The sequence below is a fragment of the Hymenobacter sp. GOD-10R genome, from assembly GCF_035609205.1.
GTDB lineage: Bacteria > Bacteroidota > Bacteroidia > Cytophagales > Hymenobacteraceae > Hymenobacter.
On sequence record NZ_CP141188.1, the window covers coordinates 57,672 to 115,342 of the forward strand.

Genomic DNA, 57,671 nt, shown 5'->3' on the forward strand with positions numbered 1-57,671 from the left:
TATGGGCGGCATTGTGCTGGCGGATGTTGTCCAGACGCGTGTAGCGGCGGATCATAGCCGTGGTCTTGTGCTTGGTCTGGTTCATGACCTCCGCGTCATCGGCCCCGTTGAGCTTAGCAATGGTCACAAAAGAAGCCCGCAACGAGTGCGCAGTGTACTGCTTCCCCAGGCGCAGCTGTACCAGTTCGTTCAGGCTGAAGGTGCTCAGCCGGCGCCGGCTCAGGCGCTGGCCCTTGTGAAAGGAGACAAACAGCGGCCCCTGGGTGCGGCCCTGCTGCTGCAGGTAGTCCAGCCAGTCCTTGACCGCGCGCACCGGGCAGCTGCGCCGATCAGGGGCGAAGAAGATGGCTTTCTCTTCGGCTTCGCCCTTCTGGTTAGTTTTGCTGTGCGGCAACTCCACCACCAAGCCATCTTCGTCAAAGCGTAGGTGCTCGATATCAATACTGGCCAGCTCATCCCGGCGAAAAGCCCCGGCTAAACCCAGCAGCAGTAGCGCCCGATCGCGCACCCCGTCGGGTCGTGCGGTGTCAATACTGAGCAGCATGCGTTTGAAGTAGGCCAGCGTGAAGGCGGGAGCTTGCTTCTGCCGTACGCCCTTTTCGCGACTAATACCTTCCAGCAGTTCTTTGAACTGCCGGTCGTCGGTGGGAGTGGGCATGCGAGCGAGTTGATGGGCTTTGCTGATGGCCGCGCAGTGGCGCTGGATGGTGGCCACCTTCTTGCCTGCGTCGGCTAACGAGGTGACGAAGGCGGCCAGCGTGGCCACGTCGGCCGGCAGCGATGGACGGCCGTGGTGCTGACACCAGGTGGTGAAACGCAGCCAGTCGCCGGCGTAAGCGCGCTGGGTGTTGGCCGCCCCGCGCTGGCCGGTCGTAACGTAACGCGCAGCGGACTCGGCGTAGTCGTCGATACTGCGCACGGCACCCAGCTCGTGAGCGGGCAGAACCGAAAGGGAAGTAGGATCGGGCGACATGAATAGCGAACGAAAAGAATGTACTCCTATATAATAAGGAGTACGAAGGGAGCATACGCGTCACCCAACATACCCGGCGACAACCCAAAGACCTTTTAAAGATAGTTGAATTACCCTCGATAAGTAAACCTTATCGAGGGTAATCATAGATTGATTATGTAAAAATTTCTTTAATACAAATAAATTAGTTAAATCATATGGTTGCGTTATAAAGTACTATTATAGGTTGCAGGCTGAAAGTCGAACTAGCCTTTCCTTTTTCAGGCACAAAACTTCTACCCAGTGAACAAAGCAGCACTGTTGTTCTACTCCAGTATCAACTTGCTCATCTGAATAATCTATTCAGTGTGATCGATGTTCTATAAACTAGAACAGGTGCGTTGCTAAGAACGAACGTTCTTACCATGTAACTTTTGGGTTGACAGGCTACGCAGTGAACAGAAGGTGGGGCGCCTAGAAGATGGTTCGCTTCTCGGCAAATCAATTTGCAAGCTAGAGTCCCTCGTTTACGCCATGTAAAATAGAGCCAAAACGTTCGCTTTGCCGCTATCCTGTACCATCTACGACACGCTGTGGGAAATTGTCTCCTACCAGGTAGATTGACTTGAATTCAGAAATTAGTACACGAAGTAACCGGTTTGCTTCTCTTTCTAGTGTTCCGCTTCTCCTATCTGCCAGTGGTTGCCACCATCTCTGTCGTGTGATCGCACCTACGCGTGAGAGGTGCCTACACCTCCTTTTCGTGGGGTAGGCACCTCTCCATGGAATGTAGAAGGTTGCGTCTGTGAGTTCCGCCCGTCCTCTGGCCGTATTTCGTTGCGCCAGCTAAAGGCAGGCTCGTAGCCCAGTACGCGGCGCGCTTTCTCAATCGAGAGCAGGGTCTCGTGCTCGGCCAGTGCTTTCTTTACGGGCACCGTGGGGAAGATCGTGGTCATCAACTCGGCGGACGGTGTGGTCATGACCGTATCGGCGTTAGCGATGATGAAGGCGTGCATGCCCGTGGCATCCCACTCCAGGGCTTTGCGAATTGCCTGCGCCCCGTCGCGGGCGTCGATATAGGACCACATGTTCCACTTGCGCTCCTGCGGGTCAGCGTTATACGCCGGAAACTTCACGTAGTCGGCCGGCTCCATCACGTTGGAGAAGCGTAGGCCCACGAGCTTGAGGGCGGGCGTCTGGTAGCAGAACTGGCGCGCCATGTCTTCCATGAGCACTTTGGCGAGGGCATACGCGCTCTTCGCCCGCAAGGGGTAGTCTTCGTCGACGGGGACGTACGGCGCTGCCTCATCGAAGGGCTCGCCCAGAGTCGTTTCGCTGGAGGCCCAGATCACCTGCTGGATGCCGAGGCGCCGCGCCGCCTCGAAGATGTTGTAGGTGCCCATCAGGTTGTTCTGGAACAAATGCGCGTCGGGATATTGCCGCGGGGTGGGGAAGGCCGCCAGGTGCACAATAGCGTTGAAGGCCTGTGGGGCCACACCCGCATGGATTTCCTGGCCCACGGAAGAGAGAGCATCCAGCGTTTGGCCAAAGTCGGCTAGATCGGCGATGATGCCGGGCACGCCTTTGACAGGCACAGTGTCGACCACAAATACGTCGTAGTCATGGGCTACCAGGTCGGCCACGCAGACCTTGCCTAGTTTGCCGGCTCCGCCCGTGACGAGGATGCGCGGGCGCGCAGAAGATGGGGGGTTGCTCATAGCGGAAGGGGGCCCTCGGGTTGGGTAGGGATCGGCACGTGCCGACCGAGTGGCCATAGCCTATACGGGGAAGGGCCGGCCGCGGTCAGCACAGACCCGGCCGGTAGCCAGGGCAGCGCCTTGCTACTGCTCCTAACCACTCCAATGACGTAGACAGGCTTAGGTGCAAGCTAAAGGCGCTGGGCCACCCCATCGTAACGTTGATCGACTACTATGGCCTGATCAATAGAGGGGATCATACCCTGGGTGTCGAATCAGTACCTTAGCGTAACTATAATCATCTAAAGCACTCTTGTTCTGTCAGTTCCTCGTGTGTGGCTGCGGTAGTAGGGCCACGGAAGAATAGCGCCGCCTATCGCCGTTTTGACAAATCCTGGAGCTCGATATTGCGAAAGTCCACCGGCTGCCCTTCACTTTGCAGGGCAATAAACCCGCTCGTTAGTAATTTGCCATCCTGCTTCAGGGCCGGATCGTACCGGTTTACAACCCCACCCCCAATCTGTGGCTTTGCGTAGCGCATGACCGTATCGTCGTTGATAATGTGGGTAATGCTCGAATCGCCCAGCACAATGAGCTCCGCTTTCACCCACTGGTCCCCGTCATAGGTCTTCGAGGTTGACTCGATGCAGTGGCGCTCATCCAGCTGCCCCTTGTACACGATCTGTGTGCCCGGCGAACACATGTTGCCCGTGGGCCGCGGCTGGCCATCGCCCAGCCCCCCTAAGAACTGGAACTCAATGGAAATGGGCCAATCCTGTTCCTTGGGCATGGTGTGTGGGTCTTGCGCATGGAACATGACACCGCTATTGCGTAAGGTATAGCTGGGGGCTCCTCGCTGCAGCGCGCCGACAAAGCGGTACTCGAGTTTGAGGTGGTAATAGGAGAAGGGTACCTGATAGTATAAGTGGCCAAATTGATCATTGAAGTCCCCGTACTGATCATAGCGCACCTGAATAGCCCCGTCGGCGACGCGAAACGTGTTCCCGAAATTCTCGCCTACCTCATGGTGCTGGATTTTCACCGTCCACTCCCGCAGATCCTGGCCATTGAAGAGCGTGAGCCATTCCGCTGCTTGGCGCGAACGCTTACTTGTGGTACAACGAGTTAGTGCCAGCAGCATGATCGCAAGAACAAGGAGGCGCATTCGCAGGAGGAAAAGGAGAAGAAGTGCTGTAAAGTAAGAATTTAGCCAAGAAGATCAGCGAGCGGGTGCCGCATTGATCAAGCACTGGTTCGCATTCAGGCGTGGGAAGTAGGCGGTGCTACTCGGCTAAGAATAGCAGGCAATTAAACGCCTCCAAAACCCGTGGAATGCACACAAGGCATCCATCGATTCGATGCACGCGTCAGAGCACTTGTAGCAAGTAGTCTTCGTGCTGAAGAGCAGGCGTACCGCACGCCTAGCTGAAAGTCCAGCAGGAACGTCGTAACAATCTGCAGACGACCGTGGCTGTTGCAGAACTCACCGCCCGTTCGAGCCAGCCAGGTTTCGCAGCGCTTTCGTGCGGTTACGCCGGTGGCGTTGCCTGCAGCGGAGCATGAACGGTGGTGCAGGTGGTAGCAGGGGTAGTACCCGGGCCATTCCCAACTGCAGCTTAGGTTGATGACGCAGGAGCTTTTTCAGATTATAGGCCACTGCCGCCAGCAGCATACACTTGTGCGCGCCGGCTTGCCCGCGTACGTTGATGCGGCGCAAGCCATAGTGGTGCAGCAAGTTGCCGAATACGGGTTCGATGGTGCGTTGTCGCACACGGCGCATGTGCTGCCCTTGGCGGCTGCGCTGCCGATGCCAGGCCCGATGATAGGCCGCGTCAAAAGCGGAGCGATTCAGTTGCTTATGGTCCGCGTAGGGGACGCAACTCGCCTTGAAGGGACAGTGCTGGCAATCCTGATAGAAGGCTCGATAATGTTTCATCCAGTTGCCATCAGCGGTAGAGCGGTACTTGCGAAAGGGCAGCGGCTTATCTGCTCGGCACCGATATTCATCGACGCGGGCGTGGTAAGTAAAGCCCTCCACGATCGGTTTGTAGGCGCCAAACACGGGTATCCACGGGGTAACACCACTATTTTCGAGCAGGGCATAGTTAAAGCCATTGGAGTAGCCCGTATCGGCAACCAAGTCCCGCAACTGCAAGTCATTGGCCGTTAGACGTTGCTGCAGGTGCTGCACAATCCGAGGTAAGTGCAGGCTGTCGCGACTGTCCGCTAAGTTCGCTTGCACATGGCTGATGACCCCCTGGGCGGTATCCACGACTAGGCTGCACAGGTAGTTCAAAGCGCGCGCTTTGCCGGGCTTGATGGAGATGCGGGCTTCCGGATCGGTAGGGCTATAGTGCGTTTTGTTGCTCAGCAAGCGCGCTTGGGGACGGGTAGCGCCCAAGGAACCGGGCTCCTGTTGTCGCTTGGCTTGGCGCGCCGCCTCATAGCGGAGTTGATGGGCTGGCGCGGAACGAATCGAGGCCGGGTGTGGCGTGGCCGGTGTTTTCGGGGTGCTCCCCACGATGGTTAAGGTCGGCCACACTGCTTGTACTGGCTGCTTTTCGCACAGGCTGTCGAGGGAGGCATTGGCTTTCACCAGGGCGGAGTCCACGGTCTGCGTGTCGCCGGCCACCAAGCCGTGTTGCACGCAGAGGCTAAAGACGCGGTCGAAGAGTTGCTCAAAAAGTGCCGCCGGGTAGAGTTGGCGGGTGCGGCTCACAGTGGAGTGCCAGGGCAGGGCTTCGTCGAGCTCGTAGCCCAGAAAGTAGAGCAGGTCCAGCCGCATCGCACAGTGCTCGAGCAGGCGGCGGTCGCTGGTGATGTTTTCCAAGTAGCCAATGAGCACTAGCTTGAAGAACACGACCGGGTCGAGCGAGGGCTGCCCGGTGTGGCTATACAGGCCTTGGGTGGCTTCATAGAGGAAGCCCAGGTCCAAGAGCGCGTCGAGTCGCCGGTAGAAGTTATGCGTGGGCACCCGCTCGGAGAGGCGGAAGTGCGTGACGAGCTGATCGGTGAACTGCTTCTTGCCTTGCATCTTCCCTCTACGCGAATGGCTTCCCGCTGACTAGCACTTCTGCAACAGCCACGGGCGTTTGTGAAACGATACAAACTCGACATTTGTGCAGATAAGTCGACTATGTGACTTTTACAAGGTTTACTGAGCAGCTGGGCTAATCCACAACTAATTATAGATCAGTCTAGTCCATGTAGCTGCAAAGAATATTGTGCTCAGCTTCTATTTATACCTCACAAGCATTGTATAGCTAAATGCATGATAGCCTTTAGGTAGTTGCTTGTTCAAACTCATAGCGGCAATCCCATAACTTGAAAAGCAGCCCAAAAGAAAGGATTGCTTCTATATTTCTCTTTCTGGCGTACGTGCTGAATAGCCTGTTGTAGCGCTTCAGCATTACTGATTCGGCTTTCTTGCCGTGTTGCGTAAAAGGCTTCAAATAGTACACGTGTGGCTCGATCCGGGACTGACCATTGACTAGAAACAACAGCAGAGGCTCCTGCAGCTAAAAACGCCCATGACAAGCCGTTGGTTTCGTCTCCCTGTTCTGGGCGAGTTTGCCCTGTCTGGCAAGCACTGAGTGCCACTAGCGGATTTCCTTTAAGACGCAAGCGTAATCTTATATCGTTAACCGTAAGTCTGAGCCCTTGAGCTAGCTCTAGTCCTGAATGCAACGGATTTCGCATATCGAAACCTCCGTGGCAATTGATATGCACTACCTCAAATGATTGACTAGCAGCAGCCTCGAGTACACTTGCTGGTAACGCCTCTTCTTCTAGTAACTGTACAGCCTGCGCGAAGTGCTTACACACGGCCATTGCTTCAGGTACCACATTAGATAGATGTGCGCCACCCTCACCAGAATAGCCAACGCTAAGTAGACGTTGTTCTCCTGATTCTATTTTCTCCCTCGCATTTCGTTGCTGCTGCTCATACAGTACCTTCAGTGTAGCTAAACTAGGAACGAAGCTAATCGCATAATCTTCACTCAGATACCTACCTCGAGTACTTAAAAGTGCTTGAAAAGGTACCAGATGTAACGCATAAGTAGGAGCTACTACTAAAGATCCATTAGGAGGCAGATAAGGAAGCAGAGGAGTTATAAGTAGCTCGTGCATCTGTTCTAGAACAGCAGAGCAATCGATTGGCTCTCTATTTATAACCCAAAAGTTATCGTGCAGAATAGCATTCAGGGGATTCGCAATTCGTTCTAATAAATTATTGGCTAACGCAACATAGCTGACAGTAGTAGGAGTAAAGATGAAAGCTCCCCAACCACCACCATGCCTGATGTATTCGACTAGTGGCACACCGTCTAGTCGTTCAGACAATACTTGAGCCTGTGTCACCGATAAAGGTGGTAACGGCTGCACAGCGATTAGTGATGGATAATTAAATAATAAGGTGTCCGTACGGCGATTAATTTCCTGCTGCAAGTAGGTTATACGACTTAGTATTTCCACAGGAGTTCGGCCTTGCCTAGAAAACGCTAACAATCCATCCAACTCTGCTCGGAATTCTTGAATAGGTTCCCAGTCCTTTGCTAAGATCGGATCGTTCTGTAGTAGTGTATCTAACGACTCTGAGTCACCAGCTAATGTCTCTGTTAGTGAACGACCTTTTCCAATCAAGGCATACGAAGCAGCTGCTTCATAATCGTTTAACAATAAGCAGCAGTGAATAAGGTCGGCATATATCTGTGCATTGTCGTAGACTAGGTAACTTCGACTTTCTTGCCGGTAGGTTTCTGCTTGTATTAGGGTTATAGCCCTGTGAACTTCCTCAAAAGCAGCACGAGCTTCGCCCCAGCGCTTCGCTTCATAGAGTAGATTTCCTAAGCTGTAGAAAGTGTCCCGGTAAGCTTGAGGTAATTGGTCAAGCGTTCGGACTTGCAATGAGTTTCGGTAAGCTTCTATCGCCTTCTCTACGTTATGAACTCGTTCGCCATACTGACGCATTCGGTAACCATTCCCTAAGTTCGTCTGCGTACCCGCCCACTGCTCCGGGTACGCGTCCTGGGTTAGTATCAGTAAAGATTGCTCGCACAGATCAATAGCATACTCTATGTTTTCTGCTCGAACTCCACCAGAATGTCGCAGATAAGCGTTACTCAAGTCGCTTTGCGTAAATGCTCGCTCTATTGGATACTCCTCTGGCGTAAAAACAGACAATGCTTGCTCGAAGGCTTGAATGGCATCTACTGAGTCACCCATCAGTGCTCCATAAGAGCGTTGCACATAAGCGATTCCGAGATTCTTCTGTGCAGTTCCCCATTCAGATGGGTACTGTTCTTTGGAACACAATTCCAGTATAAGCTCACAGATTTTGATTGCTTCTTTTACGTTCTGAGCCTTGTCTTCTCTCGTACGTTCTAAATAAATATGCCCTAAATTATTCTGTGTCCCAGCCCACTTCTCCGGATAGTGTTCATAAGTGTAAACTTGCAAGGCTAATTCTGAAGTGGATATTGCTTTCTCTAAATTCTCTGCTCTTTCCCCACGCAAGCGGTTTCCATAACAAGAAGCTAGATTACTCTGCGCCATGGCCCAATGCTCCGGATGACGTTCACGAGTGTACACTTGTAGTGCTCTCTCACAGAGCTGAATAGCGTGTTCTATGTTTTCTGCTGGTTCGCCAAGTAGACGTTCTAGATAGGTGGCACCTAAGTTATTCTGTAGGCTAGCCCACTCTTCCGGATACTTGTCACGGGTATGCACTTGTAATGCGAGCTCGTAAGCACGAATTGCCTCTTCTATATTTCGAGCTCGTTCGCCCATTAAACGTGTACGGTAGGTGTTTCCGAGGTTGTATTGCGCACCAGCCCATCCTTCAGAAAAATGCTCTTGCGTATACACTTTTAGAGCTTGCTTGACCTGCCAGATCGCCGTTTCTTGGTTCACTGATCTACTTCCATCTACACGTTCTTGGTAAGCTGCACCTAAGTTACTTCGTGTTCTAGCCCACTGTTCAGGATGGTGTTCACGCGTAAATTCTTCTAGCGCTGATTGAAACGCTTGTATGGCGATTTCGAGGTTGTCGACTTTCTTTCCATGCAAGCGGTTGCGATACGCGTTGCCTAGATTATTTTGAACGTCAGCCCAATACGCAGGAAATTGAGTTCGATTTAACGCTGTTATAGCTTGTTGATAGGCATGAATAGCATCCTCGATATTTTGCGCACGCTCACCATCTAGGCGCTCATGGTAAGTAAGTCCTAAATTATACTGCGTCTTTCCCCACAGTTCTGGTAATTTTTGCGCCGGGAGTACTTGTAGTACCTGTTCGTAAATTTGAAGAGCCTTCTCTAAGTTCTCTGCTTTATCCCCATGCACTCGTACTCTGTAAGCATTGGCCAGATTGTTAAGTGTTGCAGCCCAATCCTCGAGATATTGTTCGGGTGTATATACTTGTAGTGCTTGCCTAAACGCGTAAATAGCTTCTTCTATATTCTGAGCCCGCTCTCCAGTAGTAGAATTTTTGAGGTCTGTTCCCAGCGTCATCTGCAAGAGTGCCCGTTTCTCAAGGCGATACTCTGGAGTGGATGGAAGTTGTGAGTCTTCGAGTAGCACTAGCGCTCGACGCACTAAGGGTATACGAGTATCATCTGTCGTTTCATCGATCTTGTACAATAGCAAGCTTAATTCCATCTCCTTAAGCACTGGTTCAACTCCCTCTTCTACACAACGTCGGATTGCCTCTTGCAAGCTGGCTACATGTTCAGTAAGCTGTGGCTGCTGCTGCACTATTTCTGTAAAGCTAGTTGCTGCTCCTGGGTGCACTAGCCATGATATACTATTTCGAAAGAAGGAGCAGGTCTGCTTCCAGTCGCCACTATTAGTCAATAGGATCGCCGCGGCTCGCGCTAGTTCGGTTTGACATTCTAGTAGAAAATTACACATATCAGAGTCACCTGCATGCTGCACTAATAAGCGTTCAAGTCCGACGTATGTATCTTGTGTTAGTAATTCAATATGGTTTAGAATATAAGCATCAACCTCCTCGGCCGGTAGATTCAAATATTCATTCAAAGCCTTATAGCTAAGCAACGTTGTGAGCACTTGGTTCAGCCACTGCTTCGCCTTTAACGACTCCGTATCAGTGGTAGAGCGAGCTGTCAATGTTTTCAACAGCGTATAATCCAATAGCGTTGGATGAGCTGCAAAGTGATCCGCTACTTCTTGCGCCATGGTGCAGGTGAGCAACTTGTCTAGTAGCTTTTGATAAGGATTTAAGTCAAGAGAATTCACAGAGATAGAATTAATTTGTGTGTAGCTAAACTTTTATAAGCTCTGTTAAAACCTATGCTTGCTATCAATCAAGATCGTGGATTTCAACTGCGTATCAAATATCAATCTGTTGAGCGGTTTAGTATAGCAGCAGCTCATAGAGTACATGAGTCTACAGCGACGCGCTTAAAACTCATAGGAAGACCAGTCAATGAATTGATTGCAAGTATCCCTTCTGCTGTGATTGGCGATTCAATTAGAATTCTATTGGTACCTACGGTTGAATCAGCAGAGATCCAGTACTCAATCCCGCTTGAAGGTTGGTGGTCTAATCCGCGTGTCATCACCGATACGGTTATAGAAGGAACAGCATCAGGGGCAATTGAGTTAGTGATTACACTGCTACCAGAATCTTCAATCCATACCTCTGTCGAGCCAGTTCCTGATAGCTATGAACTTCCCTACGACTTATTTGACCTAGGTAACGCCGAGTATATCAGCGATTGGGTGGAAAGCGTTTCAGTTTCTGAATTGATCATGACTGAACTAGAGAGAGATGAAGTAGAATATGAAGACGAATACTTTACACGTGGTAACTTATATACTCCTATCAAAGAAGAATACGTTTCTCCAGCAACCGATTACACACTTTGGTATGCTACCAATCGAGAAGCTATAGTAAACGAAGGGCAAGTAAAGTTTTCTGCTAAGCGAACTAGCACGACTTTATATGGTACTTGCGTCGTGCATATTCCAGAAGGGCATATAACTGGTAAAGTCGAATCAGGCTTGATCAGAAGACAATGGAGAAAGCTAACTAACAGACCCGATGATCAAGCGCTTCAATTAGTAAAGACTGAAGCGCTACAGGCCGATGTGTATTGGGCCAGCATTAAAGCTGAAGTAAAACGCTGGCAAGAAGATGAACGTTGTGGGGTTGTCTTTCTGCATGGCTACAACGTCTCATTCGAGGAAGCAGCCATTCGAGCTGCGCAGATCGGCTACGATTTAGACATACAGGGTCCAGTTGGTTTCTTTAGTTGGCCTTCTAGCGGAGCTCTCCTCGGGTATCTATATGATGATGCCGCAATTAGTGGTAGCGAAGTAGCAATTAGTGAATACTTGCAAGAGTTTGCTCGTAACTGCGGTGCCGAGCGCGTGCATGTTATTGCGCACAGTATGGGAAATTTACTTTTGTTACGTGCTCTTCAACGTATCGCAGAAAGTACTAAGGATAATACTAAAATGTTCCACCATTTTATCCTGGCGGCTCCGGACGTTGACAAAGGGTTATTCGAAAGCTTAGCGCAGAACTATGATCGCGTTGCACATCACACAACGTTGTACATTTCTCATAAAGATAGAGCCTTACGTCTTGCCAGTATATTGCGGGGAGGGACCCCACGTGTTGGGTTAGCACCTCCATATACTGTTGTATCAAACGTCGACACTATACATGTGGGCAATGTAGACATGAGCCAATTAGGCCATGGTTATTTGGCAGAAGCACGATTAGTTATTAACGACATTCATCAAGTACTATTTCAAGATGTCTTACCTAGTAAACGTGCAGGTTTGAGCCCCAAGTTATCTGCCGAAGGATTACAATACTGGTTTATAAAAGCGTGACTAATTAATAGAAAGCTATTTGATTTAAGGGCTTGATCCAATCAAAGAGTACTCTACTAGCCAGAATGAATTAATATTTACTATTTTATATAATTATATTCACTACAGTGAGCAAAATCAACTTTAAATATTTTGCTTTAAACTTCTACAACTCACCTGCAGCCCATTTTTCCATAAATTCGAGCGACTCATACATTTCTTGGTCCCATCCTGCCAATCGACACTTCTGAATAAATTCAAAGTTTCTCCATGCTTTTGCTATTTCGAATTTATCTTTGAGTTGTTGTAATCTCAATAGTGGAAGTATGTGTCTGATATGTGTGACTCTTCCCACGGTATCGCTTTCATTGAAATTAGAATTGCTAGCAAGTATTTCTGGTGTTAAGCTACGCCGTCTGCTTACTATTCCGACTAATTTATCTCTGGCAATCACTGGACCCCCACTATTTCCATAATTAATTGGCATAACAGCCCAGAAATAGGTCAGTTCTTGCTTGCTCATCACAACTTTACCAGTAACTGAATTAGGCAGAGCAAACGTTGAGGCTACCAAATTCTGAAACGATGGTTCTACTGGTATAGGGCTTTGATGCGAGTTAATGGGAAAACCTATTGCGTATACATCTTCTCCTTCCGATACAGGTTCAGATGCCAGATCAGCAACAGTTATAGGAGTGTAGCCGCTTTTGAGTAGATCTTCCGCAAACCCGGTGTTAATACGATCTAACGATATCACAGCAAGATCTAGATGGGAAGCAGGGGTAGACCAAGCAAAAGAATCGGTAGGCCCAATTTGCAGGTGCGACAAGTAGGGCATTAAAGGAAACGCTAGTTTACTTTCACCTTTGATTTCGTCAATAGACAACCCACGATAGATCTTCTGAAAAATGGTGTCTTGGGCTCGTTTCTTAGCATAAGCTGCTGCATCTTCTTGCATATCGGGGGGATGCGATTTATGCCACTCTGCATCCCTTTCCATTACTCGCGTAGCAGATAGCTCATCCCACACGACGTGTTTAGCAGTAAGTAAGTATCTTCTATTCTCGTGTAAAAGAAATATGGCTGTACCAAAATCACGTATAGGAGTCCTGCGATCTTCTATAGCTGCTAATGCAGAGTGAAACTCAGATTCGGTGATTCTTTCCTGATTTAAGTTCAGTTGAAGCCGGTGTAATATTTCATGTTGTGCGATACTATCTTCACTATCAACTATGCATTCTAGGTGTACGACAGCTCGTTCCCATTTTTTACTATTCATAAACAGCATAATTATTGGGCTAGTGTATACTTTCCGTTAAAAAATACAATTAATTGTCCAAACAAATTTACATTTTCAATCAACTACAGAGCTAATATTAGTATGAGAACACAATCTCCTAGAGTATTCTTTATTTCATGATAATTGAGAATGTAATTCCGAGTTTTTCAACTTAGTAGCATCTAATTACTGAGCACGTCATGTGATGATACTAAGCGCAGTGACTACAGCCTATTCAATTGCAAAAGCAATCGCCTAGAGCACGTGCATGCCGCACAAATTATAACAAAACGACCTCGAACATACAGTTTTCCGGGGCCGTTGAGGTGAAGATTAAAAGTGTTCAAAAGAGCATTCTAATTCGAGTACTTCCTAATCGTCAGGTGGGTTCAGAAAGGTGTACCTTTTTGACCTCGATTCAATGTTATTTATGTCTATATATTTTGAAATCTGGTGAAGCAACCACAGAATAGTCTAGCCAGTGCTTGACAACAGTGTAATCAACCTTGTCACGGAAGTACAATAACAGAGTTGTAACGAAAAGCCCATTCAACTTGCTGTATGATCCATTCGGACTATCTGGTTTAGGTGTACAGAGAAAGGTAAGTGCATCTTCATTTTCTAACTTTTCTTCGACACACTGAACTGCTCCACCAGCCAACTCTTCTTTGTCAGCTACAATAAGAACAGGTACTTCGGAATCATCGAAACTCCACTCCGGTATTCCTCCTGCTTCTACTCTAGAATAAATTGTATCAAGTAGTTCTGAGTTTGAAACCCCTGCTTTGGGGTAAACAGTAATAGCCATGTTTAAGAGATTAAGTCTGCAAACAAGGTACTGAAAAAGTATCCAGTACTATTAGCTAACGGTCGTTTATTGGAGGGCATGACACATCGCCAAAACGGCCTGGAAATGCAGGTTTTCCAGGCCGTTTTTTATTACCGTTTTTTGGAGGGCTAATGAGCCTTCCTCTTTGTCGTAGATAGCCACTCTCATGCCTTTGGAAGTGCTACGATCATGTCACAGGCCACCTACACAAGTGTTCTTGCTAATACGCAGAAGGATCAAGGCACCAGAAATAAGTTTACTGCGCCTTGTAGTACATAACCATGCTATTCCCTCTTATCCGCAACTGTGTTGCAGTAATAGCTTCAAGGGTGTAGCTGACGCTTCCGGAACCTGAAGCAAGAGGTATGGAAATCAATGTCGTTGTAGGTGATGTTTTTGTGACACAAAATGGCCCAGTTGTAGTACCTATTTGTGCAATGTAGTATGTGCAAGTGGAGGAGACAGAGATTGGGTAGCTTCCGGACGCATCCGTGTTGGCACACGTACCGGTGGAAGAAAATACCAGCTTTGGAGTACCTGCTCCATTAAAGGTGGCTTTAGGGCAGTGGAGATTATTGGATGACAGATCGTCGAAGCCTTCCGCCACCCAGGTCCTAGAACTACCACCGGTTAACAACTGCAAAATTGGATTGGCTACGTCAATACAGTTGTTGTTGGCTGTGGCGGTGAATGCGGCGGTTGCTGAAGCCGAAGATTTCACTGCAGCGTTTAGTTGCTGCGTGCCAAGTGTACTGCCTAACGTCCAAGTAGTCTTTACTAAGCCGTTGGCATCACTCACTGCGCTACTCGGCGTGGCGCTTCCACTGGTTGCATCTTTGGGCACAAACGTTACGGTGACGCCTTTCTGGGCGACCCCGTCTTCATCGACAACCTTTAGTTGGACCGGTTGCGGTAGCTGCGCGTAGAGTTGGCCTGTTTGCCCATCCCCCGAGAGTTTCGTTAACTTATATTCTGGGAAGAAGCGTATGACTCCATAGCTTGACCCGAACCATGTAGTAGTTAGTGTTAGGGGACGGGGGCCCCTGCCAGGGCCTCGGTTAGCTTTCATCTGTTCGAGGACGCAAGCCTCATCGATGACGCCATTTTTTAAACAGGGCTCTTCAGGGTCAGAATGTAGTCTGTAGGAACAGTCTGAGCCATTCGATTGAAAGATACCTAATCCCTTGGCATCTCTCAGCACAATGCCAATGTGGTGAGGTGCTTGGTCCGGCCAAAATATGATGTCTCCAGATTCCAAGTCGCTGATAGACACGTCTACTTTCCGTGCTTCTACATGATAGGAGCTGCTTTGTAACGCTTTGTTCCATACAGCGGGATCAGATTGTCCACTAGCGCCCTCCGCGTCTAGTTTTAAATTTGCTCCGGCAGCAACTCGGAGGATAAAGCCACTGCAGTCCAAGCCGTACAACGCCTCTGTTCCCCAGGTGCCTTTATACCCCCTTTTCGTAACATCTGCTTGAGTCTGAATAGTTGTGGGGCGTCCTGGTGTACGCGACGCGTAGGACTTGGCGCCATATACGTACGCTAACCCATTGGGCTGAGCAGGTTCGTTACTTTGTACGCCTTGCGCTTGCTGATGCAGCTTTCGTGTGGTGATGTTGTTAGCCACCACCTGCATGCGGGCAAGCAACAGGCGTTTTTGCGATTCATAATTCGTCGGCTCGCTAGCGGTAGCAACTCCTCCCCGCTGCAAAGAGGGATAATCGTTCAAGAAGTTCGGGTCGTAGGCACGTAGCGTGTCTAACAACTTGCTCCCATCAGGCAATTCTAATTCGGATAATTTATAGGTTTTCTCCGCCTGAGCATCCAAGAGTTCCACCAGCTTCTCGCTGGGTCGCTCTGGGTCATCCGGCGTAGACGGGTTAGGATCTTTGCTGGCACAAGCTTGTAGCACTAGAAGGGCACCGAAGAGCAGCATTGGTACCCATCGAGAATTAATAAAAAAAGTCATAATTGGTGAAGAATGACTACTGTGAGGTTCAAACGTATTATATTTTAATCCTGATTTGACGTAAAAATATACAATTTTTATCCTGCCGTAGCTAAGCAAGGCGCACTTTTCATAGGCACCTTTGGGGTGCTGTAGTTGTGCTATTGAATCTACTCAAAGTAAGTTCTGCTGCTTGGCCCTAAACCAACGGTTTTTGGGCAGTTTCTAAGGCTGCGAATACACGCTAGAAACGCCGTTTTTCAGGACTGATTTTGGTACCCTTTTTTGCGCACCATCAGAAGATCTTGTTGTATAGGTTGTGCACGCCATAGAAAAGTGTGGTACCCTGCGACTACTTTACGTAGTTATCTGGTGGCAAATCCGTAGTTATACTTCTGGAGTCCGTAGTAGCCGCTTTTTTCCGGCCGTACAACCAGGGATGGAAGATCTCTCGACAGAAGCGGCGCGACGCCGGGCCATTGCCTGGGCCACGGCCTTGGCAGCTAATACTCCCCTGGAACCACAAGCCTACGAACGAGCGCTACTAGATGAGTATGCCGTGGGGACCCTTTCCCTGGAACAGGTGCTGCGCCTACTTGATGGACGAATCAAGCACGTGCTCTATCGCAGCCGTGCAACACAGGCCTTCGAGGAAGAGCAGATTAGCGAACTGCTCGAGGAATCACGTGCCTGGAATGAAAGGCACGGCATCACGGGGCTGCTGTGCTACAGTGATCGCCAGTTTGTGCAGTTGCTAGAAGGCAATTCTGACCCCGTGGACTTGCTCTATAGCCGCATTCAGCGCGACACCCGCCACCGACAAGTAACGACCCTAAGTACCGCGCACGGGGCACAGCGCTTTTTTGCCGATTGGCAAATGGGCTTCGTGACCGTGGACGAAGGGGAGTTTCACTGGGTACTAACCAGTTTGGATCACCCGAGCTATAATGCCTCTCTCATCGAGCAGTACGTGCGGGATCCACATTTGCGCACCCTGCTAGAAGCTTTCAGTAAGGCGTAATCCTACTACGTTCACATTACTTGGGCAAAAACGGCCCCGAAAAACCGCGTTTTCGGGGCCGTTAAGTCGGGTACTAAATGTGTTCAGAAAAGAACCCTTTATAGAATAGGAGCAGCGTCGATCTCGATGTATTCTAAATAAAGATAGCCTCCTGTTGAGGAATTTCTTTACTCAACATCCACAGCCTTTGCCTGTAGTCCAAGTGCAGCCGTGAGTAGAACAATCGGATTTATTATACTTACTACAACCGCATTTACTTCCTTTTGAGGTAGAAGGGCTAGGGGAATCGCCGCTACATCCTGCCACGGCAGCCAAAGAGAGAATTAGTAGAAGTTTTCGCATATGGTTATTCGTTTGTCATAACGAAGAGCTGCTCTGGCGAAATAGCACGAATGTGCGCGCTATGCAGGCTGGCACACGAAGCAAAAAAGCCCCCGCACTGCTCCTGCACCCCGCAACCATCACACGCGGGCAGATAGATATTCTTCCAGTCCGAGATCGAGCGGCGAGCAAAGCCCCACAGCGACTCGGGTAGCAAGCAGAGCTGGTGGTTGTAGATGGAGACGTGCAGGCGATGCAAGGCTAAGAACTCTACCGCTTCCTGCAGTTGGGTCATGTATTCCACCGGATCCATCCACAGCTTATCCCTGTTGTGGGGCGTGTAGCCTGTGTTCTCCAGGCCCATGAAGGTGACGTGCTCGACAAAGGGCAAGTTGCGGTAGATGAACTTGGCTAGCTTGACCAACCGAGGCACGGTCAAGCGGTGTACCACCACGCGAATTTCTACCCGTTGCCCGACGGCTGCCAAGTGATGCAAGCCCCGCACGGTTTGGTCAAATGCCCCCGGCGCTTGCACGATGTAGTCGTGCAAGTGGTAATGATCCGCGTAGAGCGGAATACCCAGCATAAGCTGCGGCAACTCCAAGGCGCCTAAGCGCTCGGCGAAACCCTTCCAGGCAAACGTGCGTCCATTGGTCAGGCAATGCAACTCCGTGGTAGGCAAGTGCTGCTTGCACAGGCCGAGCAGCTCAAAGAAGGCGTCTCCCAGCAAAGTAGGCTCCCCGCCCGTGATGCCTAGCTCCGCGCAATCCGCGGGAATCAGCGGAATCACTTGCCGGTACAGCTGCATCAGATAGCCCGTGTCATCCCGGTCTTTCGGCGGCTGTGAGCACATCAGGCAGTTACTATTACAGCGCTCCGTGGCCAGCAGAAAGTTCTGCCGGGACTGTACCCGGTACTGGCGTACGATCTGCCCATTCGGATCCAAGGAGACCACATCGCCTTCATCGAGATCGGCGAGCGCTAGCAGGTTGTACACACAGGGGGTCTGTAGTTCCGCCGGCACCTGCAGAGCTGAGGTGAGCACCGCCCCAAAGCCTGCGGCATGTGCAGGATCAACGCGCGCGGCATCGACCACCAGAAAACGGTTATGACCACCTTGCGCCGGATCATAGGTAATAGTGCCCACCAAAGAGATTGTAATCTGGTGTGCGTTTCCTCGAATACGTAACATGCCTAGCTTAGCTAAAATCCGCTACCCAGCGGCGGAAAATGTCCTCAATGCGCGGATCCGTATCCATCAGTTCAAAGAGGTAGCGGATAATTTCCATGTTCTTCTGGCAGAACACACTCGTAGGCCGGTGCCCGTACATATCGCCTTGCGTGGCATGGTGTAGCACCGGATCGGCGCCACAGTAAGGCTGAAAGGCGCATTCGGAGCAGCCCGCCAATCCTTCGTTGGACCACACGCCAGCAATCTCCTGGGCTTTGGCGCCGTAGAAGAGTTCCTGGTAGGTGTGCGTATCCAGGTGGCCGAGGCGGAATGTGTCGTCCTGCATTTCGGCCAACATGCGCGCCTCATCGGAGGCATACACGGCCCCATCGTAGTTGAACACGACCACGCTGTTCACCAGACCCGCCGGGGATTGCAAGTCCACGTATCCTACTGAGAAGGGCGTCAGAATCTTGCGCAGGATGATAGTGGCGTAGTCCTCGCGGAAGTAGTGGCCCCGGAAGTTATAATCCAGAATGTGCGCCAGGGCCGTTTTGTAGAAGGTTAAAAAGGTGTCGGTGGCGTACTTATTCTTCTTGTCGCTGCGTAAGGCAAAGCCGTAGGGCGAGATGGGCCGCAGAAAAATGCTTTTGAAGCCGCGGGCGTAGTACTCGTCGACAATGGCCAGCGGGTGCTGCAGTGAGAGGGTGGAAGTGGTCATCAGCGCCGAGACGCGATCCTCGCCCACCCACTGGCGAGCCCGCTCGATGCCTTGCACCGTCAGCTCGTAGCTGTTGCGCTTAGGCCGGTGCCGGTTGGCGTTGTGCAGGAACTCGGGACCATCCAGCGAAGTGGAGATCAGGATCTGGTGCTGCTGGCAGTACTGTAGGATCTCGTCCGTGACTACCGCCAGGTTCGTGCAGATCACAAAGGTGATGTACTTGCCCGCTTGCTGGGCTAGCCGTTCAGCGCGCTCCACGCCGTACTGGATCAACTCGAAGGCGAGTAGCGCCTCTCCCCCTTGGAACTCCATGGTGACGTATGGGTTCGGCGACTGCAACATCAAGTCAATCCCCTGCTCCAAGTGGTGCCGGGCCATGTTGAACGCGTCTTGATTCGCCGTCACGCGCGAGACCTGGCAGTAGTGGCAGGTGTGCTCGCAGCGCAAGGTCACCACGAAGATGTGCAGCGCGGTGAAGTGATCCAGAAAAGCCTTCTTGGTGCGATAACGGGTGGCTAGCACATCCAGCAGCGGCAGTTCGGGGGCATCGGCGATGAAGAAGCCCGCCAGCAGGTCCGCGTACAATTCTTCCTCTTGCTCGCGGTCCAATTGCCGGGTGACTAAACGGGCTACCGTACCCCGTGGCACGATCAGGTAATCTCCTACTTCGCTGACGAGTACTTCCCGCTGGGGGCTGAGCACGTGAAAGCGGAAGGGCAGTAGGTGGTACTCCTCTCCTTGAGTATATGTGTCTGCCGTCTGGAACTTGCGGGTTTTACGGGTAACGGTTGTTATCATATGGCTTCGCCCTGCGGTGCTTCAGACGTCAGCAGAAAGCCGACTGGGTCGGAAATGTCGGTGAGTAGGGGCTGCTCAGTGTCGAAGTGAGCGAATGCCTTTGCAATGAGTAGCTCCCGCACCGGACGGGTTTCCTCCGCAATAAATTCACGCAGTTTGAAGTCAATTAAATCATTGTGCACTTGGTCCACGAGGGTAGTAGGGGAAACGGGAAAGGAAGTACCTTCTTTGGGCCGCAATTGCACGCGTGTCTGCGTAGTCGATATAGGTTCCAGCAGGACTTGGTAGTCGCGCGTGTACCAGTAAAAGCATTTGTGCAGAGTGGCTTGGCTATACTGAGCCGCATCCAGTACAAACGCTAGGGTTTGTTCGGTAAGTATTACCTGCATACTTAGGGGAGTTGAAGCAGAGTAAGGGTTTGTGGGCCTGCCACGCCATCAGCAGTCAAACCTTGTTCCTTTTGAAAGGCCTTCACTGCTGCATTCGTCGTCAAACCAAAGTTGCCATCGGCTGTAAGCTGATAACCAAGCGCCATTAGAAGCTTCTGCATCGCTTGCACATCCGTACCGCGATCGCCAAGTTTCAGTACGCGGGCGCCTAGATCGTAAACGGGCAGCAATACTTCCCCATTTTCGGAGTAATAAGTTGGAGTAGTATACGAGGGGACTCTAGTAGACCTCGCCCGAGAACCACTCGCTTTCTTCGTCTTCATCTTAATCTTAAAGGAAGAAGTAGCAGGTGTATAGGATCGGACAGAAGGGGTGGAATAGGAACTAGAGCTACTGGAAGGTGTCGTATAGCTAGCCGAGGAATAGTGGGAACTGTGCGAGCTATGCGAGCTGTGCCCACTGCTAGAAGAAGAGTAATGCGAGCTATGGGAACTGTGAGACCGGTGCGAACTATGGGAGGTATGCATCATAGCTTTGCTAGCCAGCGGATTGGCAGCATTTAGCTTAAGCACGAGTTGCGGCTTACGCTTGAGCGTGCGCAACCGGGCCACAAAGTCTTCATCAAGTTTGAGCGAGGCCCCGCTTTCAAAAGGACTTGCTTCCGCCTTACCAGTAAAGGCGAACAAACTAGTGTAGAATAATAACAGGGCTTTGGTAAAGAGCGCCTGCATGCCTAATTCGGGGGCATCAAGGTCGTCTGACATACAGCTATAGAAAAGTAAATAGTAAGAAGTGGAGAAAAACGAAAATCACATCAGTAGATTACAATAAAGACGCAGAAGCAATGCAGGAAACGGATAGTGACTTCCTTCACAGCATACCAGTACTGGTGAAATGCGCCTTGTACCTCGGTGTAGCTAGTGTCTAGGAAAGGAGCCAATGTTTGGCCACCAGGCAGGAGCAGTAGTCGCTGCATCCCGCAGCGGTCCTTGTTGGTGCTTTATCAGAGTACTGAACTACCTACTAAACAGGCAGCCGCTGATAAGCTAAGTGTGCATGCGCATCATAGCGCCAATAGATACGCTCCTCTTGCCGTTGTGCAAGGTAGGATACGTCGTTAGCCAATAGCTCGAGAGGAATCGGGTGGAAAGCATAAGAAGGACTGTATAAGAATAGCGATTGATAGCATCCTGCACCCCAATGAATAGATTTACATGATGGTAGTCAGCATACCAATATAGAAAATTTTAGAATAAATAGTAATAGTCGCTGAAGTAGTAACTATTACGGAGCCCTATCTAGCCATACTATCTGCTTGTTGCTTTTACTTGGATCAACGCCTTAATAAGTCTTAACAGGTTTGAGCTTGCTCACCTGTAGGCTACTTGCACGCTTGAACCAAAGCCGACACGCTGAGCGTGGCGGTAGCGGAGGTAATCTCGTTATTGTTGTCGACGCAAACGTAGAGTCGCTGCGTTCCCGCACGCACGGATAACTCGCGCGTTTCCTGCGTGATGTTGCGTGCTACGCGGTAACAATCCGCCGTGTTGGTGATGCGCCCCTTGGTAGCCATGAACTCTTTGGCGGCCTCTGGCTGATCGGTGATGTACCAGTGGCATTGGGTGCTCACGGCGGGAGCGGCATCCGCGCGGTTCTGGCTTGCCAATGCTTTCGCCCCGGTCAGCAAGGTAGCGGTGGTCGTCATAGTTGGATCGAAAGCCACCGCCCCTAATACTAGCGCCGTACTCCAGCTAATGGGCGGTTGTCCCTCGTCGCGCACATCTAGCTTGTAGATGGCCCCGACGGTGCCTTCCGGTAGATTGACGACGAAGACCGTGCGACTACTGCCGGAGTTATAGTACGAATGCAGCTTGGCCGTGCTCACGGGCAAGGCGTCCTGATAGGTATAGCGGCATTGTACGAGGCGCCCGTCCTCGTGCCATTGCTGGTAATCGCGTTGCCGCTCGCCTTGTACGAACGTGCCGCGAAAGTGTAGCTGCCCCGTTTCGTACCAGGCCGTACACAGCCCACTAGGGACATCCGGCGCTTCCTGCACCAATTTCCCTTGCCACTGCTTTTTCCAGGAAGGATAAAAATAGTCGCGTACCGTCCCCGTGGGCTTCCCGTCCGCCGTATGGCGCACAATGCGTGCGTACTGGCGGTCCTCCGGCACCTGCGTTCGTTCCCAATCCTGATCGAAGTAGAGCGTGTCGGGTGGTGCCAGGGGCGCGGTGATGGGCTTGGCGCGCTGCGCCCATAAAGGGAGCGGCAGGAAAATACCCAGCAACACGACGTGCATAGGCAACTTTGTAAGCGCAGGCAGGGGGAACACGCCGCGCAAGAGGCGATAGAATGGCGATAACACGAGAGCCTGATTCGCTTTAAACGGTAAAGGGGCGCTTTGCTTCTCCAGATCTCATCCGACACTAGGCCGCCGTGGTTTCAGACTGGAATAAGTGTAGCAGAGAATAGAATAAGATAGCTGCTGCAATAATATTAAAATATATTAATATATACTGCTCATTGCGGCCGTCGATGCTTGTAGATAAGCAAGAAACCTGCATAAGTAGTATGCAGCAATGCCGCTAAGGCAAGAGCGGCAGGCGTTTTTTTCTAGGTTCAAAGCGCCGTAAACAGCCCCTCTACTGTTTGCTTAAATGCTGGCTGTTCATTATTATTACGTGTTCATTACACATGAACATACGATAATAATGAACACTTGGACGGAGCAAAACCTCTTGGATCTGGCAGCGGCGGCCCTGCAGGAGCAGTTGCAACAGCCAGTTCAGGTACAGGAGCCACAGGTGGCAGCCACAAGTGATCCTCACCTCCATTTGGACGGTCGACTATTGATCGGGGAACCAGCCTGCGGTTTTCGAGTAGAAGCTAAGCGAAAGTTTACTCCCGCGATGCTGGCGCAATTACGCACCCGAAACCAGCAAAGCACTGAGCCACCTGTCTTGGTTATTCCGTATGTATCCGATGCACTGGGACAAGCGCTGCAGCGCCAGGGGGTATGTTATCTCGATACGGCGGGGAATGCCTACCTCCGTTCGACCGACCCGCCCTTCTTGGTGCTGATCCGTGGGCAACGGCAATCACAAGTGGCAGCGCATGGGCCGCAGCGGGCTTTTCAACCGGCGGGCGTGCAGCTGCTCTACCATTTACTGAGTACGCCTGCACTCTTACAAGCCAGTTACCGCCGTCTGGCCGAGCAGGCCCAGGTAGCCCTAGGCTCCGTAAGTATCCTGCTGCGTAGCTTACAACAACTGGGTCTCCTGCGCGAGGAAGAGGGCATCCGCCGCTGGACAGAACCAACGCAAGTGCTACGCCGCTGGGTGGAAGCCTACGGGGAGGTAGTCCGCCCTAAGCTCGCCGCCCAGCGCTACCGCTGGCTTGATTCGAACGTGGCTCGGCAAGGCTGGCAAGTCATAGAGCTTGGCTCTCAGGCGGCGTGGGGCAGCGAACCCGCGGCGCATCTACTGCTCGACGGCTACTTACTGCCGGAGTTCTTTACTATCTATTCAACTTTACCGCGCAGTGCGGTCATGGGCCAGTTGCGGCTGGTACCGGATCCTGCTGGCAACGTAGAAGTGCTTTCTCCGATGCCAACATCCTTAAACGTAGAGAGAGTCTACCCACAAGCCGTACCCCCGTTACTGGTCTATGCCGACTTACTCCTAACAGCCGATCCCCGCAACCGGGAAGTGGCCCACTTGCTGCATGAACGCTACTTATCCGATCTGGCCTGAGCACCTACAACCAGCGGGTATGAGCCAAGCGATGGAAGCCTTGGAGCGCGGCTTTGCGCAGTTCGGCATTGACTTCTACCTGATCGGCGCAGTGGCCCGCGATATCTGGTTAACCCAGGTCTATGACGAGCCAGCGCGGCGTATGACCAAAGATCTGGACCTGGCGGTGTTCATTCACGACACAGCCGAATACGAGGCCCTGCTGAGCTGGCTGCAGGAACGCGAGGGCTTTCGCTTGACAGCGCATAGCGCGTTCTGCTTACTATACGAGCCGGCCCCCAACGCAAGCCGGGTCACGATCGACCTGATGCCTTTCGGGGCCATCGCCGATGAAGCGGGAACGGTGCACTTCACGACTCGAGGGGTGGAGCGTATCTCTACGGTGGGTTTTACCGAAGTGCTAGCGGGCGCGGCAACCATGATCACCCCTGCGGGGCAGCCTTGGCGAGTCGTGACTTTGCCGGGTATCGTCATCTTGAAGCTGCTAGCGTGGCAGGATCGGCCCGAGCGGGGCAAAGATGCCACCGATATCTGGGGCTTGCTGGCCCTCTATTTCGACTTAGTGACCGAGGAGATCTATACCCACCATCTCGACTTGCTCTCGGAAGAGGAAACCCCAGATACGACCAAGCTGACGTTGCTGGTTGGAGCCCGCGTACTGGGCCGTCATCTTCAGCAACTCGTAGCAGCACAGCCTATTCGTGCGCGCCTACTGGCGTTATTGGATGCCGAGCTCGCTTTACAGGACCGTAGTCCGCTAGCTAGAACCATGAGTCAGCAGGGACCAACCCTTGCCACTGTTCTGGCGGCGCTCACGGCATTGCGTGCCGGGATGCAAGATCCAGGGCCACCTACGCATTCAAACCACTAAATAGTTAGCCAACCAGCAGGAGTATTTCCTTCACAGTACACCTTTCTCATGAATCCAAGAAGCAAGTTGTACTTTGATTAGTGAACAACTTGATTGAACCATTTTCTCGCCCTTGTACCACTCCCAACTGCCCCTCTTCTTAGGCGGACAGTTGTTCAGTTAAACGAGGTTAAGATTGTTGCTTTAGAGCTTCTCGTTTCGCTTACTTGATGAGCACCAAGCGCAGCGTGAGTTCACCAGCTGAGAGGTAGCAAGAGCCGAGATCAAGGGCAATACGCTCACCCTTACTGAAGTGCCACTCCGCGCCAAGTTGACGATGAAGCTGACCATCATAGCCTGGCAGTACGGCCGTAACAGCGAGTTAACGCTTCAAGCGGCGGAGCTGGTACCCCTGTTTTACTTGACAAAGCAGATGACCTCGCCCCTGCGGAGGCTAGGTCATCTGCTTTGTCAGCGTTTCTTCCAAGTCAAGTCTACTGCTTCTGTATGCAATCATGCTGCCGCTCTCTCCCTCGCTGCCCTGCTAGCCACAAAAATCAGGGCTACCATTTTGGCAGCCCTGATTCATCTAAGTTGTATGATTTTAAAACTTGTCCCAGAATATTTTGGAAGTAACTACATCTCCCCCTATTGCAGTTGCTGCCGCATTGTAGTTAGCACCATTCAAATTAGCTTCGGTAGTGGGGTAAGTTAACCGAAGCGGAATATCCGATATGGCAGCCGCAGGTTTTACTAAAGCAGGGGAGTCCAACCTTCTCCACTCCTTCCACGATTCTACTGGCTCGTTATATAGCGCAATCCATTTTTGAACACCAATCTTTTGCTTGTAGGAGGTGCCTGCCGTAGCGTAGGCAACACTAGGCTGAGCTAGGTAGGTAGCTGCGCTGGCAGCAGTTCCTTTCCAGTCCGCCACAATAGAGTTCGTAATGGCTGCATTGTAGTGGCTTTCTGCCGTGCCACCTACCGCAAAGCCTCTTTCCACTGCCTCGGCTAGCAGAAACTGTACTTCTGTGTAAGATAGTAGGGTTGCGGGGAAGGTAGGATCTTCCAGCACTGTGCCCGGAGCAGAGTTGGCTTCGTACGAGTTGGGCGCTCCGTACGTACCGCCTTTGTAAGTAGTGGGCGTGACTCCCCCAACCGGTTTGAAGTACGTGCTTATCCTAGGATCTTTCAGCGCATTCAGCTTGTCAACAAAGGTATTGGCCCCCACGAAGTCTGCTCTGCCGCTGTTTACCAAGGATACCCACAGCTGACTAGCATTCGGAATACTTGATAAGTACGTCAGCTTGGTATCATCCGTACTGGCAGTAAATACGTTAGGAGCTGCCGCCTCAACTAGCGTCTTTGCTTTGGCCGCATCAACGTCGGCTAGGGTCATGCCCAAGCGTAGTTTGAGTGAGTTCGCAAACTTAATCCAGTTTGCCGTAGAGCCTTTATAGTATAAATCGGCATTGCCCAACCCATTGTTGGCTGCATCAAATTGTCCGATTGCGGTATTCAAACGAGTACTTAAGTCGTTGTAAATCGCAGCATCATCATCAAACTTGGCATTCAACTTATCGATATCCAGGGCCTCTGAGTAGGGGATATCACCAAAGGTATCTACCAAGACCATCCAAGCATACACTTGCAGTACCTCAACGGATGCTAGTTGATTGGCCCTGACCTTTTCCCGGGCTACCGGATCCGTAACGCTCAACAGCGGGTCTGCCGCAATCAACCTTTTGGCTTCGTTCAGGTCACTCAGCACGTCTCTATACAACGGGTCCCAGAAGAATCGGTTGATCGTCCTGATTTCGATGTTGTATTGGCTCTCGTCGGGGTAAGTGGTTTCCGCCCAGTACTGTACGTACAGTCGGAAAGGGTTAAGGTTATAATCCGGCGTCGCAACGGTGTTAGCTAACATGCGCTGTGCATTGCTAACCAAACTTGTACTTGGTATAGTCGAAGCCGCTTTCGGGTTAATATTATCCAGCTCATCTAGCTTACTGCAAGAAGTTGCGAGCAGCAGCGCCGGAATGCAAAACAAAAGTGTCTTTTTCATCTATGTTCCAATTAAATCTTGGTTTAGTTTCAATTAAAATTGGAATCTTAAGTTGAAGCCAATATTTCTCGTGGCTGGGATGCTGCCTGACATATAGCCTAGACCAAAGTTGCCACCCGCGCCCGCGCCCAAGTTATCCTCTGGGTCAGCATAGGGAACGTGCTTGCTGATAATCCAAAGGTTGCGGCCAGTGATCGAAAGGTCGATGCTTTTTACCAATCCAATTCTGGAAACCAACGGCTTAGGCAAGGAATACGTCAGCGAAGCTTCGCGCAGCTTCGCAAAACCCGCGTCATAGATGTGCATCTGAGCGGGCTCGTCGTTACCATAGATGGCAGACAAGTTCTCGATACGCTTGTCATTTGGCGTGCCGTCGGCTTTAACACCGGGCAGAATCACGCCGCCACCTTGAGCAATTGGGCTTCTGGATGGATTGCCTAGGTCGTTCAAGCCGGTAGTTTCCTTATACAGACCGCTGCCGTAGCCATAGTACGTGTCAAGGTTAAACAGCTGGCCACCGTGGCGCATGTCTACCAGGAAATACAGGGAGATGCCTTTGTACGAAACTGTGTTGGAGATACCGCCTAGCCAAGCTGGGTTAGGGTTAGCGATTACCGTCGTAGCGGGCGATTTAGCATACAGGCCGTTGGTGCCCACTACTTTTTCGCCGTTCACGTAAGTGAAACCAGATCCGCGGATCAGACCGAATGGCTGGCCGATGGTCGCGTTGGACGATACACCGCCTTGGTAGCTAGCCAGAACCAAGTTGGAAGTGCCTTCAGCCAAGCTGAGTACTTTGTTGCGGTTGCGCGTCCAGTTGGCATTCACTGTCCAGGTGAAATTGCTGGTTTTGATAGGTGTCACAAAGCCGGAAAGCTCTACCCCTTTATTTTCTACCTCACCGGAGTTCACGTATTTGAAACCGTAACCGGTGGTGGTAGATACCTGAATAGGAATGATTTGATCGACCGTGTTCGATTTGTAAACTGTTGCTTCAAACCCGATGCGGCTGTTTAAGAAGGCGGCTTCAACGCCAGCCTCAACGCTCTTAGTTCTTTCGGGCTTCAGGTTAGGGTTGTTCCGCGTGTTCGGCAGTGAGAACAGCGGAACAGAGCCGTAGCCACCAACAGAAGGTCTAGTGGAGCTGTTGATTTCCTGATCCTGTTTTCCGTACGAGTTATAGATAGAGTAAACAGGAGCATCTGCGCCTACTTCAGCATAGTTGACGCGTGCTTTGCCATAAGACATCCAAGGAGCTTGTTCTTTCAGGAGCTCTGAGAAAACAAAGCTGCCTGCTACGGAAGGGTAGTAGTAGACGTTATTCCCCTTGGGCAAGGTGGAAGACTCGTCGCGGCGGGCCGTCAAATCCAAGAAAGCTAGGTCTTTGAAGCCCAGCGTAGCGCTGGCGAAATACCCATTTACGCCCCAGCGTTGATCAACTTCCGTAGGTGGGTTGAGCGGGTTAATAGAGTTAGAGAGCGAATACAACCTAGGTACCACCAGACCGCCACTGGTTTGGGCGAATATAGAGTTGATCTGGTTTCTCCTAAAGTTGGTGCCAATCAAACCTCTGATGTTGAACTTGTCGGTGATGTTCTTGTTGAAGTTGGCAATCAGGTCGTAGTTGTATTCCCGCGACGTTCTGTTGTAGCGGGAGTAAAAAGGTGTTCCGGTGCTACCAACCGCGTTTCTTTCTTCCTGCAATTCGTCGTACGAATCCAAGGTCACGCGACCCATAATATCAAACCAGTCGTTGACTTTATAGCTAGCTATTGCATTTCCGAAATAGTGGTAGCGCTCATCGTTTTCGTAGTTCTCATAACGCACCCAGTACGGGTTGTTGGAGTAGATGGGCCGCAGGTCAGTAGGGCTCCGCCAGTTCCAGGTGATGTTCTGCCGGTTGCGGAAGTAAGCTTCTTTTTGCTCCTTAACATCCACGTTGGTCTGCCACCATTCCCGGAACTGCTCCATCACATTGAAGCCGCTGTAGCCGGTACCGTAACGGCCTAGGCCATTGTTCTTGGTGAAGTTGATCGTGGCGCTAGTCATTAGCTTTGCCGTGGGCTTGAACGACGCCGCCAGGTTGACCATGTTCTTCTCTACCTTGCTGTTGGGCAGAATGCCTTTGTTGTAGGTGTTCGTGTAGCCTAGCTTGAAGGTCGCCACATCGTTACCGCCGTCGATGGTAAAGTTGTTGTTCAGCGATACCGCGTCTTGTAGGAAGTAGTTAGGATCATTCTTGGCACCCACCCACGGGGTAGCCTGATGATAAGTAGGAGAGCTAGGATCTAGCGAATTCCATTGATACACCAGCTGATTAGGGTTGAAAGGGGCTCCGTAAGAAGCATCTTCGGTGAACGGAACTACTAAATCAATCACGCCATCACCATTGATATCCCGTTGGTTGAAGTAGCTCTTCTCATCAGGACCGTAGAAAGGGCCGTAGCCAGCGCCATACTCCTTTTGGTATTTAACAAAGGTGCTTCTATCAACGAAGCCCATCTGCGCCCCTAGGTTCACCGTAACGCCTAAGCCTTTCTTGCCTTTTTTGGTCGTGATGAGTACTACCCCGTTTGAAGCGCGGGAGCCGTACAGGGCCGTAGCGGCCGCACCCTTCAGCACCGTGACGGAAGCAATATCATCGGGGTTGACGTCGCCGGCTACGTTGCCGTAGTCATAACCGCCGCGGCCGGTGGCTTGGTCGGTGGTGTTCGTGTTGGCATTGCTGATCGGCACGCCATCCACTACGAAGAGGGCTTGGTTGTTTCCGTACAACGACTTGGTGCCCCGAATCACTACGTTGGTAGAGCCCCCAAGGGAGTTATTCTGCCGGATGTTTACACCCGCTACTTTGCCAGATAAGCCGCTGACAAAGTTTGGGTTACGTGCTTTCGTGACATCTTCGCCTTCTATTTGCGTGGCAGCATACGGTAGCGAGTTCCGGGTTCTTTCCACCCCTAGCGCTGTCACGACTACCTCGTTTAGCTGCTTCGTGTCAGAAGCCAGACTAACGTTGAGGGTGGAGGCGGTGCCGATGGCGCGCTCTACCGCTACGTAGCCAATCGAGGTGAACGAGAGGGTAGTAGCGGAGCTAGGTACACTCAGGGAGAAGTTCCCATCAGCATTCGTTGAAGTTCCGGTTGTGGTGCCTACCACCAGCACGGTTACCCCTGGTAACCCTTGACCTCCGGCGGCGTCCGTCACGCGGCCGGAAATAGATCGGTCTTGTGCAATAGCCTGTTGCAACAGACTAATCACAAGCAAAAAGGTGAACAATAAAAGTCTTTTCATCGATAAGAGATTTGGTGAAAGGATAGGAAAAAGCCGTGATTAACATGAGAGAGCAAAGCAATAAAGCCTTTAGTTATTTCGAAAAAAGTAAAAAACAGCTCCCTCGTTGCTATTTATATAAAATTATCTGTAAAAAAATTTGATTTTTTCATTGACGTTATACATTTTGGAGTTGTGCGATCAGTCGCTATTATGTGGAGCATGAAGGTGCCGGAAATAAGAGATGAAGAGTACAGTACATCCCGCGGGTGGCCCTTTTAGGAGCGATAAGTGACCTAGAAACTACTTGCGTGCAAACGGGTAGCCCACGATCCATTCACGTTGTCTCTTGTCTGGAAAGAGGTTAATCGTTTGCTATTGATAGATTTTCTGAACAGACTACGCGAGAAACTGCTCCTATTTCACAGGAATGTAGATTGTTGATGCTCCTAAGACGAGGCCAATCTGTCGTGGTGGGCGAGTGCCAGCACCTCACCCTGAACCTAGGCCGCTATCCGATCGGCGTGTGTCTAATGCGCCTGACCACGAATTCGGGCACCCAGCAGGTGCGCGTGGTCAAGCAATAACTGACGGTGCGCACCCACAGCGGTACGTCCTCACACCCGTCTCGGTAAGCGACCCAGCGTCGTTTACCGGGCCGTGATGCGTTCGGCCGGTGAGTACCGAATGCCTCTAAGTAGCTGCCCCCTACTGCTCCATCCGGAACGGTTTACCTCTTTTTCTGAACAAGAGGGGTACTTGGCAGGCGTGAAACTGCCCAAAAACGATTGACTAATTAGGCGCTACAAGCAACCAATATATAATTGAAATATACTGCAAGGCATTACGATCAAGTCCTTATGAGTTATGCTTACTACACCGTATACTATGCTAAGTGCTGAGCTTACTGTGGCTATAGTCAGGCTTTTAAAGTGCGTCTTCTACCCGTTCTTACTAGAAAAGTCACTCTTACGCTGTAGGAGTGACTTTTCTAGTAAGAACGGAACACAAGCTTCGGTTAGGGCTGTACCACTATTTTTTGGCTGTGGCGCTGACCATCGGCTGTGCGCAACACAAATTGATAAATACCCGCCTGTACTAGAGTCGGCGACACTGTCACGTAGTTAGGACCAGCCTGCAACGTCACCGGCTGCTCATACACCAGGCGGCCTAGGTGATCAACTAGGGTAAGGGTACTGCTCTGGGCCTGCACTGATGAGTAAGACAATGTGCAGTAGCCATCTGTGGTGGGGTTGGGGTACACCTGTAACGTAGAGGTGGTAATTGAACGCTTATCCGCTGGTGCCATAGCCAGTGCCCCCTGACTGCTAGTAGTCGGCAAAATTTCTAGACCCGACAGCTTCGCTTGGTCTCGCCCTCCACTCAGATAGGGTACGCTCATATCTAGGTTCAGCACACCATCTAGCACCATTACGGTAAAGGTTTCCGTAGTAGCCGTCAACGGCCCGACTTTGGCCACGATGTCATAATTAGTGCGCACGGTTGTGTTTTCCAAGGCGATGTTGAACACACGCTGGCCGGCTTGGGTCCAGTACGTTTCAGCAAAGTGTAGTACCACCCGGTACGCGCCATTAGTCACAGGCACGGCGTAGCGCAATTGCCCGTTGGTGCTGTAACGTTCCGTTTGGTACAGTGCATCATCGGTTGTACCTGCAATAGGGGCCGTAACGCTGGCGGTCGCGCTGGCAGTCGAGAAATATTGGTCGGCCGCAAAAGTACCTTGCGTTGTCGTCAGAGTCATGCCACCCGCATTGATACGACGAGTTGTACTTGTATTAGGGGTCGTAACTATTACGGCATTGGATGTAGCAGAGTAGCCATTGAGGGTGGCTGTAACCAAAAAAGAACCGCTCGTCGTTACTAGTAGATTAGGCCCGGTAGCCCCCGTGTTCCAGGTGTAATTGGCCCCCACGACAGGCGTAGCGGTATTGTTGACGCTCCCGTCGGCATTGAGGCGAGTAATGCCTTGGGGAAAATTTCCTCCTGCTAGAAACTGATTGTTGGATAGGGGTACCACTGCGTTTACGGCGTCACTCCATGTTCCGGACAGGGCAAAGGCTTGTTCGAGGCTGCCATTGATACCCAGCCGAGCTAGGCGCGTGGTGCCATTATCAAAGACAAGAAAGCCGCCGATGAGTAGTTTGCCATCCGCTTGCATAGCCAGCGTATTGACGTAACCATAATTATCACTCCAGTCGGTAAAGCTCCTATCTACAGCCCCGCTTGCTGTGAGCCGCGTCAGGTACACTAACTGGGTATTGTTAATGAAGGTCCGGTCACCACCTACCAGCACGTTCCCATCCGCTTGCACGAGTAGCACGCGGATATGCCGCGTAAAGTTAAAGTTAGCTATAGGGGGCACAAAACTCTCATCTAGGTTCCCATCAGGGTTCAGGCGGGCAATACCTTCTCGTAGGGTCGTCCCGTAGCTGGTAAAATCACCTCCGACCAGCACTTTGCCGTCCGCTTGTACTGCGAGCGCTGCTACCTTCCCATTGAACCCCGTCGAGGAGAATCCGGTATCCAAGCTCCCATCAGCATTCAACTGTGCTACCCGGTTCCGAGGTATGTTATTATACAGGGTAAAGGTCCCGCCAACGAGCAGCTTACCGTTGGCCTGCACGGCTAAGGCATTAACAGTACCATTGAAGCCCGCAGCGGTGCTTCCCCCCACAAAGGTGGAATCTAGGCTGCCATCGGCGTTGAAGCGCGCTATATAACGCAATGCGCCACGATTCAGTTGAAAGCTGCCGCCTACTACTATTTTTCCATCGCGCTGCACCACGAGTGCTTGTACGCTACCGCTCAATCCTGCACGCATCACTTGGAAGCTAGCATCCAGACTTCCATCCGCGTTCAAGCGCGCTACCGGGGCGCCCGGCATACCTTTGTAAGCAGTAAAACTACCTCCGACCAAGATTTTACCGTTGGGCTGCACGGCGAGCGTCGTCACGGGCCCAGTGAAGCCGACCCCGGTGTCAAAAGCGGGATAGAGAGCCGTAGCAGTGAGCGTCTGGCTGCCACCAATTGGCAGGGCAATTGGCCCGTCTGGCGTCACCCGCACGGTAAAGGATGAAGGAGCAGTAGGGATTGGAATCACTGTGACTACTACTGCGTTGGAAGTAGCGGATTGGCCAGCGAAGGTGGCTGTGGCTGAATAGGTACCGCTTGTTGTTACCGTCAAATTAGGACCTGTGGCGCCCGTGTTCCATATGTAGTTGGCTCCTGCAACGGGTACTGCTGTCGCGTTAAGCGCGCCGTTGGCATCGAGGCGAGCTAGACGGTTTTGAGCTGTGCCGTTATAAGTAACAAACGAGCCGCCAATGATAATCTGCCCGTTGGGTTGCACGACGATGGCGGCCACAGGGCGGAGCGCATTGAAGTTGACGGCGCTACCCAAAACTGCTTCTTGGTTACCGGCCGCTGTCAGTCGCACCAGGTAGTTGTTAACGTACCCGCTCCCCCCTGCAGGAGGCGCTCCAAAACTAGATTGCCCGACTAGGATGCGGCCATCGGCCTGTATGGCCAGCGCTGTGACGCCTAGGGTGGTTAGGTTGGGGTCGTTATAGCGAAATTCCTGCCCGCCACTTAGGTTGAGTCGCGCAACCAAACTGTTGGCAGATCCCGAACTATACTGGATGTAGCCGCCGACGATAGCTTTATTATCTGGTTGTAGAATCAAGGCTGTCAAGCGGATAGTCTCGAAGCGCGAGGAGGATACTAGCGAGTTGGTAAAGGTCGGATCCAATTGGCCATTGTACATCAGGCGCACTAGCGTCGATGTGTTTCCCACTACAAGCTTGCCATCCGTTTGACGAGCCAGTAGCGTCACGGCAAAGTTAAGGCTGGGCACGAGGGAAATGTCGAGATTGCCGACCGTGGTAAGACGGGCCAGGAACGTGCGGGCTGTACCATTATAATTGGTGAAGGCACCGCCTACTACTAACTGCCCATCAGGTTGCAATGCGAGGGCATTAACCGCCCCGTTGAGTCCGCTGCCATTTTGGCGAAAGCTGGCATCTATGCTGCCGGTAGCGGTTAGGCGCACCAAGTTGCTGCGTGCTGTCCCGTTGTAGCTGTTGAACATGCCACCTATTACTATGTTCCCATCAGGTTGTACGAGCACCGCGTTGATCGATCCATCCAGTCCAGTGCCCACGTTAAAACTCGGGTCAAGACTGCCATCAGGATTGAGGCGCACCAGCCGGTTCCGGGTGATGCCATTGTAAGCGGTAAATTCGCCGCCCACCACCACCTTGCCATCGCGCTGCAAGGCCACGGCATTGACAGTTCCATTGAAGCCGGCTCCGACTGAAAAGGCGGGGTAAGTAGCTGTGGCTGTCAGTGTCTGATTGCGACCGGCTAATAGGGTTACTGGTCCCGTTGGAGTGACCTGTACGTTGAAGGGGGAGGTCGTTTGGCTATGCGCTAACCATGGAGTGCTGAGGCTAAGTAATAAACCTAGCAGCCATGTATTCAGCCAATTCTTGTGGTAAAATAATAGTATTCGTTTCATAACGGAACGGGATTAAGAATGAAAAAAGGAATAGAGTGGCAGACTATTTCGGGACTTAGAAAAGCAGCCGTAATCGCGAGAACGGGCTAGCCTGACCTTCAGGCAATCCGTAGCGTGTCAGATCAAGAGGGAAGGATATTGGGGAGTGCTCACCGCTTATGATGAGATGGTTGAGGGAAGCACCCTCTAGTAATATATGGGCGTTGACAATGATGACGTAGGATAGAGGACCGCCCCAAAGGGCCATTGCGGGGGCGGCTAGTCGTTGGCTATTGTCGAATCAATCGTTGCTGCGCTACGCCGCGGCTTGTGTGCAATAGAAGCGTATAGAGGCCCGGAGCCTGGGCGCTCAGGTCTAATTGTGCTAGGTCACTGGGCGGGAGAAGACCCGTCTGTACCACGCGGCCTAGCGCGTCGGTAACGGTGTAGCTTTCGGGCCGCACACCTGGAGCCAGCTTGAGGGCGAAGTAACCATTGGCGCTTGGGTTAGGGCTAGCGCTAAGCGTCTCAGCCGGCAGTCTGAGTAGGGACGCCGTGTTCAGCACCGTACTCGTGAGCTTGTACGCGCCTAGCCCCGCTCGCGTGGTGCTCGTAAAGTTCAAGGCCGCCGACCACGCCACCGTGGGGGAGAGCACCGCTAGGTCGAAGTGGCTCTTCGTCGTTTCCAGTGCGGTCCAGGTAGCCCCATTGTCGCGGCTGTAGGAAGTACCCGCATCAGTACCCTGACCGACGGACAGATAATTATTGGTCCCCGGTACCGCGGCCACTATGCGGTGGACAGGACCACTAACCGCAACGGGAGTCCAGGTGACGCCACCGTCGGTGGTTTGCAGCAGAGCCTCACCCGGCACGTAATACAGGCCGTTGCGCACATCGCGGAAGGCGATGCTGCCCGCCTGGGTGAGGGATGTTTGCGCCACCGACCAGCTGATGCCCCGGTCCGGCGAGTGATAGACCCGTCCTTTGTTGGTCGTAAACCAAAGGTGGTCGCCCAGTCGTTGCGCCTTATAGTTTATGTCGGCGTACTCCTCGGCCTGGGCCACGGGCATGTTGGCCGTGCTAACTGCCACCCAAGTAAGGCCCACATCCAGACTGCGGTACATTTCGAAGTGGTTGCCCAGCGCCGCAACAGGGTCACCTATGCAGAGTATCTCGGTCGGGCTGAACGCCAGTAGAAAATCGGCATAGCTATCGGGGTAGCCAAACTGCGCGGGAGTGGTGCGGGTCGTCCAGGTGGCACCTCCATCCGCCGTTCGCAAGATCCGGCCCGGCCCAACACCGTTGGCGGTGGAAATGAGCGCCGTCGAGGCATTTAGCCCCACCACGCCAAAGACACATTCATAGTAGAAATCCATATCCGGTATCGTCTGCACCGTCCACGTGGCACCGCCGTTAGTGGTGTGCGCCACCTCATTGCTACCTATGTTATAGCCCTCGTACTGGTTGATGGAAGTGGCCCAGACCGTCTGCGCATCTACGATGTGAAGGGTAGCCGCATTCGGTGGATAAGGTGCAATCGTATTCTGAAAGGTGAAAGGCTGAAGTACCCACTGTGCGCGCGCGGTTAGGCTACCCATCAGTACGAACAGGAGTAAAACGTTTTTCATAAGGCAAGGAGTTATAGGATAGGAAATAGCGGAGGAAACTCAGACGCTCGGTAGCCCACGGTGCTCGGTAGCCAGGTAGCCGGTAAGGAAGATGGCGCTTCCCAGCAGTCATTCTGCTGAAGCGTACGCTGCGCCCAAAGATTTCTTATGTTCGCCCAGATTGTGGGCATAATACCTGCCAATCTTATTTAAGCCCTATTTTTTGGCACTTTTGGCAGAAATCGTGTCTGGCAGACGACTCCCGGCCACTCTCAACGCTCTCTTACCAGCAAGCGTAAAGCGCATTATCCGGTCGCCACGTCTTGCCCGGGAGCAAGCGTGGTGCGTTGGCCGTGACGACGGTCCGCTTTTACTTAGGATAGGTGCTAGGCCGCCGTCCAAAACGCTCGGCGTAGCGTTGGCTGAATGACTTAACGTTGCTGAAGCCCGTGGCTTCCGCTACCTCGGCCACGGAGCCGAAGCTGCCCGCCTCGAGCAGGCGGCGAGCGTGGTTTAGGCGCAACTCGCGCAGCCAAGCAGCGGGCGTTAGGCCGGCCAGCTCCCCCAGGCGCCGGTACAACGTGCGCTCACTCAGGCAAAGGCAATGGGCTAGCTCGGCTGGCCCGAAAGCCGGGTTGACCAGCTCTGACGCCACCTCTGCCTGCCATTGAGCTAGTTGCTCAGCCGCCAGGCTAGCCGGCGTGGCTTGCTCAAGTAACAATGTAGGCGAACTAGGAAGCGGCCATAATGCGGATAGTAAGTTCTCTTCTACGGGCTGCTGCGCTGCAAAATGACGGCGTGTCTCACAGCGTGTGAGCAGCACCTGCACCCGGGCTAGTAGCTCCATCGTTACGAAGGGCTTGGTCAAGTAATCGTCGATGCCTAAGGTGAGGGCCGCTAAGCGGTGACCCTCATCGGCGCGGGCGGTGAGCATGAGTACCGGGATGCTGGCCCAAGTAGCATGGGCTTTGAGGTGCGTGAGCAGTTCGGTACCACTCAGCCGGGGCATCATCGCATCGGTGATCAGCATATCAATGGGGGCTTCTCGCTCAAGTACTTCCAATGCGTCCTGGCCATCCTCTGCCGTGAGCACCTCATACCTAGGAGCTAATAAATCCCGCAGATAACTGCGCAAATCGGGTTGGTCTTCCACGACCAGTATGCGGGCACGAACTGTCGCGTGGTCGTGAATGGCAGAAGGTTCTTGCGCTCCGATAAGTTCTTCCTGTGGCGCTTCAGATAATGCTGGCGGCACTGTTTGCGCCGGAAACCGTAAGGTAAAAGCAGCGCCTTGTCCCGGCTCGCTTACCAGCGTAAGGGAGCCACCAAGCAGCGTGGCTAAGTCGCGGCTTAGGGCTAAGCCCAAACCAGTGCCGCCCTGCGCCTGCGCTTGCGGGCTTTGGTAGTAGCGTTCGAATAGGTGCGCCTGCTCGCTCATTGCAATGCCCGGACCTGTATCGCAGACCGTAAGTACGTACTGACTAGCAGAACCAGAGAAAGCGGCACTTACGGTTACGGCACCTCCAGCGGGGGTGTACTTGAGCGCATTCATGCACAGATTCGTAAGAATTTGCTCTATTTTATCAGCGTCAACTAGCACGTGCAGCTCGTCGGGCAGTTGCGAAGCGTACGCCAGCGATACGCGCCGCTCCGCCGCCAGCGAACTGAACTGAGCTACTATTTGGCGGAGCCGAGAAGATAAGGCGGTGGGAGTTGGGTAGAGCTCTAAACGCCCCGCTTGCAGCTTGGTCAGGTCGAGGATCCGATTGACCAACTCCAGCAGGCGGCGGGCATGACGATGCGCTAGCGTTACAGGGGCTTGCACATTGGGCGGCAAACCTACTGAAGGCGTGGTGAGTAAGCCGTCGAGGGGGCTTAAAATCAAAGTTAACGGCGTGCGCAGCTCATGGCTTACGTTGGCGAAGAACTGATTTTTTGCCGCATCTAACTTTCCCAACTGCTCTGCCTGCTCCTGCAGACGACGGCTTTGGGTAGCTAGCTGCCGATTCAACCGACGAGTGGTGTGCCACGCGGCGCCAGCCGCCAGGAGCAGCAGGGTCAGCAGCGCGGCTCCGGTTAGGGCGAGCTGTGTACGCGCTGTCAGTAGTTGAATCTGAGTGGCCTGCTCACGGGTGCGAAAGCGTGCTTCTGTGTCTGCGAGCAGGGCAAAGTGTTGCGCTGTGCGTTGGGTATCAATCAGGGCTTGCGTGCGGCGGGCATAGTAGTAGGCACTATCGTAGCGACCGGCCTTCGCGTAGACTTGCATCAGTAACGTTGTTACCTGGCTCAGGGCGAACGGGCTCTGATACGGGTAACGGCGGAGCAACTGCTGCAACAAAGGCTGCGCCTGCTGGGGCTCTCCCATCGCGAGGGCGTAGCTGGCCAACTGCTGCTGCAGGTAAGCTTGTTGCGTAGCAGGCTGTGCTTGCCCCGCGAGGATAATAGCCTGCTGCAAGTCCTGGCGTGCCCGAACCGGGTTAGTGGCATGCTGCTGCCAAGCGCGAAGGCCTAGGAAATGTGCTTGTACAGGCAGATAGTCCGGGGTGATAGAATGATCATTCTCCGTACGTGCATACCCTAACCACTGTGCTGCCGCCCGTAGGTAGGGTACGGCCGCGGTGAACCGCCCGGCCCGTAGTGTTTCTTCGGCAAGTACTAGCTGCAACTTGCTTAGCAGTGCCGCATCGTGGGGTGTGGCACGGAGAACAGACTGTGAGTATGCCGTTTGCAAGGCCTGAATGGCTTCCGTGGCTACTGGGCACGCGTAGCTTTGGTGGCGAGGCGCCATGAGTTGCAGCGGGGCATAATACTCCAGCGCCAAGCCCGCCAACATGTGGCTGCCTGCTTGGGGATCCTGTCGTTGGTAGCGGCGCACCGTGCGCAAGGCCTGTTCGTAGGCCGGTAGCGCCTGCATGAGACTACCTTGCTCGGCATAGGCTTCCCCAATCAAACATTGCGTCCAAATAATCCCCGGTAGATCCTGTTGGTATAGGTAAAGGGCTTGGGCTCGCTCATAATAATGCAGTGCGTTGAGCAAGTCTCCGCGGTGTCGGCTAGCCAAACCTGCATGTCCTACGACGCGGGCCAGCATGCGGCCACCCATTTTGGCGTGAGTAGTTGACAGCGTGCTACTAGTGCTTTGGCTACTGTCCAACCTAGCCTGTCGAAACACAGCCATTGCTTGTCGGTAATACACTAGGGCGCTGTCATATTCCCCGCGTACGTGATAATGATTGGCTAAACTATTGGCTAACGCAACCACTTCAGCGGGCTGGGCTCGTCGTTGAGCAGGGCTTGCTGCGCTCCAAGCCAAACGGAGGTATCGGTAGCCGGAATCCGCTTGCTGTAGGGCGTAAAAGTCAGCACTCAAGCGAGCGTACACGAGCAATCTACTTAAGGAATCGTAGGCCCACTGCGCGTGTGCTGCTTGCAGGCGGCGTACATCTTGTTGAGGTAGCTCTTTGGGCTCAAGCAGATGCACTACCGCTGGCGCTAAGGCAGCTTTCTCCACCAAGCGCTGGAGTTGGCGAGACTGCGCCGAGAGTGATTCAGCTAATAACTCCAGAAGGAGAAAAATACAGCTAAAGATAACTATTCGTGAGTGCCGCATAAGGAGAGCAAAATAACCTGTTCAGCAACAAGTAGATGCTTCTCCGGTGTACTCCAGAACAAACACTTTCGGCTATTTGGATCAGCAATGCATCCAAATAGCTTTCTTCCTCGCCTAGAAGCTTGTGTATTTGATCATGCGACTGCCTACAGAGACATCAGTGCGCAATAAATTTGAGGTCTAATTTTGCATACTAAGGCCATGCTCGCAGCCGCGTTGTTGGAGTAGCTGATGCGTGGCCCACCCAAAGGGCACATCAGAGAGTATTTTATGAGGGCCGTAGTTATTGCAAAAATTAATTTAGGACCTATGATGACCAAAATGGCTTGTCCTTCTTCGACTGAACAAATGACCTTCTATGTGAAGAACTGAAAATCCGCCTTTTGTATACTTAAGGCAGGTGTGCAGCGAAGTTATTTATAAAAATTAACCGTTCCGCTGAACAGACTAAGTGAGAAATGCCTCTTGGGTTGCATCGGAGCATATTCTTAATTCGCTCAGAAGAAACTATTTGTTCAGCCAAACGAGCGTAGTCGTGTACCCGGACCCGTTCTGGCGCGCAGGAGTGGTCAGGTTTTGCCGTGAGCCCGCCAGATCCTTTATTCTGGTTGACTTCTTGCCGCTGCTAACACCACGTAGTAGTTTACTTATCACATGTTTATGTGAGTTAAGGCTAGCGTGGTTTATGTACTTTCACCCGTGCTGGCCGCGTGGTGCGGCCTTGGTTCTTTCCATCGTATGTTCCCCTCGCGCCTCCGCTCCGTTTGCTTCTGGTATTTGACGCTGGTTCCCTTCCTGGGCTTTGCCCTTGCCTTCGGGCTGGGGCACACCTCGCCCCGGGTGTATGTCCCGCTATGGCTCGGGCATAGCGCCTTGATGAGCGCAGCCGCTTGGGTGCTGGGTGGGCATCAGAGCCGCCGTCTGGCTGCTGATCGGCGCCAACTCGTGCTCGGTGCCACGTTGCTGCTGGCCCCGTGGCTGCTGCTCTCGTTGTTTGCCGGCATGGGCCCGCCCCCAGCGGATCCGGCGGGGTGGGTTGCTACTGCCGTCGAGCAGCAACTACGCTACACCTTGCTCATCCTTTGTGGGGTGCTGCTAGTCGCTGGGTTCGTGCTACTAGGCGCGTGGCTGCGCCGGGCAGGGGAGAACACCTATACGCTGCTCGGCCTGACGGCTCTGCTGCTGGCTACACCCTTGTTCATCGTGAACATGGCGTACTGGGGCACCTTTCTGCTGGATTCGTTCCGCCTGGTGGTCGCCACTGGGTCGGCTCAGCGCCCTGACTGGTACAAGCCCATGCGAGATCTCATGAACCTACTGGGCGCGGTGGCCGTGGCCCTGCAGTATGCCACCGCGATTGCCTTTACGGCGGCGCTCCACCGGGTGGGGTGGTGCCGCCCAACGGCCAGCCGGTGGTTGATGGGCCTGAGTGGGACAGCATTGGTGTTGAGTGTCTTACCGGCTGCGGTGCCGGTGCCCTTGGCTATTGCTAGCTATGTCGTCTCGATTCCAGCGGTTCCCTTCCTCATTCCCTATTGGCTGTCTTTGCTGCTCTTACGCCGAGCAGGCGCCACCGCCTCGCCCGCCATTCTTGCCCCTCTCGAAACCTGTTCCCCTGCCCCCAATCCGCCTGAGATCCTGCCTTTGAAGTGGATGCCCGTCTTTTTTCTGGTTCTCCTAGGGTACTCTGGGCGGGCACAAGTAACCGGGAGCAACTATGCGCTTACGGGCGTGACCATTATCGATGCGAGGCATCCCGTGCCGGTTGCTCACCAAACCATCCTCATTCGCCACCAGACGATCACCGCTATTTTCCTCGATGGCAGCCAGCCCCTTCCCGACTCCGCGCGCGTGGTGCGCCTGCAAGGAAAATACGTGGTGCCCGGCTTGATCGATGCGCACGTGCACCTGGCCACGGACCCGTCCGGGGTGGACAACCGCGCTCATGTGCTGGCCGTGTTGCGCCGCCTGTTGTATAGCGGCGTAACGTCCGTGCGCGACATGGCAGGGGATGCCCGGATCTTGGCGGGGTTGGCTCGCGACGCCGCCACGGGGGAGATCGTGTCGCCGGCGATTTATTATTCCGCCCTGCTGGCAGGCCCTGCTTTTTTCCAGGATCCGCGCACGGCGCTGGCGTCGAAAGGTGCGGTCGCCGGCACCCTGCCGTATATGCGGGCCGTGACGAGTTCCACCGACCTGGTCTTAGCCGTGGCCGAAGCGAAAGGTACCGGCGCCACGGGCCTGAAGTTATACGCAGATGTCGCGGCGCCCCTGGTAGCTCACATCGTGCGGGAAGCTACTCGGCAGAACCTGCCGGTTTGGGCGCACGCCTGGCTGCAACACGCCAAGCCTGCCGAGGTGGTGGCAGCCGGCGTGGGCGTCGTGTCGCACGCCCCGTTGCTGCTGTACGAAAAGCTGGACACCATCCCCCCCTCTTGGAAGACCCAACGCCATGGGGCTGCATTTTGGGACAGCGCCACCCCGGATTTGTCCGCCCTATTTGCCCTGATGAAGGAGCGGCACACGATTCTCGACGCCACCTTGTTAACCTACCAAGAATGGGGGCAAGAAGATTCGACCATGCGCTACGCGTATGAGGTAGGAAAACGGCTCACCACGCAAGCCTATAAAGCCGGCGTGCTCCTCGCGGCCGGAACGGATGACGACCAGAAGCAATTCGTGCCTAAAGAAGTGGAGCTGCTCGTCAAAGGGGCCGGTTTGAGCGCCTTCGACGCCCTGACAGCCGCCACGCTCAATGGGGCAAAAGCCCTGCACCTGGAGACCACCCGGGGCACGGTGGCCGTCGGAAAAATGGCCGACTTGGTCGTCCTGGATAAAAACCCTTTGCAGGACATTAGCAACCTAGAGGCGGTGTACGCCGTGATCAAAGCCGGAAAGTTCTTCCAAAAAGAATAGCGTAAACGACTATACTACCTGCCTGAGTTAAAGCGAGCACAGCGCCCCCGGGTCCGCTGGGGTGAGCCCCACGGTGCTCTTAAAGCCTTCCCGCACGATAAAGCCAAACAGGACGGCAGAAGCGCCGCTTTGCTCGTCTCGAAAGGGGGGCTTTGTCCAAACAGCCCGATAAGCTGTGAGCCTGATAAGCTGGACTTATCGGGCTCACAGCTTATCGGGCTATCTTATTAGTGAGTCCTTGGACGATCTTCAACTGCGCAATTTTATTGTCTTTGGCCATAAACTCTACCACCAGGTCCTCATCGGGGGCAAAAAACACCCCCTCTTTTTCTGCCAACAGGGCCGTTTTGGTGCCGTCCGTGGTTTTCAGAACCAGTTTTCCCGCTTCTATCGAGATTTCTATCTTAGACTGGGCCTGATACTTCAAAGGTGCCGACATATTGCGCCAGAATAGCCTCAGGCAAGTAAATAGCCTTTTTAGGTTGGGGAACACGGTAGGGCTTGTTGCGCAAAGCGGCATACAGGGAGGTGCCTAGTTTCTCCAGGGAGGTGGACGTGATGTTATTCAACAGGATAATCCCAATGCGGTGCTCCGGCATGAGCAAAAAATAGCTGGTCGCCCCTTCTATGTTTCCCCCGTGGTCAATGACGCGCTCGCCCTGTACCTGATCGATATACCAGCCATACCCATAGCCGCCTAAGAACGGCGTAGTGGCTTGGGCAAAGGTTTCTGGCGAGATAATCTGGAAGCTACTCAGCCCGTAATAAAATTTAAGCAGGTCTTCCGCGGAGCTATAGAGGCCGCCAGAGGAGTAGGTTAAGCTGGCATTCCAGGGCTGCACTTCCACCGTTTTGGTCGCCGATAAATAGGCGTACAGCTTGGTTTTATGCGCGTCCTGTAGCTCCGCAAAACCCAGCCCCGTATGGGTCATGTGCAGGGGGCTCAGAATATAGGTCCGCACGGCCTCGGCATAGGAGCGCCCCGTTACTTGTTCAATGATGAGGCCCAGCAAGTCGAAGCCCGAGTTGGAGTAGCTAAACTTGGTGCCGGGTTCAAAATCCAAAGGCTCCTGTTGAAAGAAAGCCAGTCTTTCGGCGGTGCTGAAGGCGCGCGTGGACGTGAGCTGCTCATAGAACTGTCGATTTCTAAACTTCTCATAGATGCCGCTCGTGTTGGTCAGCAGGTGGCGGATTTGGATGTCCTTTCCTCTGGGATAGTCGGGAATATACTGGCTAACCGAATTGTCGAGGGATAACTTATGCTCCTCCGCTAGTTTCAAGACGACCAAGGCCGTAAACGACTTGGTCAAGGAGCCAATGGGAAAAATGCTCGTGGGAGCGTTCAAGCGCTTAGCGGTCGCATTCTGATAGCCATAGCTTTTTTGATAGCGTATTTTCCCCTCGCGGACAACGACCGCCGTGCCATTAAACTTGTTAATGGCCACATAGGCTTTGACTAAGCTATCGACCGCGGGCGTAGTGACCTGGGCAGTTGCGCCAAGACTGGCAAAGGCCAGGATACTGGCGAGCAGGGGTTTGTTCATGAACGGCTACAGGGAAGACGGCTCGTTGACCCGTTGTTAGCAGCCACCTTGCGGCCCGGATGAACAAGATGAAAGCAAATATAACCGCCGACGCACTAGGTGGGCAAGTGAGGGCAAAGAAGGAACGGGGTACATCTACCACCGCGTGGCGCTGGCTTGCAAGCCGACCAGTCCGAAAGGTGTCCCATCTTGAGCCCCCTCTAAAAGAACTGATTTAGGCGCTCTTTGTAGATCAAAAAGAGGGAAACCGTGCCAGATAGCACAGCCACGTCTGCTCAGGTGCGCCTAGTACGCACCGGCCTGACGCACCACGGCCCGGCAAAGGACGCGCAGTCCTTTACCGGGCCGGGTAGGGGGCCTTCGGGCGGGTGGGGTGGGGGTTAGTGCTTCACGACGCGCACTTGTTGCGTACCCGAGGGCGTGGTCAGGCGCACCAGATATACCCCGATTGGATAGCGGCCTAGGGTCAGGGTGAGCTGCTGGCGCTCACCCGCCGCCACGGCCATGCCCGTTTGCTGCTGCAGCTGCCGCCCGGCCAGATCATACACGGTGAGCGTATAGGCTTCAGCTTGCGGGAGCTGGAAGCTCAGACTGACCCGTTCGGAGAAGGGGTTGGGCAGGGCTTCGAGGCGCGCGGCGAGCTTACCCGGGCTCGTGGTGGCCAGTAGCGCTTGGCTGGCCAGCGTCGAGCGATTCTGCGCCGCGCCGGGGGCCAGCACCTCCAGGGCCGAGAGCTTGGCCGCGTCGCGGCCGCCGTCGCTCTCGAGGGCCGACAAGTCTAGGTTGAGTACGCCATCCGTCACCACCACCGAGAAGGTCTCGGTGGTGGCCGTAAACGGGGCCACTTTCTTCAGGATGTCGTAGTTGTCCAAGACGAGTTGGTTTTCCGCCCGCACATCAAAAACACGTTGTCCCGGCTGGGTCCAGTAGAGTTCGGCAAAGTGCAGCACGACTTGGTAGGTGCCATTAGGCACGCGCAAACTGTAGCCAAAGGCGCCTTCGAAGCGTTCCGTCTGGTACAAGGCATCATCGGTGGTGCCGGCAATGGGCCCGGAGTTGGCCCCGGTGCGGCTAGGAGAGAAGAACTGGTCGGCGGCAAAGGCACCAAAGCTCGTGTTCAAGGCCGGGCCGCCCGCGTGGAGGCGGTAGAGCACCTGGGTAACGGGCGTCACGGTGACGGTGATGGTGGCGGTGCTCGCCAGACTCGGGCTGCCGTTGTCCTGTACGCTGACCGTCAGCGCATAGGTGCCCGTGCTGGTGAGTACCGCGGCGTTGGCCACTTGCAGTTGATTGCCCACGAAAGAGAAGGCCCCCGCCGGATTACCGGCCGTAATCGAATAGGTCAGCGTCTGGCCCGCATCGGGGTCGGTGGCTACCACCGTGCCGACCACGGTACCCGCTGGGGAACTAGCCGGCACTGAGAAGGCCTGATTGGCCACTACTGGGACCTCGTTGATGTTGGTGACTTGAATCGTGAAGCTGGCGGAACTGGTAAGCGTGCCATCCGAGGCTTGTACGGTGATGGCGTGAGATGTAGCCGTTTCGTAGTCCAGCAAGCGGTCATTGGCCACCGTGACCACGCCCGTGGTGGGGTTGATAGCAAAGCGCCCGCCGGCGTTGTTGGTCAGCGAATAGGCTAGGGTCGGGCTATCGGCATCGGTCGCCGTCACAGTTAGGCCCACCAGCGTGCCAGTGGGCGCATTTTCGGCGACCGTGTTGAGGGTCGGATCACTGTCGGTGGGTACCGAGGGGGCACCATTCACGGCCTGCACTTGCACTTGCTTGGTGGCTGGGGTACTGCTCAGCTCCCCGTCGCTCACCACGAAGCTCACCGTGCGCGCGCTAGTCGTAGGCGTCTGAGAACTGTTGCGGTAGCTCACCGTGCGCAGTACAGCTCGGTACTGGGCCACGGATGCCGTGCCGGTGAGCGTGAGCACGCCGGTGCTGGCTGTGTAGCCGCCGCTGATCGGGGCCGTAGGCGTAAACGCCAGCACGTCCTCGCTGCTGACCAGCCCGCTGCTGAGGGTCACGGTAGCAGAGGCTAGATTTGGACTGTCGGCGTCGGTGACGGTCAGGCCTGCATCGACCACGGTGGCAGTCTGCTCCAACGCCGTGGTCGGGTTGGCCGTGGTCGTCACCACCGGCGCGAACAGTACGGTGAAATTGGTCGTACTGGTAGCCGTTCCGCTGGGCGTAGTTACACTCACTGGGCCCGTCGTGCTGCCCGCCGCTACCACCGCCGTCAGGCTGGTGGCCGAGTTGACGATGAACGAGCTGGCCGCCGTGCCGTTGAAGCGCACCGCCGTGGCGCCGTTCAGGCCAGTACCCATGATCGTGACGCGGGTGCCCACCGGTCCGTTCAGGGGCGAGAAGCTGGTGAGGGTGGGCGCTAGTGGGACCTGGCCTAGCAGTACTGAGACGGAGTTAGCGTCCCGGTTAGCCGTGACAATATCTAAACGGCCATCCTCATTGACGTCGCCTAGCGCTAAGCCGTAAGGACGAGTGCCAGCGGGATAGTCGGCCTTCGCCGCGAAGGTGCCCTGCGCTTGCCCCAGCAGCACCGAGACCGTGCCCGAAATGCTCCCATTTGCTGTGACGATATCCAAACGACCGTCGCCATCCACGTCGCCCAGCGCCACACCTCGCCCTCCCCCACTTGTGGGATAATCGGTCTTTGCTGCGAAGGTGCCCGCTGCCTGGCTCAGCAGCACCGAGACGGAGTTAGCGTCCCGGTTAGCCGTGACAATATCTAAACGGCCATCCTCATTGACGTCGCCTAACGCCACACTGTTGGTGCTTGCTCCAGTAGGATAGTCGGTCCTGGCTCCAAAGAGGCCCTGCGCCTGACTTAGCAGCACCGAGACGGAGCTACTCTCATTGGCCGTGACGATGTCCAAACGACCGTCGTCATTGACGTCGCCTAGCGCGGCGCTTTGCACCTCCCCACCAACAGGATAGTCGGTCTTGGCCGCGAAGGTGCCCTGCGCTTGCCCCAACAACACCGAGACCGAGTTGTCGCTGATGTTAGCGGTGACCAGGTCCAAGCGGCCGTCTCCGTTCACGTCGCCTAGCGCGACGCTGTTGGTCCCGGCCCCAGTGGGATAGTCCATGCGCGCTGCAAAAAGGCCCTCTGCTTGGCCCAATAGCACCGAGACCGTGCCGGGGCCAAAATTAGCCGTGACAATATCCAGGCGGCCGTCGCCGTTCACATCACCCAGTGCTGCGCTCCGGATGCTGTTCCCCGTGCTATAATGGGTCTTGGCGGCAAAGGAGCTGTTCGCCTGGCCAAGTAGCACCGAAACCGAATTATCGCCTCTACTAGCCGTAACGATATCCAAGCGGCCGTCTGCATTGACGTCGCCCAACGCCACGCTATAAGGACTTTCTCCGGTGTTAAAGTCGGCCTTGGAAGCAAAGGTGCCGGAGGCCGGCGTAGTAGCAGTGGTAAATTGGTAGACGTAGGGCTGCGAGGCCACCCCTGCGGAACTGGTTACCGTGGCGGGCGAGGTGACGAATACCCGCTCGCCGGGCAGAAAGTTCATGGCCGGGTTCACCGTCACGGTGCTGCTGCTAGCCGTGACGTTCCCGTCACGCACGAGTTGGCCGCCACGTTGAGCAGAGTATACGCGCACGTTGCTAGCGGAGCCTGCGTTGAGGGGCTGGCTGTAGATCAGCTTCACGGCAGTCGCGCGCGGCGCCAGGTTGCGGTTACGCACTGGGGTGGTGCTCGTGACGGTGAGCTGAGCCTGAGCACTCAAGCCCAGGGCCAGCAGAGGAAGAGGCTTGCCCCAGTGCTGGCGGGGGAAGGTAGCTGAAGGTAGACGTGTGGGCATGGTAAAGCGTGAGAAAAAGTATACGAACCGCAAAGGGCATGGGAATCGCCTGCCGGGAAACCAGGGGTGCCTTAGCAGGACTAGCCAAAGGTATTCGGGCCGGTTCATTACGTCCTAAGCAACCACTACCCCTAAACAGGGGGGACTACCTTTTTTTTAGTTCCCGTTGCTTAATCCTCTACGTCCCGTCGGTTCATCCCCACCTCTACTGCTACGGGACCAACTTTCCTCAAGCGAATGGGCTGGCACGGCCGCGCAGAACGCCTTCCCTGCTTAGGCTTGTGTGTCGCGACCAGGGCATACGGCTTGTGGGAACTTCCTTGGCAGACCGCCGCTACTTACCCCCAGGTTACGGGGCCTTCGTAGCCCATGAACAAAGCCCAGCAACCCTAGGAGCAGAAGGCAAGTAATCAGTACGTAAAGCCTGCTCTAGTATGCTGTTCCTTCGTTGCGAATGATTTTTCCTATGGCCCCGCCCCCTTGCTGTTTCGCCAATGAGGCGGCGCAGATCTACCGGCATCCGCTGGGCTTCGTGCAGCATGTGTGGTTGCCGGGCGCGCACGCTAGCGCAGTGCTGCGGGCAGCCTTTGAAGCGCTGCTGGGCCAGTTGCACCCCGTAGGGGCCGGCAAGGTCTTGATTGACCAACGTCGCTTCGTGACGCCTTCCGCCCCGGACACGAGCTGGTTTCTGCTCGACTGGTTGCCGCGGGCCGTGCAGCAAGGCTACCGTTACGGGGCGGTGCTCAGTGCCGGCCCGGCCCTAGACCGGGTGAGCCGGCACACCACCCGGCAAGAGGCCATGCGGCAGTACCCGATCATCTACCACCGGTTTGACCAGGAGTCCCTGGCCATTGCCTGGCTCCTAGCCCAGCCGTAACAACCACCAGGCAAGCTCCTGTCGCTCCGCAGTGAGGCGCTGTCGCGGGCAGCCCTCGTACAAGCGTGGGCAAAGGCGTACAGGGTACTACGGATTACATCGGCTGGTAAAAACCCGCTAGAGGAACGCAAAAAAGGCCCAGCGGCTCGCCGGGCCTTTTCAGGCAGGTAGTAGGAGTAGGATAGGGTCTGGTTAGAAGATGAACCAGCGGTGCTTTTTCACTTTCGCCGCTTTCGTGCGCGGTACTAGGGTCATGTTTTCGGTGGTGCCCCCCTTCACCTGTACTTCTTCATCGGTGTAGCCACCGTAGCCGTATTGCAGCGTCACGGGCTGATTCGCCGGTACACGTAGCAGGTATTCGCCCTTGGCATCGGTGCTCACGCCGTAGAAGCTGCCTTTCTGCAGCACGGTAGCGCCCACCAGCGGCTTACCTTCTTCGTCCAGGATACGGCCGCGTACCGTGGCCACACGCAGCAGGCTCGCAGAACCTTCGGTCTCGGCTGCGGCCATCGTCGTTGAAGCGAGGGGAGACGTAGCCTCCGTGGTGATGGGGCGGCTCGAGCCGGCAAACACGGCGCTGCCCACCAGGGCGGTACCCACGACCATCGCTGCGGCCCGCTGGCGGAAACGCTGGGGCTCGGTGCGGATCAGATCAAATTGGCGTTGTACCCAGCCGACAGCTTGTACCTCATGTCCTTTGCCCTTCAGCTCATAGAAGCGGCGCAGTGTGGCATCGGCTTGCTGGCTGTTGGCTTTGATGTAGGCATCGACGGCGTCGGTATTTTTGCTGGAGAGGTCCCCGCGCAAGTACGCGTCGCGGTAGGCGGGGAGCAGATCACCGGTAATGGGGTGGAAAGGGGAGGCGTGGAGTTTCATACGAGAGTTGCAAATAGAAGGTAGAAAGGAACAAGGGTGCTCTTGAAAGCAAGGGCAAGTTCAACATAACGTTTAAACATATAAATATATAAATGTTGTGTATTAGAAAAGTCAAACTCCCTGCTACAAGCCCTTGTTCCGCGTTTCGGCCATTCCCGCCAGATTTTCAGCTTTTATAGCGCAGAAGTGCGTTGCGCGAGCGTAAGCATTAGCAAAAGTTCCTAAAAATATACAAATAACCCATTTTGGGAATTCTGCTGCTAAACGCTTTTTGGTGAGTTATTTATAAACTAAACAAGAATAAATTTAACTAGCTCAGCCATTGATTACGTGCTACTCCGCGTTAAATCTAGTCTCGCGTAAACGATCCAAGTAGCCTAGGTAGAGCGATCCTTTCCTCCCCGCTTTTCTCGCCCTCACTTTTCTCATAATGGGAAATCTCCTCGTGGTATCCCTTCGGCGACCTGCTGGCAGAAGCGCGGCCCGGTCGCGGTAGAGACGAGAGACTTCGGGTAAGTAGGAGCCAGTTTCACCGCTGCACCAGCTGCCTAAGGGTATATATTAAATTATTTTAATGTTAACTCTTGGTCCGGGCTCCGCCAGTGTGTAGGTTTGCACCCGTTATCCATTATTCTTACTTGCTCTTGAAAGCAAAAAGCCCAGTCAATGCTGGGCTTTTTTCATGCGATCGGCTGTAATCAAGATCATTGCGTGTTCGCTGGTGCTGCGGCCATTGGTAAAGGCAGGATCTACTAGCCAATCATTTAACACGCTATTAGTCTGCCATTCTGGTTGGCGCGCTATGCACCAGCAGCACTCGGTAGAACGAGCGGCACGTCGCTATAGCAAGCAAGCGCACCTGAACAGCTAGTACCTGCCACCGGTGCCAGTGAGTGGCGGCCGTGGCCCAAGGTCAGGGGTAAGAGGCTGGCATCACACGCCTAGCCGGCCTCCTCTTCTTGGGTATTCAACGAGCAGGTGGCCCGGCGACGGACGACCAAGTACAGACCCTGGCATAAGGGATACAGGCGCTGGAAAAACGCTGGCACGCATAACCGACTACCTAGCCCCTCTACTTACACAACAAAGCTTAGGCTGGAAAGTAGAATAGAGCGTCTACTACCCCGCCACCGCTTGACGGGCCGTCGCCTACCCTGCTGCCCACGAGGTGAGCAGCTACGCTTCCCAGCCGGTTTACCGGCGCGTGATGACCTACATGGCCTGGAAGAAGGTCGTCACCCAATACAGATCCGCATGCTGCGGTAAATACGCTAAAAAGGCCCGGTGCGCTAGGCCGACAAAGCGACTAGCAGTGCTAGGAACCGTTTGAACCACCTGGTTAGCGACCACTGGTTTGCTGCCAGTCATAGTGTCCTTTCATCGCTGTATAGCGTTTGGAGAGCTTCGCCAGCATTGCGTCGAGGGTGGGGCGCTTAAGCCAACGACCGTTGACGAAAACGCCCGCAATCGCACGCGTATTTCGCACGTCATCTAGCGGATTAGCAGTTAGTAATACCAGGTCCGCCCGTTTGCCCACCTCGATGGTGCCGATTTCCTGGCCCAGCCCGAGCCACGCCGCGGGCAGTCGCGTCGCGGCAGCTAAGACTTCTTCGGCCGTCAGGCCCGCGGCCGCTAAGAACTCCAGTTCGTCGTGCACGGCAAAGCCCGCGATGACCCCCGACGTGCCGGTGTCGGTTCCCACGACCAGGGGCACCCCCGCGGCCCGAAACGCCTGCACCAACCGGACGTGAAACGAAACGAGTTTCTCCCAATAGGCGATCCGTTCGGGTGAGGTGTTGCGGTTGTAGTTATTCGCCGTTAACCACTTACTTTGGAAAAGTGGGTGGACGTATTGCAATTCTGAAGACGCGCGCAGTTCGTCCAAGGAGCGGGTTTGGCGCAGAATCTGGTGGCTAGTCGTCAAGGTTGGGGATAGCCATGTCCCATTGGCGCGCGCGAGTTGCGCGAACTGCTGCGCCTCTTGGTCGCTGAAGGCCGTGGCTTGTTTGGAAAACTCCTCCGCGTGCGCCACCATGCCGAAGTGCGGGACAAAAGCGTGGGCTAACTTTCCCCGAAAAGCGTTGGGAATGTGCCCTATCGTGCGAAGCCCTTGCTTGTCTGCTTCGTCCACAATGGCTTGGAACGTCTCGCTGTTGAGTTGCGAATACACCTTGATGAGCTCATACCCCTCGGCTTTGGCGCTGCGAACGGCTTGTCGTCCATCCGCCGCCGTAGTGGCAATGCGACCGGGGCCCTCCCCGCCATTGATCAAGGCGGCGAGCGCCAGGCGCGGCCCGATGACGTCCCCGCGGGCGATTTCGTTTCGTTGCCCAAAATGCTCTGCCCGCGAATTAAGATCCACGATGGTCGTCACGCCATTGGCGACATAAGGCGTCATGATATCCTGGGTATGCAAGAACAGGGTAGCGGCGTGGGTGGGACTGGGAGGACCAAAATGCGTATCCGTTGGCACGTGCACATGCATGTCGATCAGCCCGGGCATCAGCCATTTGCCCCGCCCGTCAATGCGCTTCGTGCCGGCCGGAAGCGGCCCATTGAGCGCGGCAATCCGATCATTCCTGATCAAGACTGTCACATTCGGCAACACGTGTCCTCCAGCAGTGAGGGGGATGACGTTCACGTGGGTGATCGCCACCACGGGATGGGTAGTGGCGCCGCCGCGCGACGAGACGGTGCCGGGGGCTGGTAGGCGCCCGCACCCGGTCGTCAACGCGAGAAAAGCCAGGCGAAGCAAAAGACGAGAAAACGAGGCGGTGCACATGCGGCTATCTTTCGTGCGTGAGGCAACGGGCAGATACGTACTCGCCCCTCCCCAACTAGACGGGACTTAGCCCAAGCGGGCTGCATGGACCAGGTTACCCGTGGGTGCGCACGCCAGCAGTTGCGCTTACCTAATGGCGACGAACGAGTAGGCGCTAAACGACCTATTTTCGGATGGTTCATCTCGTAGTGCAGCTTATAACAGTCATCACACCTGGTTTTGCTGACTAGGGGTGAGCTGACCAAGACGTCAAGCGGAGTTTTGTCGCTTGGTCTGTTGGCCTCGCCCTTGATTTCGTCCCCAACTGGGGCACCGGAAACTAGATTCGAGTTTGGACACCTTCTAATAGTTCGTTCTTCCTATGTTTGCCTACCTGCCGTATTGGCGGCACTAAGCAGGAAAAGAGGCTAATAGTAGGATAAAGAGAACCGGTAAAGTGTCCTTCTTTCGTTAAGAAGCCTTCTACCCAACTGTCCCATTTAAGAAGAGTATGTCATCCTAAGCACCTCTTTTCCTATAACGACACAGATGGAATGAGGTAGTCTAGCTGGTCTAGCTAAGCCGGACAGAGTTGAGACGTGGTTTGCAATTGGGTTTCGAAGTGGTTGGGAGCGACATAACCAAGCGCCGAATGCCGGTGTTCGGCATTGTAATAGGCGATGTGGTGGCTGATTTCGAGCTTGGCTTCGGCTAGGCCAGGGAAGCGGCCGCCGTCGAGCGGTTCAGCCTTGAAGCGGCTCCAAAAGGATTCGGCATGGGCGTTGTCGTAGCAGTTGCCTGGCCGGCTCATGCTTTGCCGGGCCCCGTGGTGGGCCAGTAGGGCCTTGAAGCGGGTGGCCGTGTACTGGCTGCCCAAGTCAGAATGCACAATGAGCCCGGCCGGGGGCCACCGCACAGCTAGTGCCCACCGCAAGGCTTCACTGACTAGGTCCTCGGGCATCGTGTCACGCACGTCCCAACCGTCGATTTTACGCGAGCAGCGGTGCAACTCTTGCTCGGCCCGCTTCAGTTGGGCACGCAATTAACGTACTTCCGGGTCGCGCGCCACTTCTGCGCTGCCCACTTCAGCTACTAATTGCTCCTGTTGCCAGCGATAAAGCAGCTTCGGACTAATGCCTAACTGCTGAGCCGCCGCTTGCGTACTGCGGTTCTCCGAAGCGAGACGTAAGGCTTCCACTTTGAAGGTTGCGTCGTACTTGCGCCATTTATCAGGCCACGTTCCACTCTTTTTTTCGTAGTCATGACTGAAGAAAGATGCGTCCTTCTTCTGTCCATCATCTCTAGACCATCGCAATAAGGGCGTGGTCGATGTACTTGACCGGGGCCAGGCCGTCGGCCGTTGGGTCGGGCACGTCCATTCCATCGTTTGCTACTGCCTTGCGTGCGGGGGGGGCATCGTAGGCTGGTGCCCGAAGGGGCCTAGCGCGGCCGGCTTACCGAAAGGAGCGCCGAAATTCCAAAGGGGAAAGAGCGGTTTTTAGTTTAAATAATTTGCTGAAAGATTGCGGGTGTTCGAAGCCTAGCTCATAGGCTACTTCACTGACGGTCAACTGGGTAGTTGCTAATTTTTCCTTTGCTTTTTCGATGAGCTTCTGGTGGATGTACTGCTGCGCATTTTGCCCGGTCAGCGCGCGCAGCGTATCACTCAAATAACTGGGCGAGAAATGAACGCAACTTGCTAAGTACTGCACCGTCGGCAGGCCGTGATGCGCGAGGTTATCGCTGCTCAGATAGGTAGTTAACACGTCTTCTATTCGCTGCAACAAGTCGGTGCTCACGGCTTTGCGGGTAATAAACTGCCGTTTGTAAAACCGGTTGGCGTACCGTAGAAGCAACTCGATTTGGGCAATCAGCACATCCTGGCTAAACTCATCTATCCGGCTGTTCAACTCCCCGTTGATAAGGTCGAAAACGGCTATAATAGTGGTTTTCTCCGCATCTGAAAGATGCAGGGCTTCATTGGCTGCATAGGAGAAAAAACCATAGTGCGTAATATGCTTAGCTAGGGGATAGGGCAAGAGAAAATCCGGGTGAATGAGCAGGGTATAGCCTGCATGGTCGCCATTGGTCACGTGACCCGCTCCTACTTGGTTCGGCGAAACGAATAGGAGGCCGCCTTCCTCAAAATCGTAAAAATGTTGTCCATACCTGAATTTTCCTTGCAGATGGGGCTTGTAGGCAATCTTATAAAAATTCATGCTGAACGGCGTCGCGAAGGACTGGGGCGCCACCTGATTGTCCCGATTATCGACTAAGCTGATCAGCGGGTGCAGCGGCTTAGGCAAGCCTAATGCCCGATGCAAGTCGGAGAGTGATTCAAACCGGCGAGGAGCTTCTGCGGGCTTTTTCATAGGCGGGAATAGTTGGCGGGTTAGGCAACAGGCAATCGGAACAGAGCTGCTACACCGATTAAATCGATTCAAGGAGCCGATTAGGTGTCTTGGCTGTTCCCCGGCGACGTGCCAAGTGACAACAGCTATTTACCAGGGAATGATGCCGCGGGTGGCGTGCGTAAAGCCACCGGTTGGGCCATCTGGACCAATCAGGGCCATGCGTACGGCCTCGCGGGCACCTTCCTCCACCGTTTCCGTGCCGGCATAGCCATTGAGTGCTGTCTTGGTGAAGCCCGGCGAGACCGCATTGACCTTGATGTCGGTCGCTTCCAATTCAATGGCCATGGCCAATGTTAGGGCGTTGAGGGCCGTTTTGGAGGCCGGGTAAACGGGACTGAAGAAAGGACGGAAGGGATTCGTTAGGTCCGAGTTGCTGGTCAGCGAGCCCACGCCGCTGGAGACGTTGACGATGCGGCCGGGGCTTCGCGTAGCAGCGGCAGCAGGGCCTGATAGACGGCCAGCACGCCAAAGACATTGGTCTCCCAAACCATCCGCACATCGTTAATGTCGACGTTGCTGGCCTTTGATATCTGGGCGTATTCCTGCATAGACATGCTCCCGTTCCGTGCATTCGAGATAGCCGCGTTTTGGATGAGTACGTCGAGGCGGCCCACTTCCAGGCGGATGCGCTCAGTGGCGGCGGTGATGGATTCCGAGTCCGTCACGTCCAATTGAAGCGCAATGGCGGCGGGGCCAATCTCCTGAGCGGCCGCTTCGCCGCGCTGGAAGTTGCGCGAGCCGACCAGCACCGTGAAGCCGTGCGTGACGAGGTCCTTGGCTATCTGTAGCCCGATACCTTGGTTGGCCCCGGTGACCAAAGCAACGGGTTTGGTCGACTTGGTTGATGCAGTTGAGCTATTTAAGGAGCCAGGCATTGCATCAGCGGAAGAAGTTTCTGTCTGAGAGGTCATGAGAGTAGGTGAAGTTAAAAGAATGACCTCGCAAAGGTCTAGGGCAGTTTAGTGGAGCTTGTAGGCTGATTGCGGATTTTTGTAGCCAAACCCAGGCGACTGACCCAACCAGTTTAAGGAGTTCTTCTCTTCCCGCTTAGAAGACGCCGAACACTACTCGGCAGAGTTGTTCATTTAAAGGAGGGTGATTAACTCAACAAAGCAGGCGAAATTGTCAACTTATTCGAGGACAAGACACCAACCCTTTTCCGCTTACCCAGTTACAAATCCAACGCCATGTCTTTTCAAGCCTACATCGACAACATTAAAGCTAAAACGGGCAAAAGCCTTGATGACTTCAGGCAACTCGCGGAAGCAAAAGGATTCTTACAGGATGGGCAGCTAGTTGCTTCCATTAAGGCAACGGTCATCACGAATTGGCTCAAGGAAGAGTTTGAACTGGGGCATGGGCATGCCATGGCCATTTACGCCAGCTTTAAGGGCAAGACGGAATAAGATGAATAACAGCTGGCCCAGGCATCGCCTCAGCAGCCCGCTTTCACATCCTTTCTAGTTCCTTCGCCAAGGCCTGCACACCGCGCACCACGAACGTAGTCAGCACCCGTGTGGCGGGGTAAGTTCCTCGCCTTGTGCTTGTTCAATTTGCCCACGGGGCTAATTTCTTTCATCCCGAGTCTTCTACCCCCATTTTTAGACTTTCTGTGAAGTTCTATCTGCAAGCGATTAGCTGTCTGTTACTCATCGAGTTGAAGGGCGCCGATTCTGTCCCGCGCGCGCTAGAGTTGCACGTGCCATTTGCGCCCGCCGTGGTGCGTATTGCCGGTCAGCCTACCCTGTACTACGAATTGCTGCTGACGAACCCAACCGCGGATACCCTAAACGTCCAGAAACTACGCGTCGTGAGTGAAGCCCACGCGGCGGTGGCCGTGTTGGAAGGAGCCGCTTTGGCTGCCCGCTTTGGCCGCACTGGCCAGCCTTCTACCAGCGTGCTCCCTGGCGCAGCCCAGGTCCTTTATCTCGAAGTGGAACTGCCTGCCGAGGCTTCGGTTAAGCAACTGGGTCATCACCTGACGTACACCTACCGCCAGGGAGTTCAAAAACGGGTGGTGCACAGCCGGGACGCGTGGCTACCCCTCAAGCAGCACCGCGCCCCCGTGCTCGGTCCGCCCCTGCGTGGGGGCCCTTGGGCGGCCGTATACGAGCCGTCGTGGGAGCGGGGACATCGCCGGGTACGCTATACCATTGATGGCCAAACGCGCATCCCCGGGCGCTACGCCATCGACTTTATCAGACTCGACCGGCAAGGCCGCTACGCCCGCGCCGACGAGAACGTGGTGGGCAACTGGTACGGCTACGGGGCTGACGTGCTGGCCGTGCGCGACGGCGTGGTGGTAGCGACGCAGAATGATTTTTCCGAAAGCCCAACGCTGGCCGCCCATCCCGCTTATTCGGCGGCGCAGGCAACTGGCAACTACATCGCCTTGGATCTGGGCCGGCAGCAGACGGCTTTTTACGAGCATCTGCGCCCCGGTAGCCTGCGCGTACGACCCGGCCAGCATGTCAAACAGGGTCAGGTGCTGGCGCAAGTCGGTTTCACGGGCCAGACGACCGGCCCGCACCTGCACTTTCACCTCGCCGATGCTCCTTCGGCGCTCGGCGCTGAAGGAGCAGCCTATTCCTTCGCCCGTTTCACTCACCTGGGGACTTATCTGGATTTTAATCAGTTTGGCAAGCGGCCCTGGACGGCTGGTGGCGGCTCTCAGCCCGTCTTGTTCGTCGAGGAACGACCAGCGGCCAATTCGGTAATCCAATTTGAATAGCCCGGAGTGGAAACAACCCAGCCGCTGGCTGTACCCACCAATTGTATTTAAGTCTGACCTACTCGTCGGTACG

At 54.1% G+C, this 57,671-nt stretch carries 35 protein-coding genes and 1 pseudogene (1 of these 36 only partly in view); 9 read left to right on the plus strand and 27 right to left on the minus strand.

Going from position 1 to position 57,671, the window contains the following annotated elements; genetic code table 11:
- The 5 genes from SD425_RS29160 to SD425_RS29180 all read right to left on the minus strand — a co-directional run.
- A protein-coding gene (locus tag SD425_RS29160) for a site-specific integrase (RefSeq protein ID WP_324680739.1) crosses the window boundary here: on the minus strand, window positions 1-973 show its 5' portion. It extends 14 nt beyond the left edge of the window; only the first 973 of its 987 coding nucleotides appear in the window; its start codon is at window positions 971-973; its stop codon lies beyond the left edge, outside the window.
- Between the two features lie 710 nt (window positions 974-1,683).
- Window positions 1,684-2,670 (minus strand): NAD(P)-dependent oxidoreductase, encoded by a 987-nt coding sequence (locus SD425_RS29165; protein ID WP_324680741.1) that lies wholly within the window; start codon window positions 2,668-2,670, stop codon window positions 1,684-1,686.
- Between the two features lie 352 nt (window positions 2,671-3,022).
- The gene (locus tag SD425_RS29170) at window positions 3,023-3,790 is read right to left on the minus strand and encodes a DUF1080 domain-containing protein (protein WP_324680743.1); all 768 of its coding nucleotides are present in this window, start codon (window positions 3,788-3,790) and stop codon (window positions 3,023-3,025) included.
- A 342-nt stretch (window positions 3,791-4,132) separates the two neighbouring features.
- Window positions 4,133-5,683, minus strand: a complete 1,551-nt coding sequence (locus tag SD425_RS29175; RefSeq protein WP_324673047.1) for an IS1182 family transposase — start codon at window positions 5,681-5,683, stop codon at window positions 4,133-4,135.
- A 269-nt stretch (window positions 5,684-5,952) separates the two neighbouring features.
- Window positions 5,953-9,909: a CHAT domain-containing tetratricopeptide repeat protein gene (locus SD425_RS29180; RefSeq protein ID WP_324680746.1), complete on the minus strand. Its 3,957-nt coding sequence runs from the start codon at window positions 9,907-9,909 to the stop codon at window positions 5,953-5,955.
- A gap of 54 nt (window positions 9,910-9,963) precedes the next feature.
- Here SD425_RS29180 and SD425_RS29185 point away from each other — a divergent pair, with 54 nt between their 5' ends.
- Window positions 9,964-11,517 (plus strand): alpha/beta hydrolase, encoded by a 1,554-nt coding sequence (locus SD425_RS29185; RefSeq protein ID WP_324680567.1) that lies wholly within the window; start codon window positions 9,964-9,966, stop codon window positions 11,515-11,517.
- A 145-nt stretch (window positions 11,518-11,662) separates the two neighbouring features.
- On the opposite strand, the gene SD425_RS29190 is transcribed toward SD425_RS29185, so the two are convergent.
- The 3 genes from SD425_RS29190 to SD425_RS29200 all read right to left on the minus strand — a co-directional run bounded on the left by SD425_RS29190 (window position 11,663) and on the right by SD425_RS29200 (window position 15,576).
- A complete protein-coding gene (locus SD425_RS29190; RefSeq protein ID WP_324680570.1) occupies window positions 11,663-12,775 on the minus strand; it encodes a serine protease in 1,113 nt (370 codons plus the stop codon).
- A gap of 424 nt (window positions 12,776-13,199) precedes the next feature.
- Window positions 13,200-13,583, minus strand: a complete 384-nt coding sequence (locus SD425_RS29195) for a hypothetical protein (protein WP_324680572.1) — start codon at window positions 13,581-13,583, stop codon at window positions 13,200-13,202.
- 277 nt (window positions 13,584-13,860) lie between these two features.
- Window positions 13,861-15,576: an NlpC/P60 family protein gene (locus tag SD425_RS29200; RefSeq protein ID WP_324680574.1), complete on the minus strand. Its 1,716-nt coding sequence runs from the start codon at window positions 15,574-15,576 to the stop codon at window positions 13,861-13,863.
- Between the two features lie 418 nt (window positions 15,577-15,994).
- On the opposite strand from SD425_RS29200, the gene SD425_RS29205 reads away from it, so the two are divergent.
- Window positions 15,995-16,576: a BLUF domain-containing protein gene (locus SD425_RS29205; protein ID WP_324680576.1), complete on the plus strand. Its 582-nt coding sequence runs from the start codon at window positions 15,995-15,997 to the stop codon at window positions 16,574-16,576.
- A gap of 346 nt (window positions 16,577-16,922) precedes the next feature.
- Here the strand turns inward: SD425_RS29205 and hxsC are convergent, their stop codons facing one another.
- The 5 genes from hxsC to SD425_RS29230 all read right to left on the minus strand — a co-directional run bounded on the left by hxsC (window position 16,923) and on the right by SD425_RS29230 (window position 22,275).
- Window positions 16,923-18,089, minus strand: coding sequence for a His-Xaa-Ser system radical SAM maturase HxsC (gene hxsC / locus SD425_RS29210; protein ID WP_324680578.1), 1,167 nt, complete (start codon window positions 18,087-18,089; stop codon window positions 16,923-16,925).
- A gap of 7 nt (window positions 18,090-18,096) precedes the next feature.
- Window positions 18,097-19,587 (minus strand): His-Xaa-Ser system radical SAM maturase HxsB, encoded by a 1,491-nt coding sequence (hxsB, locus tag SD425_RS29215; RefSeq protein ID WP_324680580.1) that lies wholly within the window; start codon window positions 19,585-19,587, stop codon window positions 18,097-18,099.
- Entirely contained in the window at window positions 19,584-19,976 is a 393-nt protein-coding gene (hxsD, locus tag SD425_RS29220) for a His-Xaa-Ser system protein HxsD (protein ID WP_324680582.1), read from the minus strand. Before hxsD ends, hxsB begins: the two co-directional genes overlap by 4 nt.
- Window positions 19,977-19,978: 2 nt before the next feature.
- A complete protein-coding gene (locus SD425_RS29225) occupies window positions 19,979-20,740 on the minus strand; it encodes a peptidoglycan-binding domain-containing protein (RefSeq protein ID WP_324680584.1) in 762 nt (253 codons plus the stop codon).
- A gap of 617 nt (window positions 20,741-21,357) precedes the next feature.
- Entirely contained in the window at window positions 21,358-22,275 is a 918-nt protein-coding gene (locus SD425_RS29230; RefSeq protein ID WP_324680587.1) for a hypothetical protein, read from the minus strand.
- A gap of 412 nt (window positions 22,276-22,687) precedes the next feature.
- Between SD425_RS29230 and SD425_RS29235 the strand changes: the two genes are divergently transcribed.
- Entirely contained in the window at window positions 22,688-23,728 is a 1,041-nt protein-coding gene (locus SD425_RS29235) for a type IV toxin-antitoxin system AbiEi family antitoxin (RefSeq protein ID WP_324680589.1), read from the plus strand.
- Window positions 23,700-24,599 (plus strand): nucleotidyl transferase AbiEii/AbiGii toxin family protein, encoded by a 900-nt coding sequence (locus SD425_RS29240; RefSeq protein ID WP_324680592.1) that lies wholly within the window; start codon window positions 23,700-23,702, stop codon window positions 24,597-24,599. The genes SD425_RS29235 and SD425_RS29240 overlap by 29 nt, the downstream gene beginning before the upstream one ends.
- Window positions 24,600-25,182: 583 nt before the next feature.
- On the opposite strand, the gene SD425_RS29245 is transcribed toward SD425_RS29240, so the two are convergent.
- Both SD425_RS29245 and SD425_RS29250 read right to left on the minus strand, forming a co-directional pair.
- Complete coding sequence (locus SD425_RS29245; protein WP_324680594.1) at window positions 25,183-26,643, minus strand: SusD/RagB family nutrient-binding outer membrane lipoprotein; 1,461 nt, start codon at window positions 26,641-26,643, stop codon at window positions 25,183-25,185.
- A gap of 33 nt (window positions 26,644-26,676) precedes the next feature.
- Window positions 26,677-29,934 carry a SusC/RagA family TonB-linked outer membrane protein gene (locus SD425_RS29250; protein WP_324680596.1) on the minus strand — a complete coding sequence of 1,086 codons (3,258 nt, stop codon included), beginning with the start codon at window positions 29,932-29,934 and terminating at the stop codon, window positions 26,677-26,679.
- Between the two features lie 422 nt (window positions 29,935-30,356).
- Here SD425_RS29250 and SD425_RS29255 point away from each other — a divergent pair, with 422 nt between their 5' ends.
- On the plus strand, window positions 30,357-30,500 hold the full coding sequence (locus SD425_RS29255; protein WP_324680598.1) for a hypothetical protein: 144 nt from the start codon (window positions 30,357-30,359) through the stop codon (window positions 30,498-30,500).
- Window positions 30,501-30,931: 431 nt separating this feature from the next.
- Here SD425_RS29255 and SD425_RS29260 read toward each other — a convergent pair whose 3' ends face one another.
- The 3 genes from SD425_RS29260 to SD425_RS29270 form a co-directional block, all read right to left on the minus strand.
- Window positions 30,932-34,450 carry a malectin domain-containing carbohydrate-binding protein gene (locus SD425_RS29260; protein ID WP_324680600.1) on the minus strand — a complete coding sequence of 1,173 codons (3,519 nt, stop codon included), beginning with the start codon at window positions 34,448-34,450 and terminating at the stop codon, window positions 30,932-30,934.
- Window positions 34,451-34,719: 269 nt separating this feature from the next.
- Window positions 34,720-36,057, minus strand: coding sequence for a T9SS type A sorting domain-containing protein (locus tag SD425_RS29265; protein ID WP_324680602.1), 1,338 nt, complete (start codon window positions 36,055-36,057; stop codon window positions 34,720-34,722).
- 349 nt (window positions 36,058-36,406) lie between these two features.
- A complete protein-coding gene (locus tag SD425_RS29270) occupies window positions 36,407-39,547 on the minus strand; it encodes an ATP-binding protein (RefSeq protein WP_324680604.1) in 3,141 nt (1,046 codons plus the stop codon).
- Window positions 39,548-40,522: 975 nt separating this feature from the next.
- On the opposite strand from SD425_RS29270, the gene SD425_RS29275 reads away from it, so the two are divergent.
- A complete protein-coding gene (locus SD425_RS29275; protein ID WP_324680606.1) occupies window positions 40,523-42,562 on the plus strand; it encodes an amidohydrolase family protein in 2,040 nt (679 codons plus the stop codon).
- A gap of 211 nt (window positions 42,563-42,773) precedes the next feature.
- Here the strand turns inward: SD425_RS29275 and SD425_RS29280 are convergent, their stop codons facing one another.
- The 3 genes from SD425_RS29280 to SD425_RS29290 form a co-directional block, all read right to left on the minus strand.
- Window positions 42,774-43,001 (minus strand): hypothetical protein, encoded by a 228-nt coding sequence (locus tag SD425_RS29280; protein WP_324680608.1) that lies wholly within the window; start codon window positions 42,999-43,001, stop codon window positions 42,774-42,776.
- A complete protein-coding gene (locus SD425_RS29285; protein WP_324680610.1) occupies window positions 42,967-44,106 on the minus strand; it encodes a serine hydrolase domain-containing protein in 1,140 nt (379 codons plus the stop codon). The genes SD425_RS29280 and SD425_RS29285 overlap by 35 nt, the downstream gene beginning before the upstream one ends.
- A gap of 380 nt (window positions 44,107-44,486) precedes the next feature.
- Window positions 44,487-47,939, minus strand: coding sequence for an FG-GAP-like repeat-containing protein (locus tag SD425_RS29290; RefSeq protein ID WP_324680612.1), 3,453 nt, complete (start codon window positions 47,937-47,939; stop codon window positions 44,487-44,489).
- A 454-nt stretch (window positions 47,940-48,393) separates the two neighbouring features.
- Between SD425_RS29290 and SD425_RS29295 the strand changes: the two genes are divergently transcribed.
- Window positions 48,394-48,816 carry a hypothetical protein gene (locus tag SD425_RS29295; RefSeq protein WP_324680614.1) on the plus strand — a complete coding sequence of 141 codons (423 nt, stop codon included), beginning with the start codon at window positions 48,394-48,396 and terminating at the stop codon, window positions 48,814-48,816.
- A gap of 192 nt (window positions 48,817-49,008) precedes the next feature.
- Here the strand turns inward: SD425_RS29295 and SD425_RS29300 are convergent, their stop codons facing one another.
- The 6 genes and pseudogenes from SD425_RS29300 to SD425_RS29325 form a co-directional block, all read right to left on the minus strand.
- Window positions 49,009-49,692, minus strand: a complete 684-nt coding sequence (locus tag SD425_RS29300) for a carboxypeptidase-like regulatory domain-containing protein (RefSeq protein ID WP_324680616.1) — start codon at window positions 49,690-49,692, stop codon at window positions 49,009-49,011.
- 1,339 nt (window positions 49,693-51,031) lie between these two features.
- Window positions 51,032-52,474 carry an amidohydrolase family protein gene (locus SD425_RS29305; RefSeq protein ID WP_324680618.1) on the minus strand — a complete coding sequence of 481 codons (1,443 nt, stop codon included), beginning with the start codon at window positions 52,472-52,474 and terminating at the stop codon, window positions 51,032-51,034.
- A 556-nt stretch (window positions 52,475-53,030) separates the two neighbouring features.
- Window positions 53,031-53,495, minus strand: a complete 465-nt coding sequence (locus tag SD425_RS29310; protein WP_324680620.1) for an integrase core domain-containing protein — start codon at window positions 53,493-53,495, stop codon at window positions 53,031-53,033.
- On the minus strand, window positions 53,496-53,837 hold the full coding sequence (locus SD425_RS29315; protein ID WP_324680622.1) for a transposase: 342 nt from the start codon (window positions 53,835-53,837) through the stop codon (window positions 53,496-53,498). It abuts the gene before it with no gap.
- A 70-nt stretch (window positions 53,838-53,907) separates the two neighbouring features.
- Window positions 53,908-54,825 (minus strand): helix-turn-helix transcriptional regulator, encoded by a 918-nt coding sequence (locus SD425_RS29320; RefSeq protein WP_324680624.1) that lies wholly within the window; start codon window positions 54,823-54,825, stop codon window positions 53,908-53,910.
- A gap of 129 nt (window positions 54,826-54,954) precedes the next feature.
- Window positions 54,955-55,742 (minus strand): annotated as a pseudogene (locus tag SD425_RS29325) (SDR family NAD(P)-dependent oxidoreductase).
- 312 nt (window positions 55,743-56,054) lie between these two features.
- Between SD425_RS29325 and SD425_RS29330 the strand changes: the two are divergent.
- Window positions 56,055-56,273: a DUF4287 domain-containing protein gene (locus SD425_RS29330; RefSeq protein WP_324680626.1), complete on the plus strand. Its 219-nt coding sequence runs from the start codon at window positions 56,055-56,057 to the stop codon at window positions 56,271-56,273.
- 206 nt (window positions 56,274-56,479) lie between these two features.
- Complete coding sequence (locus SD425_RS29335; protein ID WP_324680628.1) at window positions 56,480-57,598, plus strand: M23 family metallopeptidase; 1,119 nt, start codon at window positions 56,480-56,482, stop codon at window positions 57,596-57,598.
- Window positions 57,599-57,671: the final 73 nt, after the last annotated feature.

Excerpts from the sequence above, each read along its gene's own strand:
- SD425_RS29285 (WP_324680610.1), bottom strand. The coding sequence starts at position 44,106 with ATGAACAAACCCCTGCTCGCCAGTATCCTGGCCTTTGCCAGTCTTGGC.
- SD425_RS29190 (WP_324680570.1), bottom strand. The coding sequence starts at position 12,775 with ATGAATAGTAAAAAATGGGAACGAGCTGTCGTACACCTAGAATGCATA.
- SD425_RS29200 (WP_324680574.1), bottom strand. The coding sequence starts at position 15,576 with ATGACTTTTTTTATTAATTCTCGATGGGTACCAATGCTGCTCTTCGGT.
- SD425_RS29230 (WP_324680587.1), bottom strand. The coding sequence starts at position 22,275 with ATGCACGTCGTGTTGCTGGGTATTTTCCTGCCGCTCCCTTTATGGGCG.
- SD425_RS29185 (WP_324680567.1), top strand. The coding sequence starts at position 9,964 with ATGCTTGCTATCAATCAAGATCGTGGATTTCAACTGCGTATCAAATAT.
- SD425_RS29205 (WP_324680576.1), top strand. The coding sequence starts at position 15,995 with ATGGAAGATCTCTCGACAGAAGCGGCGCGACGCCGGGCCATTGCCTGG.
- SD425_RS29300 (WP_324680616.1), bottom strand. The coding sequence starts at position 49,692 with ATGAAACTCCACGCCTCCCCTTTCCACCCCATTACCGGTGATCTGCTC.
- SD425_RS29330 (WP_324680626.1), top strand. The coding sequence starts at position 56,055 with ATGTCTTTTCAAGCCTACATCGACAACATTAAAGCTAAAACGGGCAAA.
- SD425_RS29275 (WP_324680606.1), top strand. The coding sequence starts at position 40,523 with ATGAGCGCAGCCGCTTGGGTGCTGGGTGGGCATCAGAGCCGCCGTCTG.
- SD425_RS29175 (WP_324673047.1), bottom strand. The coding sequence starts at position 5,683 with ATGCAAGGCAAGAAGCAGTTCACCGATCAGCTCGTCACGCACTTCCGC.
- SD425_RS29320 (WP_324680624.1), bottom strand. The coding sequence starts at position 54,825 with ATGAAAAAGCCCGCAGAAGCTCCTCGCCGGTTTGAATCACTCTCCGAC.
- SD425_RS29255 (WP_324680598.1), top strand. The coding sequence starts at position 30,357 with ATGCTCCTAAGACGAGGCCAATCTGTCGTGGTGGGCGAGTGCCAGCAC.
- SD425_RS29305 (WP_324680618.1), bottom strand. The coding sequence starts at position 52,474 with ATGTGCACCGCCTCGTTTTCTCGTCTTTTGCTTCGCCTGGCTTTTCTC.
- SD425_RS29260 (WP_324680600.1), bottom strand. The coding sequence starts at position 34,450 with ATGAAACGAATACTATTATTTTACCACAAGAATTGGCTGAATACATGG.
- SD425_RS29245 (WP_324680594.1), bottom strand. The coding sequence starts at position 26,643 with ATGAAAAAGACACTTTTGTTTTGCATTCCGGCGCTGCTGCTCGCAACT.
- SD425_RS29250 (WP_324680596.1), bottom strand. The coding sequence starts at position 29,934 with ATGAAAAGACTTTTATTGTTCACCTTTTTGCTTGTGATTAGTCTGTTG.
- hxsB (WP_324680580.1), bottom strand. The coding sequence starts at position 19,587 with ATGATAACAACCGTTACCCGTAAAACCCGCAAGTTCCAGACGGCAGAC.
- SD425_RS29295 (WP_324680614.1), top strand. The coding sequence starts at position 48,394 with ATGATTTTTCCTATGGCCCCGCCCCCTTGCTGTTTCGCCAATGAGGCG.
- SD425_RS29265 (WP_324680602.1), bottom strand. The coding sequence starts at position 36,057 with ATGAAAAACGTTTTACTCCTGTTCGTACTGATGGGTAGCCTAACCGCG.
- SD425_RS29165 (WP_324680741.1), bottom strand. The coding sequence starts at position 2,670 with ATGAGCAACCCCCCATCTTCTGCGCGCCCGCGCATCCTCGTCACGGGC.
- hxsD (WP_324680582.1), bottom strand. The coding sequence starts at position 19,976 with ATGCAGGTAATACTTACCGAACAAACCCTAGCGTTTGTACTGGATGCG.
- SD425_RS29315 (WP_324680622.1), bottom strand. The coding sequence starts at position 53,837 with ATGGAATGGACGTGCCCGACCCAACGGCCGACGGCCTGGCCCCGGTCA.
- SD425_RS29240 (WP_324680592.1), top strand. The coding sequence starts at position 23,700 with ATGAACGCTACTTATCCGATCTGGCCTGAGCACCTACAACCAGCGGGT.
- SD425_RS29170 (WP_324680743.1), bottom strand. The coding sequence starts at position 3,790 with ATGCTGCTGGCACTAACTCGTTGTACCACAAGTAAGCGTTCGCGCCAA.
- SD425_RS29225 (WP_324680584.1), bottom strand. The coding sequence starts at position 20,740 with ATGTCAGACGACCTTGATGCCCCCGAATTAGGCATGCAGGCGCTCTTT.
- SD425_RS29290 (WP_324680612.1), bottom strand. The coding sequence starts at position 47,939 with ATGCCCACACGTCTACCTTCAGCTACCTTCCCCCGCCAGCACTGGGGC.
- hxsC (WP_324680578.1), bottom strand. The coding sequence starts at position 18,089 with ATGTTACGTATTCGAGGAAACGCACACCAGATTACAATCTCTTTGGTG.
- SD425_RS29195 (WP_324680572.1), bottom strand. The coding sequence starts at position 13,583 with ATGGCTATTACTGTTTACCCCAAAGCAGGGGTTTCAAACTCAGAACTA.
- SD425_RS29280 (WP_324680608.1), bottom strand. The coding sequence starts at position 43,001 with ATGTCGGCACCTTTGAAGTATCAGGCCCAGTCTAAGATAGAAATCTCG.
- SD425_RS29235 (WP_324680589.1), top strand. The coding sequence starts at position 22,688 with ATGAACACTTGGACGGAGCAAAACCTCTTGGATCTGGCAGCGGCGGCC.